Genomic DNA, 57,671 nt, shown 5'->3' on the forward strand with positions numbered 1-57,671 from the left:
TCCGCCGACGCCGGCAGTCTGCTCCTGCTGCAGTCACTCGATGAGGCACTGGCTGCGGGGGAGTTCGACGCCGAGGGGACTCGGTCGGACGGCTCGCTGCCCGGTCCTCACGTCACTGGGCAGGCGGATCCTGCCGTGGGCTCGGGATACTGCGCCGTGGATCTGGGCTGCGGCAACGGCCTGCTCACGGCCTACCTCACGCTGGCCTTGCCGGGCGCCCGGGTGATCGCCAGCGACGACGACCTCGATGCAGTGCTGTCCACCCGAGCCACCCTCGATGCACTCGCCTCCCAGGCCGCTCGTGACGGATCCGCGCCCGCAGGAGGTGCCGACGTCGATGGCCCGGCATCCGCGCCCCGGGTCGAGGTCATGTGGGATGACGCCCTGTCGCGCCGTGCGGACCGCAGCGCGGACCTGGTGCTGCTGAACCCGCCCTTTCACGACGGCACCGCGATCGATGCCACCCTCGTGCACGGCCTGCTCGACGCCGCCGCCCGGGTGCTGCGGCCGGGAGGTGAGCTGTGGATGGTGCACAACTCGCACCTGCGCTACCGCGCCGAACTGGAGCGCCGGGTGGGGCCTGCCCGTCAGCGCGCCCGCGACCGACGCTTCACGGTGCTGTCGGCCCACCGGGTCTGAGCACATGGGGGAGGAGGTTCCTCCCCGATCGCAAGGCCGCCCTGGTGGCGGAGGCTGCTGCTTCCCGGGCTGTCACCGGTCCCGTCACCTCGATGCCCACCACACCGCGCCCTGGTCCCAGGGCGGCACCACCGACATCGAGCACCCACCGCCGCCTGACCGCACGATCGACAGACGGCGGGGGACGGGGGGCGGGCATCTGCGGAGCCGCACGACCGGACGAAAGGCAGCATCGGGTGCGCACGGGGTGATCACGCGCGGGCTTGCGCGCGGTGGGAAGAGCGGCGTCGGAGCGGGTGCTCAGGCGACGAGGCTGCGCAGCACCGAGGTGAAGATCCCCAGACCGTCCGTGCCGGTGCGTGTGCCCTGACCGGGCTCGTCGGGCCCGAAACCGGCCTCGACCGCATGCTCCGGGTGCGGCATCAGACCCACCACGTTGCCGTAGGCATTGGTGATGCCGGCGATGTCATTGCGGGAGCCGTTGGGGTTCACCTCGAAGCCCTCGGGGCCGTGGGTGGCGCCCTCCGCGTAGCGGAACACGACGCGGCGCTCGGCCTCGAGCTCAGCGAGCGTGCGCTCATCGGCCACGTACTGGCCGTCCTGGTTCTTCAGGGGGATCCGGATCACCTGACCCGCTTCGTAGTCGGTGGTCCAGGCGGTGCGATTGTTCTCGATCCGCAGCGGCTGATCACGGCAGATGAAGGCGCGGTGCGCGTTCTTGATCATCGCCCCGGGCAGCAGGTGGGTCTCGCACAGGATCTGGAAGCCGTTGCAGATCCCCAGCACGGGCATCCCGCCGTTCGCGGCGTCCACCACGCGCTCCATCACGGGGGCGAAGCGACTGATCGCACCGGCCCGCAGGTAGTCACCGTAGGAGAACCCGCCGGGCAGGACCACGGCCTCGACATCGAGCAGGTCCCCCTCGGCATGCCACAGCGCGACGGGCTGACCACCGGCCAGGCGGATCGCACGCAGGGCGTCCCGGTCGTCCAGAGTCCCGGGGAACGTCACCACACCGATGCGCATCAGGCCTGCTCCTCCGCCCCGGCGTCCAGGGCGCGCTCCAGGGAGCCGGAGTCCTCCACGTCGATGGCGACGACGTCCTCGATGACAGGGTTGGACAGCAGCGTGGAGGCGGCCTCGCGCAGGGAGGCGAGGACCTCGTCGGTCACCTCGCCGTCGACCTCGAGCTCGAAGCGCTTGCCCTGCCGCACGGAGCCGATCCCCTCGAAGCCCAGACGGGGCAGCGCCGCGGCGACGGCCTTCCCCTGCGGATCGAGGATCTCGGGCTTGGGCATGACGTGGACCACGACGCGCGGCATGGGCAATCTCCTGGGGGATGGTGTCGACCCGATGGCAGGACGACGGGGCGGGCGAGCTCATCCTACCGATCGGCTTCCCCGCCCCGCGCGGGGCGGGCTACATTCGAAACAGACCACCTGACCGTGCCGATGATGCCGGGAGGCAACCGATGAAGATCCGTCACCTCGTCCACTCGTGCCTGCTCGTGGAGGTCGCCGGCCGACGCCTGATGATCGACCCGGGAGGCTTCAGCGCCGAGGGCGTGCGGTCACTGAGCGCCGATGTGCTCGGCGCGATCGACGTCGTGGCCATCACCCACCAGCATCCCGACCACGTGGACCCCGAGCTGCTGACCGAGATCCTCCGGGCCAGCCCGGGTGCCGTAGTGATCGCCGAGCCCGAGACCGCCGAGATGCTTGCCGGCAATGACAGCGATGGCGGCGATGACAGCGCCGGTGACGATGCCGGCGACGGCGATTCGGCCCCCGTCGTGACTCGTGATCGGCTGGTGCCCCTCCCGGCCGGCAGCAGCCACGAGTTCCCCGCCGTGGACGGGCATGAACCACTGCGCATCGCCGCCGTGGGCGGACGCCACGCGATCATCCACCCGGACATCCCGCGCGTGGGCAACTCGGGCCTTGTGATCAGTGCCGGGGGCGGCCAGCGCCTCGGCGTCACCGGCGACTCCCTCGAACCCGTCCAGGAGTTCCATGGCATCGACGCCCTCGCCTTCGCGGTGGTCGCCCCCTGGTCGAAGATGTCCGAGACCATCGACTTCCTGCGTGCCGTCCGCCCCCGCCTTGCTCTTCCCGTGCACGATGCGGTTGCCAGCGAGCAGGGGCGCGCGATCTACATGCGGCAATCCACGCAGCTGGCCCCCGAGGGCACCGAGGTGCGCGACTGGCCGGAGCCCGAGCGGGTCGTCGAGCTCGGATCGCGCTGACCCGCCCACCGAGCAGGCAGGACGCGAAGGAGACGCCCATGGGACCGGATCGTGTGCAGACCGCGATGGAGGCCGTGCCCCGGGCACCGTTCCTGCCCGAGCAGCAGCGCCCGTACGCCGGTATCGACTGCGCCCTTCCCATTGGCCACGGCCAGACGAACTCCCAGCCCTACACCGTCGCGACCATGCTGCGGCTGCTGGACGTGAAACCGGGGCACCGGGTGCTCGACCTCGGGGCCGGATCCGGCTGGACCACCGCTCTGCTGGCCCATCTCGTCGGCGGCTGCGGAGAGGTGATCGGCGTGGAGCGACGCCCGGAGCTGATCGGGCCCGCGCGCGAGGCCCTCGAGGCAGCGCTCGGTGAGGCGACCCATGCCAGCATCCGGGAGACGCAGGCCGGGGTGCTCGGTGCACCCGGCGACGGACCCTACGACCGGATCCTGGTCTCGGCAGAGGCGCAGCGCATGCCGCACCAGCTGATCGACCAGCTCGCCGACGGCGGCATGATGGTGATCCCCGTGGCGACGGTCATGCACCGGGTCGAGCGCCGAGGGGACCGGATAGTCGACACCCAGCACGGCCGGTTCCGCTTCGTGCCACTGGTGGAGGACACCTGAGCCTCAGAACACCTGACCGGTGAGCCTCTCGTAGGCCTCCACGTACCGGGACCGCGTCTGCTCGACGACCTCCGCCGGCAGAGCCGGGGGAGGAGCGTCGGCGGCGCGGTCCCATCCGGAGGTGTCCGAGGTCAGCCAGTCGCGCACGAACTGCTTGTCCAGGCTGGGCTGGGCCCGGCCCTCGCGGTACCCGGCTGCGGACCAGAAACGGCTGGAATCGGGAGTGAGCACCTCGTCGCCCAGCACCAGGGAGCCGTCGGTGCGGGAGTGGCCGAACTCGAGCTTGGTGTCGGCCAGCAGGATGCCCCGCCCGGCCGCGATCGACCGCGCCCGCTCGTAGACGGCGAGGGTGAGGTGCTCGAGCTCCTCGACCAGGTCGCCCCCCAGACGCTGCCGGGCCTCATCCACGGTGATGTTCTCGTCGTGGTCACCCACCTCCGCCTTGGTGGCGGGGGTGAAGATCGCCGGCTCCAGGCGGGAGGCCTCGGTGAGACCCTCGGGCAGCGTATGCCCGCCCACGGAGCCGGTGGCCCGGTAGTCCGCCAGCCCCGACCCCGTCAGGTACCCGCGTGCCACGCACTCCAGCGGCACCATGTCCAGGCCGCGGCAGCGCAGGGCGCGCCCGGTCACCTCGGCCGGCACGTCGGTCGCCGACAGCACATGGTTCGGCACCAGATCCTCCAGCTGCTCGAACCAGAACAGGCTGATCGCGGTGAGGAGCCGGCCCTTGTCGGGGATCCCCGGCTGCAGGGCGTGGTCGTACGCGCTGATGCGGTCGGTGGCCACCATCAGCACCTCGGTGGCCTCAGCCGGATCGGTGCCGGCCGGGACGTACAGCTCGCGCACCTTGCCGCCGACGGCGTGGTCCCAGCCGGACAGCTCCGGTGCGGTCAGCAGCGGCTGGCCGGTGGGGCGTGCTCATGCCGGCCCCGCCTCCCCGGCGCCGCTCCGCTCGGACTCGGCGGCGCGGAGGGCGATGTCGGTGCGGTGCAGGGACCCCTGCAGCTCGATCCGTTCCACCCCGGCCATGGCGAGCTCGCGGGCGGCCTGCAGATCCTCCCCGGTGCCCACCACGGCGAGCACGCGACCGCCGCAGCTGACCAGGGCGCCGTCCTCGCGTCGGTCGGTACCGGCGTGCAGCACGTGGGCACCGGCGGCCTCGGCCTCCTCGATGCCGGTGATCTCATCGCCCAGGCGGGCCTCGGCCGGGTAACCGGCGGAGGCCAGCACCACTGCGACAGCCGCGCCGTCGTGCCAGCGGGGGGCCTGGGCCTGCTGCAGGTCGCCGCGCGCCGCTGCCAGCAGCAGCTCGGACAAGGGCGAGGCCATGCGCTCCAGCACCACCTGGGTCTCGGGATCGCCGAAGCGGGCATTGAACTCCACCACCCGCACCCCGCGGGCGGTCAGGGCGAGACCGCAGTACAGGATGCCGACGAAGGGGATTCCGCGCCGGCGCATCTCCTCGACCGTGGGCTGGACGATGGTACGCACCACCTCATCCACGAGACCCTCGGGGGCCCACGGCAGCGGAGAGTAGGCGCCCATGCCGCCGGTGTTGGGGCCCTGGTCGCCGTCCAGGGCGCGCTTGAAGTCCTGGGCCGCGGCCAGCGGCACCACCCTCTCGCCGTCGCACACGCAGAACAGGGACACCTCGGGGCCGTCCAGGTATTCCTCGAGCACCACCGAGCCGCCCGCACCGATCACGGAACGGCCGTGGGCGAGGGCCGCCTCGCGATCAGGGGTGACCACCACGCCCTTGCCGGCCGCGAGCCCGTCGGCCTTGACCACGAACGGCACATCGCCCAGCGGGTTCACCCGGTCCAGGCCCGCCACCAGTGCGTCCTCGTCGGAGGCGGTGACCGAGGCGGCGGTGGGCACGCCCGCGGAGGCCATCACTTCCTTGGCGAAGGACTTCGAGCCCTCCAGGGCGGCAGCCGCCGCCGACGGGCCGAACACGGCGATGCCGGCCGCCCGCAGGCGATCGGCGACACCCGCCACCAGCGGTGCCTCGGGGCCGACCACCACCAGGTCCACCTCCAGCCGGCGTGCCAGCTCGACCTGGCCGTCGAGATCGCCGACGGCGATGTCGTGGCAGGTGGCCCGGGCCTCGATGCCGGGGTTGCCGGGGGCGGCGTGGAGGTCAGGGGCGGGGAGTCGGCGCTGAGGCGGCGGATGATCGCGTGCTCGCGGCCGCCGGAGCCGATGACGAGGATCTTCACGCGGGCCAGCGTACCGAGCGCCGCCGATACGATCGGCACCATGTCCGTCGATCAGCCCGCCGATCCCACACCGGACGCTCCCCGGGAAGCCGGCGCGCCAGAGGCGTCCCGCGTCCCTCAGCTCACCCGCCTGCGCCTGGACCTCTCCTACGACGGCACCGACTTCCACGGCTGGGCCGCCCAGCCCGGGCAGCGCACCGTGCAGGGTGAGCTGGAGCAGGCCCTGTCCCGCATTGCCCGCGTGCCCGTGCAGGTGACCGTCGCCGGGCGCACCGACGCGGGTGTCCATGCGCGCGGGCAGGTGTGCCACCTGGACCTTCCCGGCCCCGTGCTCGCCACGATCCCCGGCCGCTCCGACCGCGCTCCGGCCGACGCCCTGGTCACCCGGTTGGCCGGCCTGCTGCCCGCCGACGTGGTGGTCCACGCCGCCCGGGAGGTCCCTGCGGAGTTCGATGCCCGGTTCGGGGCGCTCCGCCGCCGCTACCGATACCGCATCTCCGACGGCCCCACGGTGCACGACCCGCTGCGTCGCGACGTGCTGCGCCACCGCTGGCCCCTCGACGTCGAGGCGATGGCGCGCGCCTCCCGCGCCCTGCTGGGTGAGCACGACTTCCTGTCCTTCTGCAAGCCGCGAGAGGGAGCCACCACCATCCGCACCCTCGAGCAGCTCTCCTGGGAGCGCCCCGAGCCAGGGAGGACCGACGAGGGCCTGGTGGTCGCCACTGTGGTCGCCGACGCCTTCTGTCACCACATGGTGCGCTCCCTGGTGGGCACGCTGCTGGCCGTGGGGGAGGGACGCAAAGGGGAGGACTGGCCCGCGCAGGTTCTCGCAGCCCGCACCCGGCAGTCCTCCACCCGCACCAGTGCCGGGTCCGCGCCGCTGTGCCCACCCCAGGGGCTCACCCTCGAGGGGGTCGAGTACCCGGCCGAGGCGGACCTCGCCGCGCAGGCGCGTGCCGCGCGGGTGCTGCGGGGGTAGAGCTCGTTGCAGCCAGACCCCAGCAGGAGTCAGCGCAGCGGGGGACGGGCATGGGTGAAGGAACGGTGCAGCTGCTGGTCAGGTCCGGTGCGCACCCGTCAGCTGCCCGCCCCTCCGGCCTAGCCTTTCCGCGGAGGACCCGTCCCAGGGTCCGGACCAGAGGGGGCGGCATGAACGCAGGACGGACGGACGTGGACGCGATGGCCGCCGCGGCGCGGGAGGCCCGCCGCAGCGGTGGGGCTGCGCGTGGCCACGTGGCCGTGGTCCTCGTCGGGACATCGCTGGTTCTCGCGTACGCGACGCTCGCCGTGGTGCAGATCCTGGTGCTGAACCCTCTGGCCGCAGCACCGGGCCGCACCCTTTCGCAGATCCATCGCGACCTGGAGGCCGCGGATCAGAGTCTGTCACCGGTCCTTGCCCTCGGCATTCCCGCCCTCGGCGTCGTGCTCGCACTGGTGCTCGGGGTGGTCGGGATGCGGTCCCGCACACCGGTGTCCACGCTGGCCTTGGGGTATCTGGTGCTGCTGGCCGCGGGGACTCCGGCGTACTTCGCAGCGAGCTTCGGGGCTGGGATGTCCTTGGCCGATACTTACTTCATCGGCGGCGCTGACCATTCGCCATGGTCGTGGCCCCTTCATGCCACCAGTGCCGCTGCCACGGTCCTGGTGGCCCTGGCCGGGGCTGGACGGCTGCTGCAGTTGATGCTGCACGCCCCGCGAGCCGGAGATCACACCCCGGGGACCCCGCCCCCGCGTTGACCCCGTCGCCGCCCGACCAGTAGTCTTGGTCGTCGTTGTGCCTTGGTGCGCGCCCTGATCCGCTGCCGACTCCTCACAGGTCGGCGCGAAAAGGGCTCCTCACAGTGCACCCAGGACCGCCGTCGCGGCGTAAGCGGAACGGTCCGGGCCCAGCGAAGAGGCCATGCTTCAACCGAGGGAAGCGTGTCCACGGTCCATCGAACCGTGCCCCTGAGCACCCGCTCATGGGGCACTCCGACGAGAGAAGAAGGCACGAGTGCGTACGTTCACCCCGAAGCCCGGCGATGTCGAGCGTTCCTGGTACGTCATCGACGCAACGGATGTCGTCCTCGGCCGGCTCGCTTCCCAGGCTGCTCAGCTGCTGCGGGGAAAGCACAAGCCGGTCTTCGCACCCCACGTGGATGCAGGCGACTTCGTCATCATCATCAACGCTGACAAGGTTGCCCTGACCGGCAACAAGCGCGAGACCAAGCTGGCCTATCGCCACTCCGGCTACCCGGGCGGCCTGCGCGGCATCCCCTACTCCGAGCTGCTGGAGAAGAAGCCCGAGCAGGCGGTCGAGAAGGCCATCCGCGGCATGCTCCCCAAGAACAAGCTTGCTGACCAGCAGCTGAAGAAGCTGAAGGTCTACCGCGGCGCCGAGCACCCCCATGCTGCTCAGCAGCCCGTCCCCTTCACCATCGACCAGGTGGCGCAGTAAGCGGGCGCGCCCCGCGCTTCGCCCTGCCGCACGGAACAACCAAGGAGAACCGTGACCGAGACCACCCCTGAGGCCCTCGAGACCGTCACCGACGAAGAGGCCCCGTCGAGCTTCACCACCGAGTCCACCCAGACCGAGGGTTCGACCGGCCGCGGCCAGTCGGCTACCGCTCCCGGCTACGGCACCGGCCGTCGCAAGCAGGCTGTCGCCCGCGTGCGCCTGGTCCCCGGCTCCGGCCAGTGGACCGTCAACGGCCGCAGCCTCGAGAACTACTTCCCGAACAAGGTCCACCAGCAGGAGGTCAACGAGCCCTTCCGCGTGCTGGACATCCAGGGACGCTTCGACGTCATCGCCCGCATCCACGGCGGCGGCGCCTCCGGCCAGGCCGGCGCTCTGCGCCTCGGCGTTGCCCGCGCGCTGAACCAGATCGACGAGGACAACAACCGTCCCACCCTGAAGAAGGCCGGATTCCTCACTCGTGACGCCCGCGTCATCGAGCGCAAGAAGGCCGGGCTCAAGAAGGCCCGCAAGGCGCCTCAGTACTCCAAGCGCTGATCGGAGCGGCAGCGCCGCTTCCTCCAGCTCGCACAGGACCCCGTCACCCCTCGGTGGCGGGGTCCTGTCGCGTGGGCAGCCACCGGCCCGTGCGTGGCCTTGCCCGGCGTGGCCCTGCTCTCCCCAGTCGATGACATCGGCAGATCTTCGCGGCGACGGGCCCACTGCCCACTACCCTCGAACAGTCGGTCGTCCTGAGCGGCCCACCGGAGCACCACCCTGCGACACCACCCGGCGACACCACCCTGCGAGAGGAATCGGATCCCATGGCACGACTGTTCGGTACCGACGGAGTGCGCGGACGCGCCAACGGCGACATCACCGCGGAGCTCGCCGTCGAGCTCTCCGTGGGCGCAGCCCACGTGCTGGGCACCCTGGGCGCCTTCGGCGGCACCAAGCCGCGCGCCATCGTCGCCCGGGACACCCGCCCCTCCGGTGACTTCCTCACCGCCGCCGTGTGCGCGGGACTCGCCTCCGCGGGTGTCGACGTGCTGGACGCCGAGGTGCTGCCCACCCCGGGACTGGCGTACCTGGTGCAGTCCACTGGTGCCGACCTGGGCGTGATGATCTCCGCCTCCCACAACCCCGCCCCCGACAACGGCATCAAGTTCTTCGCCCGCGGCGGCACCAAGCTGCCCGACGAGGTGGAGGACGCCATCGAGGCCCGCCTCGGTGAGGAGTGGGACCGCCCGGAGGGCACCGACGTGGGCACCATCCGCCGCTACGAGGGCGCGATCGATGCCTACGTCGAGCACCTCGTCCGCACCCTGGATCGCTCCCTGGAGGGCATCACCGTCGTGGCCGACTGCGCCAACGGGGCTGCCGCCGTCACCGGCCCCGAGGCACTGCGGCGCGCCGGCGCCACCGTGCACGTGATCGGCGACCTCAGCGACGGCGGCCTAATCAACGACGGCGTGGGATCCACCCACCTCGAGCCCCTGCAGCGAGCGGTGCGCGAGCACGGCGCGGACATCGGCGTGGCCTTCGACGGCGATGCCGACCGCTGCCTGGCCGTGGACGCCGACGGCGAGGTCATCGACGGCGACCAGATCATGGCGATCCTGGCCCTGGACCTCAAGGAGCGCGGCAAGCTCCACGAGGACACCCTGGTGGTCACGGTGATGAGCAACCTGGGCCTCAAGCTCGCCATGCGCGAGCACGGCATCTTCCTGGGGCAGACGGCCGTGGGCGACCGCTACGTGCTCGAGGAGATGAACCTGGGCGGGTACTCCATCGGCGGTGAGCAGTCCGGGCACGTGATCATCGCCGAGCACGCCACCACCGGTGATGGGGAGCTGACCGCCCTCCACCTCCTGCAGCGGATCGCCGAGACCGGGCGTACCGCCCGCGAGCTGGCCGACGTCATGACCCGCCTCCCACAGGCCCTGATCAACGTCAAGAACGTGGACAAGGCGCGCGCCACCATCGACCGCGGTGTGCTCGACGCCGTCGCCGAGGCCGAGGCCGAGTTGGGGGAGACCGGCCGCGTGCTGCTGCGCCCCTCCGGCACCGAGCCCGTGGTCCGCGTGATGGTCGAGGCGCCCACCGACGAGCAGGCCACCGCCGTGGCTGAGCGCCTCGCCGCTGTGGTCAGCGAGCGCGTCGGCCTCTGAGTCGCATCCTGTGAGGGCCGGTCGACAGTGCGGCCGGCCCGTCCTCACACCTTGCGCAGCAGGACGGTCTGCACCCGGTGCAGGCCGTCCTTGCGCAGCACGAGATCCGCGCGACCGCGCGTGGGCAGCACGTTCTCCGAGAGGTTCGGCCCGTTGATGGAGCGCCAGATCCGCTCGGCCGTCTGCCTGGCCTCCTGGTCCGAGAGCTCCGCGTAGCGGCGGAAGTAGGAGCGGGGGTCGTTGAAGGCGGTGCGTCGCAACTGCAGGAACCGCTCGACGTACCAGCGCTGCACGTCCTCACCGCGGGCATCCACGTACACGGAGAAGTCGAAGAAGTCCGAGACCGCCAGGCCCATCCGCCCGTCACGACGCGGCCGCGAGGGCTGGAGCACGTTCAGGCCCTCCAGGATCAGCACGTCCGGTCGCTCCACCACCACCCGTTCGTCCTCGACGATGTCGTAGGTGAGGTGGGAGTACACCGGTGCCTCCACGCTCGACACCCCGGCCTTGACGTCGGAGACGAACCGCAGCAGGCGCCTGCGGTCGTAGCTCTCGGGAAAGCCCTTGCGGTGCATGATGCCGCGCTTCTCGAGCTCGGCGTTGGGGTACAGGAACCCGTCGGTGGTCACCAGCTGGACGCGCGGCGTGTCCGGCCAGCGCGCCATCAGCTCCCGCAGCAGGCGCGCGGTGGTGGACTTGCCCACGGCCACCGATCCCGCCACCGCGATCACGTACGGGGTGCGGTGCTGCCGCTGGGGCAGGAAGTCCCCCCGCGCCATGCGCAGCTGCTGGGCGGCGGCCACCTGGATGTTCAGCAGGCGCGAGATGGGCCGGTACACCGCATCGACCTCCTGCAGGTCCACCCGGTCGCCCAGGCCCCGCAGCTTCGCCACGTCCTGCTCGGACAGGGGGAGCGGGGTCTGCTGCGAGAGCCGGGCCCACTCGTCACGAGGGATCTCGTCGAACGGGGAGACGGCGTTGACGGCGGATCTCATGGGGCGATTGTTCCAGCCCGGGCCCCGTGACGCGCACCGGACAGGCCGTGACCGATCGTGACCGAACCTGCGCGGGATGCTCCACGTGCGTGCACGGTCGCTCTGGATCGTGAGCGACACCTCTCTCCACCAGCGGTTTCGGGGTGTCACACCCTGCGCGGGCCGTTAGCGTGAGCCCCATGTGTGGAATCGTCGGATACGCAGGCCCCGCGCCGCCTCCCTCCCGCCCCGTCGATGTGGCCCTGCAGGGCCTGGCCCGGCTCGAGTACCGCGGGTACGACTCCGCCGGCATCGCCGTGGTCGACGACGGCACTGTGCGCCTCGGGAAGCGGGCCGGCAAGCTGCAGAACCTGCGCGAGGCCCTCGCCGAGCGCACCGACATGACCGGCAGCGTGTCCATCGGCCACACCCGCTGGGCCACCCACGGCTCACCCAACGACACCAACGCCCACCCCCACCTGGGCGGTCACGACGACGAGCTCGCCCTGGTGCACAACGGCATCATCGAGAACTTCGCCGCCCTGCGCGCCGAGCTGGAGGCGGCCGGCTACCCCTTCCGCTCCGAGACCGACTCCGAGGCCGCCGCCCACCTGGTGGCCCGGGAGATGGAGGCCACCGGCGACCTCACCGAGGCGATGCGCCGGGCCGTCACCCATCTCGACGGTGCCTTCACGCTGCTGGCCGTGCACCGCGATGCCCCGGGCACCGTGGTCGCCGCCCGGCGCAACTCCCCGCTCGTGGTGGGACTGGGCGACGGCGAGAACTTCCTGGGCTCGGACGTGGCCGCCTTCGTGGACTCCACCCGCGAGGCGCTGGAGATCGACCACGACCAGATCGTCACCGTCACCGCCGATGCGGTGCGAGTGATCACCGCCGACGGCGCCGAGGTCACCGACCCCAAGCGCTTCACCATCGAGTGGGACGTGACCGCCGCGCAGAAGGGCGGCTACCCCTCCTTCATGGCCAAGGAGATCCACGAGCAGGCCGGCGCCATCGCCGACACCCTGCTGGGCCGCCTGGTCGACGGGAAGCTGCACCTGGACGAGAAGGCGATCGACGACTCCGTGCTGCGCAGCGTGGACAAGATCGTGGTAGTGGCCTGCGGCACCGCCGCCAACGCGGGTGCGGTGGTCAAGTACGCCATCGAGCACTGGTGCCGCATCCCGGTGGAGGTGGAGCTGGCCCACGAGTTCCGCTACCGCGACCCTGTGGTCACCGAGAAGACGCTGGTGGTGGCGATCTCCCAGTCCGGCGAGACCATGGACACCCTGATGGCCGTGCGCCACGCGCAGGAGCAGGGCGCCAAGGTGATCGCGATCTGCAACACCCGTGGTTCCACCATCCCCCGCGAGGCCGATGCCGCCCTGTACCTGTACGTCGGCCCGGAGATCGCGGTGGCCTCCACCAAGGCCTACCTGGGCCAGATCGCCGCCTGCTACCTGCTGGGCCTGTACCTGGCGCAGGTGCGCGGCAACCTCTTCCCCGACGAGATCGCCCAGATCATGGAGGACCTGCACGCCCTGCCGGAGAAGATCCAGCAGGTGCTGGACGCCTCGGCACAGGTCGAGGATCTCGCCAAGGACATGAAGGACGCCACCAGCGTGCTGTTCCTGGGCCGGCACGTGGGCTACCCGACCGCCATGGAGGGCGCGCTGAAGCTGAAGGAGATCGCCTACATCCACGCCGAGGGGTTCGCGGCCGGCGAGCTCAAGCACGGCCCCATCGCCCTCATCGAGGAGGGGCAGCCGGTGTTCGTGATCGTGCCCTCCCCGCGCGGGCGCGACGTGCTGCACTCCAAGGTGATCTCCAACATCCAGGAGGTGCGCGCCCGGGGTGCCCGTACCCTGGTGATCGCGGAGGAGGGGGACGACGAGGTGCTGCCCTACGCCGACGTGGTGATCCGCATCCCGCAGACCCGCACCCTGTTCGCGGCGCTGCTGACGGTGATCCCGCTGCAGATCTTCGCCTGCGAGCTGGCCACCGCGAAGGGCCTGGACGTGGACCAGCCCCGCAACCTGGCCAAGTCCGTCACCGTGGAGTGACCCGCACGCGGGTGTGATACTGCAGGGGTGTACACGTCCCCTTCCGATCCCCATGACCCGCACGGCCCCACCCCGCCTGCCCTGTCCGCCGGGCCGGCCGGGCGCGTCGAGCCTGCCGAGACGGCCGGGGGATCGCCCCGGGCCTTCGCGCCCCGTGAGGACGGCACCGTGGTGGGGGTCGGCATCGACGTGGTCGACGTGCCCCGGCTCGATGCGGCCTTCGTGCGCACCCCGGCGCTGCTGACGCGCCTGCTCACCCCCAGCGAGCGGGAGATGTCCGCCGCCTCCCGCGCCGCGCGCGTGGCCGCCAAGGAGGCCGTGGGCAAGGCACTGGGGTCCCCGGGGGACTTCTCCTGGCACGACGTCACGGTGCGCCGCAACGGTGCCCGCAAGCCCTACCTGGTGCTCGAGGGTGCCACGCTGCGCGCCGCCGAGCGCCTAGGGGTGGGCCACCTGCACCTGTCCCTCTCCCACGACGGCTCGATCGCCACCGCGATCGTGGTGGCCGAGAGGGAGAGCGACCCGCCGGCGGACCATCGAACGGGGACCAGCCCGAGCAGCAGGCCCACGGGAGCGGAGGCAGGAGCATGATCCACGGCTACGAAGCAGAGACCGTCCGCGCGGCAGAGCGTCCCCTGCTCAATGCAGGCGAGCCCCTGATGCAGCGGGCCGCCCACGCCCTCGCCGCCCATGTGCGCGCCGAACTGCGGGCCCGGACCGGACTCGTCGCCGATGCGGATCGCGCCCCGGGACCACCACCCCACGTACTGGTGCTCGCGGGCTCCGGTGCGAACGGCGGCGACGGGCTGCACGCCGCGGCCATGCTGCGCCGAGACGGGATCCGCGCCGATGGACTCGCCACCGCGGACGCCTGCCACCAGGAGGGGGCCCGAGCCCTCCACGCGGCTGGAGGGACGCTGCACCGGCTCGCGGATCTCACCGAACAGCAGCTGGGCGAGCTGATCGACGGTACCTGCCTGGTGCTCGATGCGATCCTCGGCATCGGCGGCCGCCCCGAGGTCCCCGGGGAACTGCGAGGGATCCTCGAGCTGATCCGCCACCGCGGCACACCCGTGATCGCCGTGGACCTCCCCAGCTTCCTGGATGCCACCACCGGTGAGGCCGCCGAGCTCGCTCTGCCCGCGCGTTCCACCGTGACCTTCGGAGCCGTCAAGGCCGGGATGCTGCTGCCCGGCGGCAGCGCTCTCACCGGTCGCACCCACCTGGTGGACCTGGGGCTGGCGGACCACCTGCCCCCGCAGCCCGCCGTGCAGCGCCTCCAGGATGAGGACGTGCGCCGGCTGTGGCCGCGGGCCGGCAGGGACGACAGCAAGTACAGCCGCGGCGTGGTCGCGATCGCCGCCGGCAGCACCCGATATCCGGGCGCCGCGGTACTGGCCTGCTCCGGTGCGGCACGCGCCGGGGCGGGCATGGTGCGCTGCCTCGCCCCCGCCCCCGTGCTGGACCTGGTGCTGCGCACCCGACCCGAGGTCCTGGGCCACCCGGTGCCCGACGGGCCGGCCGCCCCGGCGGCGGGCTCCCGCGCCGGAGGAGTGGACCTGGCCGACATCGGCCGCACCGATGCGCTCGTGGTCGGCCCGGGCCTTCCCGGTGACGACGCGCGCGCACGCACCGTCATCGGCGCCCTGCGCGCCGGCACCGACGGCGAGGTGCGCCGTGGCGTGATCGACGCCGGAGGGATCGATGCCATCCGACGGGCGGACCGCTTCAGCGCCGAGGTGGTGCTCACCCCGCACCGCGGCGAGGCGCAGCGGCTGGCCCGCACCTTGGGCATCGACCCCGAACAGGATGCGCCCGCCCTGGCGCGGGCGCTCGCCGGCGCCACCGGGGCGACCGTGCTGATGAAGGGCTCGGTCAGCGTGATCGCCGCGCCCGAGGCGGAGGTCCCGCTGCTCGCGCAGGACGACGCGACGGCCTATCTGGCCACTGCCGGCACCGGCGACGTGCTCGCCGGGATCCTGGGCACCCTGCTCGCCGCGGGACTGCCCGGCCCGCACTCGGCGGCGATCGCCGCACTGCTGCACGGCCGCGCGGGGCGCCTGGCCTCCCACGGAGGCCTCGTGCCCTTGGTCGCTCTCGACGTCGCCGATCGGGTCCCCGATGCCCTGGCGACTATCCTGTCGGGCACGGAGGACCAGCCCCACGGCGCAGAGCCGTCGAGCGAAGGAGAACGATGAGCGTCCCGATCCCGGCGGAGGATCCCCGATACATCCCCAACCGCGCGGTGGTGGACCCGTCGGCCATCACCGACAACGTGCGTGCACTGAAGAGTGCGCTCGACGAGCAGACGGCGCTGATGGCCGTGGTCAAGGCCGACGGCTACGGGCACGGCATGCTCGCCACCGCCCGGGCCGCACTCGAGGGAGGGGCCACCTGGCTGGGAGCGGCCCACCCGGCCGGTGCCCTGGCCCTGTCGCATGCGGGACTGGACGTGCCCATCCTGACCTGGATGTACGAGCCGCGCACCGCAGCCGCCCTGCTGCCGGACCTGGTGGCCGCCGGGATCGACGTGTCCGTCGGCTCCATGGAGATGCTGCACCTGGTGATCGATGCCTCCCGTTCCGTGGAGCGGCGCGCCCGCGTGCACCTGAAGATCGACACCGGAATGGGCCGCAACGGCGTCCTGCCCTCCCAGGCCGCCCCGGTGGTGCAGGCCATCCGGGAGGAGGACTTCGTGCAGCTGGTCGCGGCCTGGACCCACCTCACCGATGCGGACGTCCCCTCCGACCCGGCCACCGACCAGCAGGTGGACGTGTTCGACTCCACTGTCGCCGCCCTGACCGAGGAGTTCGGCACCATCCCGCTGCAGCACCTGGCCAACTCCGCCGCCCTGCTGTCCCGGCCCGACCTGCACCGCGACCTGGTGCGGCCCGGCATCGCGATGTACGGCTACCCGCCGGTGGAGACCGACCTCCCGCTGCGACCCGCGATGACCGTCACCAGCCGCCTGGCCCTGGTCAAGGAGGTCCCGGCGGGGACCACGGTGGGCTACGGGCGCCTGCACACCGCGGCGAGCACCACCCGCCTGGGACTGGTGCCGATGGGCTACGCCGACGGTCTGCACCGCGCGGCCAGCGGCAAGGTGTCCGTGCTGGTGCGCACCGCCGAGGGCGACCGGGTGGTGCCGCAGGTGGGCCGCATCAGCATGGATCAGATCGTGCTCGACCTGGGCCCTGACAGCGTCGCGAAGGCCGGTGACGAGGTGATCCTGTTCGGCGATGCCCGCATCGGGCACGAGAGCACTCCGGCCGAGGACGGCCCCGGACCTGACGCCGCCGGGAGCGACGGACCTGCCGCAACCACGGCCTACGACTGGGCACGTGCCGCCGTCACCATCCCCTACGAGGTGCTCACCTCCATCAACGCCCGCGTTCCGCGCGAGGTCCGTCCATGAGCGGCATCGAGCTGCACACGGAGGACCCGCGGGACACCCGGCGCGTCGCCGAGGTGCTCGCCACGGTGCTGCGCGCGGGCGACCTGCTGGTGCTGGACGGGCCCCTCGGCGCGGGCAAGACCACCTTCACCCAGGGCCTCGGGGAAGGGCTGGGGGTGCGTGGGCCCGTGGCCTCGCCCACCTTCGTGATCGCCCGGGTGCATCCCTCCCTCACCGCAGGCCCGGCACTCGTGCACGTGGACGCCTACCGGCTCGGCGGCAGTGCCGACCTGGAGGACCTCGACCTCGAGGCCGACCTCGACGATGCGGTCACCGTGGTGGAATGGGGCCGCGACCGAGTGGAGCACATGGCTGATTCGCACCTGCTCATCGAGCTGGTGCGCCCCACCCAGGTGGCCGATCCCGACCGCCCCGAGGAGCCGCGCACCCTGCGCCTGCTCCCGTCCGGACCTCGCTGGGACCGGACCGCGACGACGTCCCTGTCCCGCGCGCTGGCGGGTGCCGGCCTGAGGACCGCGCCGATCGACCCCGCCACCGACACCCACGAGCAGGAGGACTGATGCTGCTGGGCATCGACACCTCCGGTGCCGTCTCCACCGCTGTGATGGGTGGAGACCTGGACGCACCGGATGCCGCTGTGCGCCACGTGCGCTCCGACGCCCGCGCCCGTCACCACGACGAGGTGCTGCTGGCCCTGGTCGACGGGGTGATGCAGGACGCAGGCGCCAGCCGCGCAGGGCTCACCGGCGTCGTCGTCGGCCGCGGCCCCGGCCCCTTCACGGGCCTTCGGGTGGGCCTGGTGGCTGCCCGGTCCATCGCCGCGGTGCTGGGAATCCCCCTGCACGGGGTGTGCTCCCTGGACGCCCTGGCCCACCAGGCGCTCGCCGAGGCCGACGGGGCTGACGGGGTCGCCGGCAATGCCCGCGACCTGCCGGAGCGCACGGTGGCCGTAGCGCTCGACGCGCGCCGCCGCGAGGTCTACCACGCCCGGTACCGCCGGTTGGCCGACGGCACCGTGCGCCGCGAGTCCGGGCCAGCCGTTGCCCCGCCCGCGGACGTGGCCGCGGAGCTCACGGCCTGCGGTCTGCTGGTCGGCTCCGGGACCCGCCTGTACCCGGACCTGCTGCCGGCCACCTCGGAACTCGTGGACGCGGATGCCTCCCACCTGATCGAGGTGGCGGCCCTCCTGCACGCCCAGGGGGAGGACCTCACCAGCACGGACCCCCTGTACCTGCGGGACCCGGACGCCGCCAAGCCCACCTCCCGCAAGAGCGCGCTGGGCCGTTGACCATGCCCGAGCAGATCACGCTGCGACAGGCGACGCTCGAGGACGTGGAGGCCATCGCCTTCGCCGAGCTGGAGCTGTTCCCCGGCGAGGCCTGGACCGTGTTCCAGCTGGCCGAGGAGATCGAGCACCCCGATCGTCGCTACGTGGTCGCCGAGGAACCCGGTCGGGCCGGTGAGCTGCTGGGGTACGCCGGAGTGATGCTGGCCGGCGACACCGCGGACCTGCACACCATCGGCTCCCTCCAGGAGCATCGCGGCATCGGGCAGGCGCTGCTGGGCTGGTGCGAGCAGGCCGCCCGGGCGGGCGGTGCCGAGCGGATCCTGCTGGAGGTGCGGGAGGACAACGGCCGCGCCCGCGCCTTCTACCGGCGCGCCGGCTACCAGGAGATCGGGCGCAGGCGCGGCTACTACCGGATCCGCGGGCGCAGCATCGACGCCCTGGTGATGCAGCGCGAGCTGAGCTGAACGCTCAGAGGTGGTCGCGGACCTTCTGGAACAGGTCCGGGTAGCGGGCATCCAGTCGTGCCGAACCGATCCGCACCCCCACCCACAGCACCACGATGCCGATGATCAGGCTGAGCAGGCCTGCGAGCCCCTGGATCAGCAGGCCCCCGCCCAGCACGCCCCAGGCGGCCAGCCCGATCGCCGGCAGCTGGGGCACGAACACGCCGAGGGAGGCCGCGCCCATCCCCAGGAACGCATTGGCGCTCGAGGCGGACTTGTCCTTCATCGGGTTCGTTCCCGGGGGCGAGGTGGGGTAGGGCAGCAGCACGCCCACCACCACGGAGACCCCCCAGCCGGTGAGCATCAGACCCAGCGTGCCCAGCACCATCATCGGGACCAGGTGCGCCATGCCGTACAGCAGGGGCACCAGCGCGGTCACCACGACCGCCGCCGGAGCCATGAGCACGGCGATCGCCGCGATGCGGCCCAGCAGGTTCGCGCGCGCGTCGAGCCCGGCGGTGATGTTCACCCAGCCTGCAGGGCCGTCGAAGCCGATCTCGTTCGAGAGCGAGATGCCCGTGAGACCGGCCATCAGCACGGCCATCACCAGCATCATCGGACGGGCCTCCTCCAGCACCAGACCCATCGCGGCCAGGAACACGAACACCAGCGGGTAGATGGCCACGGCGGCCAGGTACCGGGTGTCGCGCCGCCAGTAGCGCAGCGACCTTCCCATCACCGCCCCGAAAGGCGATGCGGTGGCCCATCGCGGCACCAGCGAGGTGACCTTCGCGGTGCCCGAGGAGGCGTCCCCGGTCAGTGCCGAGGTGAGGGAGCGGTCCAGGGAGCGTCGCCACCACCTCCACACCAGCACGATCGTCGCTGCGCCGATGAGGACGCGCAGCAGGGCTGCCAGCACCTGGCCCTCCGCGAGGTCCATCGGCACCGCGAACAGGGCACCGAACGGGGTCCACGCCAGCACCGTGACCGCGATCATGGTCCATTCGCGCACCAGGTCCATGTCCAGGCTCTCCAGGCCCTGCACCGACAGAGAGATACCGTAGACAGCGGCCAGGAACAGCATCATGGCCACCATGCCTCCCAGCTCCCGACCGCTGCGAGAGGAGGTGCGGGAGGCCGAGTGCGCGAACACCGCGCGCGGCAGCAGCAGGCACAGGGCGATGCCGGCCAGGTTGGCAGGGAGCAGCACGATCAGGGCGAGGGCCACCCACACAGCACCGGCGCCGAAGGCCAGCAGCCAGATCACCTCGAACACCGTCGCGATGCCCACGGCCACCACGGTCAGCAGGGTGGGCAGGCTCAGCGCGGCAGCGGCGAACATGCCCGGCTGCAGCTCCTTCGCCGACCGCGGGAACATGGCGAAGCGTCGCGGGTCCAGGGTGTCGTCCACCCCGAAGGCCAGCACGGGAATCAGCAGCCACGCGAGCACCGTGACCGCACCCAGGCCCCTGATGATGGTGGGGAACATGGTGCCCTCGCCGCTCCACAGCGTCAGCCCCAGGAACGTGAACACCAGTCCCACCAGGCCGCCGGTGGCGTACAGCACACCGATGATGGTGCCCACCAGCTTGCCGACGTTCTTGCGGTAGGAGCGCTTCCACAGCGCCCACTTCAGCTTCATCAGCAGCGGCACCAGCTGCCGCTGCTGGATGGAGCCGTGATCGACGGTCCCCGCGGCAGCGGTGGCGGCGGCAGGCGGGGTGCTCAGGACTCCAGCCACGACAGGCTCCCCTCGGCCACGGCCCCGCCGCCCACCATGTCGATGAAGGTCTGGACCAGGCTGCCTCCCCGGCGCACCTCGTCGAGGGTGCCCGCCGCGAGCAGCTCACCCTTGGCGATGATCGCCACGTGGGTGCACAGGCCCTCCACCAGCTCCATCACGTGGCTGGAGAGCACCACGGTGCCGCCGTTGCGCACGTAGTCGGTGAGGATCTTCCGGATCACCTGTGCGGAGACCGGGTCCACGGCCTCCAGCGGCTCGTCCAGCACCAGCAGGCGGGGCGCGTGGATCAGGGCGCTGGCCAGCAGGATCTTCTTGGTCATGCCGGCGGAGTAGTCCACCACCAGCTTGCCCTCCTCGCCTGCCAGGTCGAAGGCCGCCAGCAGGGAGTCGGTGCGCGTGGCGACGGTGTCGGCCTCCATCCCGCGGATCAGGCCCACATAGGTGAGGAGCTCACGGCCCGTGAGGCGGTCGAAGGTGCGAAGCCCGTCGGCCAGCACACCCAGGCCGGCCTTCGCGCGCTCGGGCTGCGCCCACATGTCCACCCCTGCCACGTGGGCGGTGCCGCCGTCGGGGCGCAGCATCCCGGTGGCCATCGACAGGGTGGTGGTCTTCCCGGCACCGTTGGGGCCGACGATGCCGTAGAAGGAGCCCCGCGGGACATCCAGGGAGATCCCGTGGACCACCTCGGTGCCGCTGAAGGACTTGCGCAGCCCGCGGATGGACAGCGCGGCCTCGGCGGTCACGGCCTGCTCGGGGGCCGGTGGCCGCGTGCGGAACGCGCCTGCGGCACCGGGATCGGGGGCGGTGGCAGTGGCGGGCGCCGGGGCGGGAGCGCTGCCGCCGGTCGGCGCGGGAGGGAGGATGCCGGTGGGACGGCGGGGAGGGCGAGGGCGCGGCGTCGGAGCTGTGCATGGGCCCACGGTATCGAGCACCACCGCTGAGGGACCTGGCCGGAGGGATGCGGCGGGCACGACCTTCGTCGAGGATGACCTCCTCGATCGTCGTGCGGGCCACGATCGTGAGGGCAGGCCGGGTACGCCCCACTAGAGTGGGCGCGGAGTCGATCGGCTTGCCGGAATGAAGGAGACCGCTGATGTCGAAGCTGCGCCCTGCGCCGCGCCCCCCTGGCCTGCCGCAGGAGGTGGACGAGATCCCCATCGGCGTGCGACGGGTCGCCGCCTGGTCATGGCGACTGATCATCGTCGTCGCGGCCATCGCCCTGGTGCTATGGGGTCTGCTGAAGATCACCACCATCGTGATCCCGGTGCTGATCGCGATCCTGCTGGCCGTGATGCTTCAGCCCGTGGTGCAGGTCCTCACCAGGTACACCTTCCTGGGGCGTGCGGCATCCAGCGGCATCGCGCTGATCGGTCTGCTGCTGGTCATCTCCGGGATGTTCACCCTGGCCGGTCGGCAGCTGATCGCCCAGTTCGCCGACATCCAGGCGAAGGCCGTCGACGGCTTCCAGGCGATCCTCGATTGGGCGCAGACCACCTTCCAGATCGATGACCCGATGATCAATTCGGCGATCAACGAGGGGATCACCCAGCTTCAGGAGAACGCCTCCCAGCTCGTCAGCAGTGCTCTGAGCACCGCCGCGGTGCTGGGCAACGTGGCGACCGGCATCGTGATCTGCCTGTTCACCCTGTTCTTCCTGCTCTCCAGCGGCACCGCGATCTGGCGCTGGGTGGTGGGGTTGCTGCCCCCGGACGCTCGCATCCCCACCCATGAGGCGTTCCGCCGCGGCTGGAAGGCCCTATCGGCGTATGTGCGCATCCAGATCCTGGTGGCCGCCGTGGACGCCGTGGGCATCGCGCTCGGCATGGTGGTGCTGGGCCTCGGCTCCTACGCGGTGCCGATCTGGCTGCTGGTGTTCCTGTTCAGCTTCATCCCCCTGGTCGGTGCCTTCGCCTCCGGCGCGATCGCCGTACTGCTGGTGCTGGTGCTGAACAACTGGGTATCGGCGCTGATCATGCTGGGCATCGTTCTGGCCGTCCAGCAGATCGAGGGCAACGTGCTGCAGCCGTTCCTGATGGGCAAGGCCGTGGAGATGCATCCGCTGGCCGTGTTCCTGGGCGTCGCCGCCGGTGCGATGCTTGCCGGCATCCCCGGGGCGCTGTTCGCGATCCCGCTGATCGCCTTCGTCAACGCCACGATGCTGTACGTGGTGGGGCGTGATCCCAGCCCCGAACTGGGGCTCGATGCTGGGGCCGAAGCCCACTTCCGGCAGCTCCGCCGCCGCACCGTGGCCTGAGAAGACCCGGCACGGCAGGGCTGCTGATCTGCTGCCGAAGCCAAGAAGAGGGCCCCTTCCCGGTCGATACCGGGAAGGGGCCCTCTTCTCAGCGCAGTGGCCACATGGCCGGGCGGTCAGCTCTTGTACGGCTTCGCCTTCAGGATCTCCACCGGGAAGGACTTGCCGTTGGGGGCGGTGTAGTCGATGGACTGGCCCACCGAGGCGCCGTTGATGGCGCCGCCCAGAGGCGAATCGGTCGAGTACACCTCGAGGTCGTCACCTTCGGCGATCTCACGGTTGCCCAGCAGGAACGTGCGCTCCTTGCCGGCCAGGGAGATGGTCACCACCATGCCCGGCTCGACCACGCCGTCGTCCTTGGGGGCCTCGCCCACCACGGCGTTCTTCAGCAGTCGCTGGAGATCGGCGATGCGCGCCTCCATCATGCCCTGCTGCTCGCGGGCAGCGTGGTAGCCGCCGTTCTCCTTGAGGTCGCCCTCGTCACGGGCCGCAGCGATGCGCTCCGCGATCTCGGTGCGCCCCGGGCCCTCGAGCTCCTCGAGCTCCTTGGCTAGGCGGTCGTACGCGTCCTGGGTGAGCCAGGCGCCATTCGGCTGGCTGCTCATGGGTTCACTCCTGTCGAAGTTCTGGTGCGCAATGGGACGACATGGCCCCCTACGCAAATACGGGGCACATGTGCGCATGCGCCCCGTGTGCGGGAAATGAAGAACCGGCACGAAGCCGGTTCCCAGACAGTTTACATGTGTGAGGGCAGTTTCCTGAACGCACAATGGTGCACGTCACGACATTGCAGGTCAGTGCGAGGCTCGCAGGGAGTGTCGGCGTGCTCCGCGTGCTCAGAGCTGTTCGCAGCCGAGCACCTCGGCCGATACTGCTTCGCCCTGGGTGGCGATCTCCACCCGGTGCGTGCTGCGGCGCTGCTCCTGGGCGGGGACCTCCACCTCGACGAAGCCCACCTGCGCACGTCCCTCGTTCATCGCCTGGACCGCGCACTCCGCCTCCGCTCCGGGGCGCATTGTGACCGCGAAGCTCACCGCGATGCGGTTCTCGTCCACGTGCTCATACGAGAGCAGTTCGGCCTTGACGGGTTGATCGGCGAAGCGGATCCCGATCAGCACCACCGTGGCCGCGAACACGATCGCGACCACGGCCACCATGATCCGGCCCAGGCGCGGGGACACGATGGGTGCGCCGTAGCGATCTGCCGGTCGGTTCTGGACTGCACTCATGCCAGCCAGTGTCCCAGACCGGCCTGGGGGAGGAGGGGTCGATGGTCGGCACCGCGGGAATGGTGCCGATGCCGCCGACGCCGCTTGCGCAGACGGTCCCGTGCTCGCCGCTGGGCGAGAGCAAATGGCGTAGGCTCAACCGATGGTCGGGGCCCTGTCCCTGGCGCCGTCCCCCGCTGACCTTGCCTGATCCGTCGAGGAGATCCGTGAACGTCGTACTGCCCGCCCCCGACGAGCCCCTGCGCATGGTGGCCGTCCACGCGCACCCCGACGACGAGTCGTCCAAGGGTGCCGGCAGCACCGCCCGCTACGCCCGCGAGGGTGTGGAGGTCACCGTGATCACCTGCACCGGTGGCGAGAGGGGCGACATCCTGAACCCCAAGCTGCTCGGTGACGCCGAGATCGCGGCACGCCTGCCTGAGGTGCGCCGCGAGGAGATGGCCAAGGCCCAGGCGATCCTCGGCGTGCAGCACGAATGGCTCGGCTTCGAGGACTCCGGGCTGCCCACCGGCGACCCGCTGCCGCCGCTGCCCGAGGGCTCCTTCGCCACCATCGAGGTCCAGGAGGCCGCCCGCCCCCTGGTCGAAGCGGTGCGGCGACTGCGCCCCCACGTGATGACCACCTACGACGAGAACGGCGGCTACCCGCACCCCGACCACATCCAGGTGCACCGCATCTCGATGGCCGCCTTCGAGCTGGCGGCGGATCCCGAGTTCGCCCCGGAGCTGGGGGAGCCATGGGCGATCGCCAAGCTCTACTACATCAACGCGTTCCACCGGCAGCGGTTCGCCGCGATCGCCCGGCACCTGCGTGAGGAGGGCCAGCCCAACGAGGAGCTGGAGGACATGCTGCTCCACTTCGACGAGCGCACCGATCGCCTGCTCACCACGCGCGTGGACGTGCGCGACTACCTCCAGGTGCGGGACGACGCCCTGCGGGCCCACGCCACCCAGGTGGATCCTGACGGTCCGTTCTTCCGCATCGCCCACGACGCGGACACCCGAGCCTGGGGCACCGACGACTACGAGCTGCGCATCTCCCGCATCGGCGTGGAGCTCCCGGAGACGGACCTGTTCGCGGGCCTGCGCCCTGCCCGGCCGGAGCAGCCCCACCATGAGGAGGGCGGCTGGCTCGACCTGGTGCGCACCGAGGGCCACGAGGCACCCTCCCGGGATGTCGGCGAGCAGGCCAGGACCGGTCGGTCCGCCGACGGCGAGGTGCGCTGATGTCCCCCGCCCTGGTGATCACCGAGCTGGTGCTGGCAGCCCCCACCCCTTCGGACGGCGAGGAGTTCACCCCGGTCTCCGTCTCCCCCGGCCTGCCCGGGTTCTTCGCCACCTTCGTGCTGGCGGCCCTGCTGGTGCTGCTGCTGGTGGACATGGCCCGGCGTGTGCGACGCGTGCAGGCCGCGGGCCGGGTGCGGGAGCGCTACGAGGCCCAGGAGCGGCGCGACAGGGCCGAGGAGCAGCGCGACGGGGCCGGTGCTGAGAGCCGGGAGGTCGATCCGGGAACGGACCCTGTCGACGGGACGCACACGGCAGGCGAGCGCGGAGCCGGGGAATCCGAGGACGATCCGCGGCCTCCGTCGGACCTGCGCTGACGGGCCCTTACGGGCTCTCAGAGCGCCGACAGTGCGACCGCCGCGAAGTGGCAGCCGAAGCCGACCAGCGTGCCGGCGTGGAAGATCTCGTGGAACCCGAACCACGCCGGTGAGGGATCGGGCCGCTTGAGGGCGTACACGATCGCACCAGCCGTGTAGGCGATGCCCCCGGCCACGAGCAGTGAGACCACGGCCCAGCCGCCGCCGGCCAGCATCTGCGGCATGTAGAACACCGCCACCCAGCCCAGTGCGATGTAGGCAGGCACGTAGAGCCAGCGCGGGGCCCCGGTCCAGAACAGCCGGAACAGCACCCCGACGGCGGCACCGCCCCAGCAGATCGTCAGCAGGGTCACCGCATCGCGCGTCTCCAGCAGGGAGATCGCCAGCGGCGTGTAGGTCCCCGCGATGATCAGGAAGATGTTGGCGTGGTCGAAGCGTCGCAGGATGATGGCGTGCTGCGGTGACCAGGTCCCGCGGTGGTACGTGGCACTGACCCCGAACAGCAGGGAGGCGGTCGCGATGAACACCGTGCAGGCCAGGCGGATGGCGAGGGTCTGTCCGAAGGCCACCAGCAGCAGGCCCGCGATCAGCACCGCCGGGAAGGCGATCAGGTGCAGCACGCCCCGCAGTCGAGGCTTGGGCAGCTGGAGGCCCAGCGTCGCGGCCCGGCGCGCCATGGCGCGGGTCAGGGTGCGCGGCGCGAAGGGGTAGCGATCGGCGGTGGGGATGTCCTCGTCGGTCACGGTGGCACCGGACTCGGCGACCGCGTCGACCGCCTCGCGGAGCGCCGGATCCTGGTCATGGTGCGGGAGGGTGATGGTGCTGGGCGCGACGCGGGTGCGCTCGTGCTGGGGTGCGTCGTCCGGACGCTCGCCGATGGTCATGGCGAAAGCGTAACCTACGGTTCCGTAACCGTCACGGCCTGGGCCGGCGGGGCGGCCACGCGCCCGCGGTGAGCTGTGCGGATCCGGGGAGGATCCTGGCACCGCACGCGAAAGCCGTCCACGACAGCCGATAATGGACAGCGCGGCCGCGATCCGGGCCGCACGATCGGTCGGCGGAAGGGGATGAGGCCGTGGTGGACGACGACTCCCTGCTCTATCGCGTGTACGAGCGCCGCCTCACCCGTGAGCTGGAGAACTACGAGCTGCCCCAGCACCTGGGCGTCATCGTGGACGGCAACCGGCGATGGGCCAAGGCCTCCGGAGCCACCACCGCCGAGGGCCACCGCATGGGCGCAGCGAAGATCGTCGAGTTCCTGACCTGGTGCGAGGACCTCCACATCCCGCTGGTCACCGTCTGGATGCTCTCGACCGACAACCTGTCGCGCCCGGCCGAGGAGCTCGGTGCGCTCTACGGGATCATCAAGGACACCGTCGAGCAGATCATCGACGCCGGCTACTGCGTGCGCCTCACCGGCAGTGCGGAGATGCTGCCCGAGGAGGTGCGCGGCGCCATCGGCCGGATCCAGCAGGATGCCGAGCCCGCTTCCCGCCTCACGGTGAACGTCGCCATCGGCTACGGCGGCCGCGAGGAGATCGTGGATGCGGTGCGCGAACTGGTGCGGGATCTGGGATCCCAGGGGATGGACCCAGAGCAGGTCGCGGCGGCCATCAGCGTCGACTCCATCACCGAGCACCTCTACACCCGCGGCCAGCCCGATCCCGACCTGATCATCCGCACCTCCGGGGAGCAGCGGCTCTCCGGCTTCCTGCTGTGGCAGTCGGTCCACTCCGAGTACTGGTTCTGCGAGACGTACTGGCCGGGCTTCCGCCGGGTGGACCTGCTGCGCGCCCTGCGCGACTTCTGCCGTCGCGAGCGCCGCTTCGGCAGCTAGGCCGGTGCCCCGAACCCCGGGTGCGCCGGCCCGCCGCACAGACGGTGGGGCCGGTCGGTCGTCGTTCCCATGGAGGGCGGGCACGTCACCCCGCCCGTCGAAGCCGGGACGGGGATGGGCGCGTCCCCCATGTGCTCCAGGTCACTGCGATGGCACCATGGAGGTCGCCGGGGTTCTGCCGAACTCCCGGTGACGATCGGGTGAACGTCCCACCCGCCCGCGGCGGGACGCGCCCGAGTGCGGGTGCCGACAGGGTTATGGTCCAGGCAACCGCGTGAACCCGGGAGGCTCCCATGGACGAGACCACCACAGCCCGCGAGACGATGCCCGCCGAGGGCGGCGTCGCAGATGCCGGCCCCGCAGAGCTCCGCACCGCGCGGGCCAGCACATCGGCGGAAGCGGCGCCCCGTCTGGGCGACGGCACGCCGGTGGTCCCCTCGCTGGTGCCCGGGGCGGCCCAGGAGGTGCTGCCTGACATCGAGACCGGGGTGATCACCTACGTGCTGGACACCTCGGTGCTGCTGGCCGATCCGCTCTCGCTCACCCGCTTCGCCGAGCACGACATCGTGCTGCCGATCGTGGTGGTCACCGAACTGGAGGCCAAGCGCCATCACCCCGACCTGGGGTACTTCGCCCGCCAGGCCCTGCGGATCCTCGACGACCTGCGCGAGCAGCACGGCAACCTCGCGGTGCCCCTGCCCATCGGCCAGGAGGGCGGGCGCGTGCACGTGGAGCTGAACCACCAGTCCACCTCTTCCCTGCCCGATGGGTTCCGCCTGGGCGACAACGACACGCGCATCCTCGCGGTCGCCAAGAATCTGCAGCTCGAGGGCAAGCACGTGGTGCTGGTCTCCAAGGATCTGCCGATGCGGATCAAGGCCTCCGCCTCCGGCATCCACGCCGAGGAGTACCGCGCAGAGCTCGCTCGCGACCGCGGCTACACCGGCATGATCGCTGCCTCCGTGGACGAGCAGGCCATGGCCGACCTCTACGACGGGGAACTGGTGGAGATCCCCGAGATCGCCCACCATCCCGTGCACACCGGGCTCACCATCACCAGCCCGCGCGGATCGGCCCTGGGTCGCCTCACCAAGGACAAGAAGGTGCGCCTGGTGCCCGGGGACCAGACGGTGTTCGGGGTGTCCGGTCGCTCCGCCGAGCAGCGGGTGGCGATCGACCTGCTGCTGGACGAGTCCGTGGGGATCGTGTCCCTGGGGGGCCGCGCCGGTACCGGCAAGAGCGCCCTGGCGCTGTGCACCGGTCTGGAAGCGGTCCTGGAGCGCCGCACGCAGCGCAGGATCATGGTGTTCCGGCCCCTGTTCGCGGTGGGCGGCCAGGAGCTCGGATACCTGCCCGGCGACCAGAGCGAGAAGATGGGGCCGTGGGGGCAGGCCGTGTTCGACACCCTGGGGTCGATGGTCTCCCAGAACGTGATCGACGAGGTCCTCTCCCGCGGGATGCTCGAGGTGCTGCCCCTGACCCACATCCGCGGCCGTTCCCTGCACGACGCCTTCGTGATCGTCGACGAGGCGCAGTCCCTTGAGCGCAACGTGCTGCTGACCATGCTCTCCCGCATCGGCCAGAACTCCCGCGTCGTGCTCACCCATGACATCGCCCAGCGCGACAACCTGCGGATCGGCCGCTACGACGGCATCGCCTCCGTGGTCGAGGCCCTCAAGGAGCACGAGCTGTTCGGCCACATCACCCTGCAGCGCTCCGAGCGGTCCAAGGTCGCCGAGCTGGTCACCCACGTGCTGGACGAGCCCGTGCTGTGATGCTGCTGTGATGCGCGGGATGATCGACCGGGAGACGGCCCGAGCAGCAGCAGTGCTGCCGCTCGGGCGCTGCGGAGAGCTCGAGCGCTGAGCCGACCGCCCCGCAGGCGGCCCCTTCGATCAGCCCTTCGGCTCGGTCATGGACAGCACGTCCAGGGCCGAATCCAGCTGCTCCTCGGTGAGCTCGCCGCGCTCGACGAAGCCCAGCGCGAGGGTGGCCTCGCGCACGGAGATCTGCTCGGCCACGGCGTGCTTGGCGATCTTCGCGGCGTTCTCGTAGCCGATCAGCTTGTTCAGCGGGGTGACGATCGAGGGGGAGGCCTCAGCGTAGAAGCGTGCCTTCTCCTCGTTGGCGACCAGGCCGTCAACGGTCTTGTCGGCCAGCACGAGGGAGGCGTTGGCCAGCAGACGGATCGACTCCAGCAGGCTGGTGCCCATCAGCGGGATCTGCACGTTCAGCTCGAAGGAGCCCTGGGCCCCGCCCCAGGCGACCGCCGCGTCGTTGCCGATCACCTTGGCGCACACCATCAGCACGGCCTCGGGGATCACCGGGTTCACCTTGCCGGGCATGATCGAGGAGCCGGGCTGCAGGTCGGGGATGGCGATCTCACCCAGGCCCGTGTTGGGGCCGGAGCCCATCCAGCGCAGGTCGTTGCAGATCTTGGTGATCGACACGGCGATGGTGCGCAGCGCACCGGACATCTCCACCAGGCCGTCGCGAGCGGACTGCGCCTCGAAGTGGTTGCGCGCCTCCGTCAGCGGCAGGCCCGTCTGCTCGGCGAGGTTGGCGATCACCTTCTGCGGGAATCCGGCCGGGGTGTTGATGCCCGTGCCCACGGCGGTGCCGCCCTGGGGGACCTCGGCGGTGCGCGGCAGGGCGGCCTCGACGCGCTCGATGCCGTAGCGCACGGCTGCCGCGTAGCCGCCGAACTCCTGCCCCAGGGTGACGGGGGTGGCGTCCATCAGGTGGGTGCGGCCGGCCTTGACGACGTGCTTCCACGCCTCGGCCTTGGTCTCCAGTGCCTCCGCCAGGTGAGCCAGAGCCGGCAGCAGCTTCTCTGTCACCGCAGCGGTCACCGCGACATGCACCGAGGTGGGGAACACGTCGTTGGAGGACTGCGAGGCGTTGACGTGGTCGTTGGGGTGCACGTCGATCCCGCCGGCGCGGCTGGCCAAGGTGGCCAGCACCTCGTTCATGTTCATGTTCGAGCTGGTGCCGGAACCGGTCTGGTACGTGTCCACCGGGAACTGGTCGTCGTGATCGCCCGCGATGACGGCATCGGCGGCGGTGACGATGGCGTCGGCGATCGCGGCATCCAGGACGCCCAGGTCCTTGTTGGCGCGGGCGGCGGCCTTCTTCACCTGGGCGAGGGCGTGGATGTGCGCGGGCTCGAGGCCCTGCCCCGAGATCGGGAAGTTCTCCACGGCGCGCTGGGTCTGGGCGCGGTACAGGGCGGAGGCGGGGACCCGCACCTCGCCCATGGTGTCGTGCTCGATGCGGTACTCGCCCTGGGTCGCGGGCGCGGTGGTGTTCTCGGACAAGGTCTCTCCCTCGGTGTGCGGTCGGCGGTGACGGGACGTGGTGGATCGGGGTCAGATCTCGGGGTCAGGAAGCAGGGTAGGCGTGAGCGCTGCCGCGGCGGGCCGGGGGCGCGGATCAGGTCAGCTCGTGGCTCCACGGCGGGTTGGCCCCGGAGCGGGAGACCGTCACGGCGGCCAGCCTCGCGGCGCGGCGCAGCACCCCGGCGACGTCGTCCGACGGCATCGCCGCGATCGCCTCACGGCGATCGGCTCCGAGCAGTCGCTTGTCGGCCAGGGCGTCGAGGATGCCCGCGCTGAAGGTGTCGCCGGCACCGACGGTGTCGACCACCTCCACACGCGGCGGGGCGACCTGCACCCGGCCGGAGTCGCTGAAGCCCACTGCGCCCTCTCCGCCGCGGGTGAGGACGGTCAGTCCGGGTCCGCTGCGCCGCCACGAGGCCACGACGTCCTCCACGTCCTCGGTGTCGTACAGCCAGGCCACGTCCTCGTCGGAGGACTTCACCACGTCGGCGCGGGCGATGATCGCCTCGATCCGCTCGCGGGCCTCGGCCGCATCACCCATCAGGGTGGGGCGGGCATTGGGGTCGTAGCTGATGGTGGCCTGCCCGCGGTAGCGGTCCAGCACCTGGGCGACGGTGGCGGCGCCGGGGTGGAGCACGGCGGCGATGGAGGAGGTGTGCACGGCGGTGATGCCGTCGGGCAGTCCGGATGGGTCTGGGTCCCAGGTCAGGTCGAAGGTGTAGGTGGCCGCCCCGCTGGCATCCAGCTGGGCTTCGGCGGTGGAGGTGGCGGCGCCGGTGATGCTGCCCGGGGTGAGCTCCACGCCGGACTCGGCGAGGTGGGCGCGGATCGCCTCGCCGCGCGCGTCGCTGCCGATGCGGGTGAGCAGGTGGGACGTGTAGCCCAGGCGTCCCAGCGCCACTGCCACGTTCATGGGGGAGCCGCCCGGGTGCTCAACCCGATGGCCGTCCCCGTGGACGACGATATCGGTGAGGGCTTCTCCGAGGGTGAGGAATGTCGCGGTCACCGTGCGATCATCGCAGGTTTCGTGGGGTGGGGCGAATGCGCGGCGGCATCGGGGGCGGCGCCGCAGACGGTGTGCCCCAGGACCCGGCGGAGCGGCGGCGCGGTTGCGGGGACAATGGGACCATGCATGCCCCGGACGACACCCCCGCGCCCCGGCCGACCTCGCCGTACTCCCGGCTCACCAAGCAGAACACCTCCCTGCGCAACATCGTGTGGGCACTCGGGCTCACCATGGCGATCGTGATCGTCGTGGGCTTCGCCTTCTTCGGTGCGGGGGATGACTCCTCCCCTGAGCCGCTGCCCAACTCCGGGCTGGACGTCGCGGCCAGCGCGGAGCGAGCCCAGGGGACCGCCCCGTACCCGGTCGCCGTACCGGAGGTGGGCGCGGAGTGGGCCGAGCGCTCCGCGCGCTACTCCGGCAGCCAGGAGCGCTGGGAGATCCGCTACTCCTCGCCGCAGGGGCACCTGGTGGCACTGGTGCAGGTCCCGGAGGTCTCCGCCCCCGTGCTCTCGGCGAGCCTGCCCGGGGCGTCGGTGCAGGAGGAGCGCGAGATCGCGGGCGTTCCCTGCCAGGTGGTCACCGGCGGCTCCGATGACGAGCCCCGCACGGGGCTGTCCTGCCAGGGCGAGGACTGGGGCCTGCTCGTGCACGGCGGGGCGGAGATCGCAGAGCTCGAGGAGCTGGCCGAGGCGGCGATCACCTCGATCGGGTGAACCGGTCTCGACCAGTCTGCGGCGGACCGGCCAGCAGTGGAGCGGCCCGCCATGGGTTCACCCGTCGGACGGATCGTCCGTCCGCCGGGCCGCCACGGCCTGGTCCAGGCGCTCCCGTGCGCCGTCGAGCCACTGCTGGCAGCGGCGGGCGAGCATCTCGCCCCGCTCCCACAGGCCAATGGAGTCCTCCAGCCCGCCCTGCCCGCTCTCCAGTCGCCGCACCACCTCGGTGAGCTGGTCCCGGGCCGCCGCGTAGCTGAGCTCGGCGATGTCCGAGGGCAGCGGCTGCGGGTCGTCGCTGGGCTGCACCGCAGGCGCGGTGGTCGCGGTGGCTTCGGCGGGGGAGTCGGCGGAATCGGTGGGCTTGCTGGGGCGCGGGGTCATGGGGTCTCCGTTCGGGTGAGGGCGGATTCTCGGGCCGGCGGGGCGATCGAGGGCGAGGGCCGGCGACGGCGGGGTCGAGGTGGATGTGTCAGGGGGTGGGCGGCGGCTGGTACGGATCGTCCTCGGTGCGGCGCACCCCGAAGCGACCGGCGGCCACACGCACGGACAGTGCCTGATCCACCGCCGCCTGCTGCGGGTCCCGCACCACGGTGCCCTGGGCGTCCTGCACCACCGCGTAGCCGCGCTCCAGGGTGGCCAGGGGGCTGAGTGCCCGTACCTGCCTGCGCAGGTGGCCGACCTCGTCCCGGGCCCGGTCCAGACGGGATCCCACCAGGGTGCGGGCCAGGCTGATGCGTGCGCGGATCTCATCGGCCCGGCCCGCCAGGATCGTCGAGGGGTTCTCCAGCACCGGACGGGAGCGGATCGCATCCAGGGTGGACTGTTCGCGCTCCAGGCGACTGCGCACCGCGGTGCGCAGTCGGGACCGGGACATGGTGAGCTGCTCGAGCTCGGCCTGGATGTCGGGTACCACGCGCTTGGCGGCATCGGTGGGGGTGGAGGCGCGCACATCTGCCACCAGGTCGATCAGGGGGGTGTCCACCTCGTGGCCGATCGCGGAGACGATCGGTGTGGTGGACGCCGCCACCAGGCGCACCAGCTGCTCGTCGGAGAACGGCAGCAGGTCCTCCAGCGAGCCGCCGCCGCGGGAGACGATGATGACCTCGACCTCCGGGAGGGAGTCGAGCTCCCGCAGCGCAGCGGAGACCTCCCGCACCGCCTTGGGGCCCTGCACGGCGACCTCCCGGATCGCGAACTCCACCGCGGGCCAGCGCCGCCGGGCGTTGACCACCACGTCCCGCTCCGCAGCGGATTCACGACCGCAGATCAGCCCCACGGTGCGCGGCAGGAACGGCAGCGGCTGCTTGCGAGAGGCGGCGAACAGGCCCTCCGCGGCCAGCACGCGCTTGAGCTGCTCCAGGCGGGCCAGCAGTTCGCCCAGCCCCACCGGGCGGATGTCGTCGGCCTCCAGCTGGAGGCTGCCGCGCCGGGTCCAGAACGTGGGCTTGGCGTGCACCACCACGCGCGCGCCCGGCACGGGCTCCATGGGCAGGGCCCGCAGCACGTGCTCACGGATCGGCACCGAGAAGGACATGTCCACCTCGATGTCCCTCAGGGTCATGAACGACAGCCCCGACCCCGGGCGCCTGTTGAGCTGGACGATCTCGCCCTCCACCCACAGCGGGGACATGCGCGCCACGTACTCGCCCACCTTCACTGACAGCTGGCGCAGCGGCCAGGGATTCTCCGCGGTGGTCTGCGCGGCGGTGGGCGCCAGGGTGCGGTGCTCCGCAGCGGCGACATCGCCCGGGGAGTGCTCAGTCATGGAGCCCACTCTGGCACGAGGGTGCGACAGTCCGGCACGCCGACGCGACCCGGGGGAGATCCAACCGGCGGGGAGGAACCTGGGGCCTGAGCTGAGGAGCAGCAGCCGTGGCAAGGCCCTGTTGCCCCGAGCTGCATGAGCAGTGTTCGTCAGGAGATACCACGGCGCGTGTGGAGGGATGGTGAGGCATGCCCCAGCACCGTGCCCTCCCGGGTGTCGGTTCCCTACGATGGAGCGGTGAGCACCGGAACCGTGTACCTGGCCGAACCGCGCGGATACTGCGCTGGCGTCGATCGCGCCGTCGTCGCCGTCGAGCGCGCCCTGGAGCACTACGACGAGACCGTCTACGTGCGCCACGAGATCGTCCACAACAAGTTCGTGGTGGACAGCCTGCGCGCCAAGGGCGCCGTGTTCGTCGACGAGGTCGACGAGATCCCCGAGGGGTCCCTGGTGATCTTCTCCGCCCACGGCATCTCCCCGAAGGTGCGCGAGATGGCCGAGCAGCGCAACCTCCGCACCATCGACGCCACCTGCCCACTGGTGACCAAGGTGCACAAGGAGGCGGTGCGCTTCGCACGCGAGGACTACGACATCCTGCTGGTGGGCCACGAGGGCCACGAGGAGGTCGAGGGCACCGCCGGGGAGGCCCCCGACCATGTCCAGATCGTCAACTCGCCCGATGACGTGGTCAACGTGACCGTGCGCGACCCCGAGAAGGTCGTGTGGCTCTCGCAGACCACCCTCAGCGTTGACGAGACCATGGAGACCGTGGACCGGCTTCGCGAGCGGTTCCCCACCCTGCAGTCCCCGCCCAGCGACGACATCTGCTACGCCACCCAGAACCGTCAGGTCGCGGTCAAGAAGATCGCCCCGCAGTCGGACCTGGTGCTGGTGGTCGGTTCCCCGAACTCCTCCAACTCCGTGCGTCTGATGGAGGTGGCCAAGGAGGCCGGCGCCAAGGCCTCCCACCGCATCGACTCCGTGGCCGAGCTGCGTGAGGAGTGGTTCGAGGGAGTGGAGACCGTGGGCGTGACCTCCGGTGCCTCCGTGCCCGACGTGCTGGTCCAGCAGCTGCTGGCCGAGCTCGCCGAGCGCGGCTACGGCGATGTGAAGCCGGTGCGCACCGCCACCGAGGACCTCATGTTCTCCCTGCCGCGCGAGCTGCGCCAGGAGATGAAGGCGCGCGGCGTCAACGATCGCCGCTCCCGCCCCACGGGTGAACGCGCCACCGCCGAGTCCGGGTCCCTGGGAGCCAACCCCTCCCAGCCCTCCGGGAAGGTGCAGGACGTCCGCGAGAACCCGGAACAGGGTGCCGGACTGGGCTGACGAACAGGCCGATCACCCGGAATGATGGCCGGGTGAGCTCACCCATGCCGCTTGGTCCCGCTCCTGCTCCGGCCACCATCCCGGGCGCACAGCCGTCCAAAGACGCGGATGCACCGCGGGTGCGCCCCTCGCGCTGGCGTCACGCGGTGCCCGGGTCCACGGCGATGGCCTCCGCGCTGCTCACGGCGCTGGTGGCGGCACTGGTGGTGATGGCAGGCCCCGCATCCCCGGCCCTCGCCGAGGGCTACAACACCGGCCGCACCGCCCCGTCGATGCTGGTGTTCGACGCCTCCGGCTCCATGCGCGCGGAGGACGTGGACGGTCGCAGCCGCATGGACGTGGCCAAGGAGGCCGTCTCGGGCCTGGTGCCGATGCTGCCCGACGACGCCGCCGTGGGGCTGATGACCTACGGCAACTCGGACCCGCAGACGGCCAGCAGTCAAGAAGCAGGCTGCCAGGACGTCAAGCTTCTGGTGGAGGCCGACGGCCTGGACCGGGAACGACTGCTGCAGGAGATCGACGGGGTGCAGCCCTCCGGCTACACCCCCATCGGTCTCTCCCTGCGGAAGGCCACCGAGGCGCTGCCCGAGGCGGAGATGCGTTCGATCGTGCTGGTCTCCGATGGCATCGACGAGTGCGGGGGACCGCCCCCGTGCGAGGTCGCAGGGGAACTCGCTCAGCAGCACCCGGAGATGCGCATCCACACCATCGGGTTCAAGGCCGAGCAGGCAGCCCGGGACGAGCTGGCCTGCATCGCCGAGGCCACCGGTGGCACCTTCGCCGACGCCACCGACGCCGAGACGTTGCGCGATGAGCTGCTGGTCAAGATGACCCGTGCGATCCAGGGCTACTCCTCCGCGGGCAGCCCGATCACCGGCGGGACCAGCCTCGAAGAGGCCGTGGACCTGGTGCCCGGCTCCTACCTGGACGTGCTCGAGCACGGCAGCCCCGCGATCGACGACGGAGAGGGTCACTCCCGCTACTACCGGTTGCAGATCGCACCTGGCGAGATCGCCCACGTGGCGGCCACCATGGTGCTGCCCGGGGGCGACGGCGCCACGAACAAGCTCGCCCAGCTCCAGCTGCGCACCTTCGCCCCCGACGGCACCGACTGCCGCATCGGGAATCTCGATGCCCGGGCCGAGGCCGATCTGGGTGACGGGCCGATCACGGCCTCCATCGCCACCCCGCGGATGGGGCAGACCGAGAAGCTCTCCTGCTTCGGAGCGGATGCCGATGGCACGGTGATCCTGCAGGTGGAGCGCACCGGCAACCCGTCGCAGGACCAGGCGATCCCCGTGGAGGTGCAGTTCTTCGCCGAGGAGGAGGTGGACCCCTCGGGGCTGCCGCCGGCGGTGAAATGGCCGCGCCAGATCGACCCGCTGCCCGTCCCCACGAACGGACAGCAGGTGCAGCCGGCCTTCTCCTTCGCCTCGGCGGTGCACGCGGGCAGTGGCCCCCTGCGCGGCACCATCATCCCTGGTGAGGTGCAGTTCTTCCGGGTGCCCGTGCACTACGGACAGCAGGTGCGCACAGCCCTCGTGCTGGGCGAGTTCGAGCCCCCGCCGGGCATGGACCTGACTCTGCACGCCACGCTCATCTCGCCCCTGCGCGAGGACGTGTACTCGATGGTCTCGCCCGATGGCGATGCGGATTCCGGCGGCCACTCGGCGGCGGCGGAGCCGGGCCTGCAGGTACAGCTCAACCAGGCCACGGCCGTGCAGTTCAAGAACCGGGAACAGGGAGGAACCGAAGCCCGCAGCTCCTACCTGGCCGGCGACTACTACCTGCAGCTGACGATGGTCCCCTCCCGGTACGACGGTGACCGGCTGTTCGAGGTGCCCTACACGATCGACATCGACGCTGCGGGCGAGGCTGCTGAGGGGCCGGAGCTGGACGGTCAGGGCGCGGCCTCCGCGCAGGACCGCACCGCGGCCGACCCGGGCCAGGTGCCTGCAGCGTCCAACGGGGGCGGTTCGGACGGGGGAGGCGAAGGGCCCGGCGACATCGAGGACGGGCCATCAGAGCAGAGCGGCGGTGGGTGGTCCTTGCCACCGCTGGCCTGGGCACTCATCGCCGGAACCGCGGGAGGCATCGTGGTGGCGGTCGCCGCCATCGCCGCTGTGGCGCTGGTGAGGCGCGGCCGCTGAGCGTGATGCGCCTGCCAACGGCGTCGCGCCCGCCAGGACCGCCGCAGGGCAGGTCCGGACGGGCGCGAGGCCACGGCCCAGCCGGGTCTCAGGCGGTGGCCGCTGCGTCCTGCGGGACGTGCTCCTGACCGTCGCGATCGGAGATGCGGCGACGGATCACCTGGAGCACCACCACGACGGCCGCCATGACCATGCCGACCGCGGAGACCGGTATCGACGGGTACACCATGAGCACGCCGGCGATGATCAGGACCACCTGTTCCCAGGCCCGGGTGCGGACTACCAGGTGACCGGCCAGTGCCGCGGCGATCGCCGTCATACCCAGGATCACGGTCACGAGGGCCGGCACCAGCTCGCCGATCGTGCCCTCGAGCAGCAGGGCAGGTTCCAGCACGAACACGAAGGGGATCAGGAACCCGGCGATGGCGAGCCTGAGCGCGGTCACGCCCGTGCGCAGCGGATTGGAGCCGGCGATGCCGGATCCGGCATACGCGGCCAGGCACACCGGTGGGGTGATGTCCGCGAGGATCCCGAAGAAGAACACGAACATGTGAGCCGAGATCAGCGGGACCTCGAAGTTGTTGTACAGGATCGGTGCCGCCACCGTGGCGGTGACCACGTAGTTGGCGGTGGTGGGCAGGCCCATGCCCAGCACCAGGCAGGCGATCATCGTCAGCAGCAGCACCAGCATGAAGTTGTCCTGGGCAACGTCGATGAGGCTGTTGCCCAGGCGGCCACCCAGGCCGGTGCCGGTCACGGTGCCTGCCACGATGCCGGCGGTGGCGCAGGCCGCGATCACCGGGAGGGCGGTGCGGGCGCCCTCCTCGAGGGTCTTCACTATCCCCTTGAAGGAGAGACGGGTGGACTTGCGCAGGGAGCTCAGCGCGAAGGCCACACCCACGCCCCACAGGGCTGAGCGCGCGGGGGGGAAGCCCGAGAGCATCATCCACACGATCACGATCAGTGGCAGCAGCAGGTCGATCCGCGTCAGCAGGCTCTTCCAGCTGGGCAGCTCCGAACGCAGCAGCCCCTTGATCCCGTGCCGCTTCGCCTCGAAGTGCACGGAGAGGAAGGCCCCCAGGAAGTACAGGACCGCCGGAATGATCGCGATGATGATGATCTCGCTGTACGGGATGCCCGTGTACTCGGCCATGATGAACGCAGCAGCGCCCATGATCGGGGGCATCAGCTGCCCGCCGGTGGAGGCTGTCGCCTCTGCCGCGCCGGCGAAGTGGGGGCGGAACCCGGCCTTCTTCATGATCGGGATGGTGAAGGAGCCCGAAGCGACCGTGTTGGCCACCGAGGAGCCGGAGATCATGCCCTGCAGACCGCTCGCCGCGACAGCCGCCTTGGCCGGACCACCGGTGAAACGCCCGGTGAGGCGGAACGCGAGGTCGTTGAAGAACGCGCCGATGTTGGTGTGGATCAACACCACCGCGAACAGCAGGAACAGGAAGATGAACGTGGAGGACACCTGGATCGGGGTGCCGAACACCCCTGAACGCGCGGTGAAGTACGTCTTGCCCGCGAAGTCCTGCCAGGACTGGCCTGCCCCGAAGATCCCATAGGCGATCGCGCACAGCGCGATGATCACGATCGGCAGGCCCACGCAGCGTCGGGTGGCCCCCAGGGTCAGCAGGATGCCCAGCACCGCCACCGCGTAGTCGATGCTGCGGAACCCCATGATCTGGACCAGGTTGCTGGTCAGGTGCGAGTACTCCACGACGATGAACAGGTTCACCGCCAGTCCCAGCAGTGCCAGTACGGCGTCGTACCAGGGGATGCCGCCCTTCGGGCGGGTGAGGTGCTTCCCCGCCGGGTACAGCAGGAAGATGATCGAGGTGGCCGCGCCCAGGTGGATCGCGCCCTGGATCAGTGAGGTGCGCGAGCCGAACACGCCGGTGTACAGGTGGAACAGCGTCAAGGCGACGGACAGGCCGCCCACCACCCATGCCCACCAGCCCAGGTCGGTGCGGAAGCGGCTGGCGGTGTCGTGCTCGCGCAGCACCTCCTGCGCGTGCTCCTCGCCGTCGTGCAGCGACTCACCGTCGTGCAGCTGCGTGATGAGGTTCTGCGTGCCGCCTCCCTCAGGAGGGGTGACGGGATCCTGCGCGGTGGGCGCGCCCGGCATGCTCGTGTCCTCGGGGATCGCCCCCGCCGACGAGTCGTCGTCGGCGGGACGCGATCCCGTCCTCTTTCCTGCCGGGGTCATCTCAGAGCAGCCCCTGCTCCTCGTAGTACTTCTCCGCGCCCGGGTGGAGGGGGACCTCGCCCTGGCCGAACAGCGCGTAGTCGTGACTGATCAGGTCGCCCTGAGGCAGGGTGATCGTCTCGGCGTGCTCGAAGGTGGCCTTGGTGATCTCGTAGGCGAGATCAGGGCTGATCTGGGTGGTGGAGCCCACCAGTGCGGCGGCCACGGACAGTGTGGTGACCGGCTCGGTGAGGAAGTCGTAGGCGTCCGGTTCGATGGTGTAGACCTCGTACAGGCTCTCGTCGGCCACGCTCTGGGCGGTGGACTCGTCCATGGAGACCAGCTTGACGTCGTTGGTGGCGGCCAGGTCCCCCAGAGAGCCGGTGGGGGTGCCCACCACGAAGATCGACGCCTCGATGTTGCCGTCCCGCAGCAGGTTCAGAGAGCTGGCGAAGTCCTGCTCGAAGGGCTCGTAGTCACCCTCACCGATGTCATTGGCGGCCAGGATCGCGTCGGAGACGTTGCGGGTGCCGGAGCCGACGTCGCCCACGGCGATGCGCTTGCCCTTGAGATCCGCGACGGTCTCGATGCCGGTGCCCGCGAGGGTCACGATGTGGGCGGCCTCCGGGTAGAGGGCCGCGATCCAGCCCAGGTTGTCCACCTGGGCGCCCTCGAACTCGCCCTCGCCGGCGACGGCGGCGTTGGCGGTGTCGGACTGGGAGATGCCCAGCTGCCACTCGCCCTGGAAGATCTTGCCGATGTTCTCCACCGAGGCGCCGGAGTCGGTGTAGTTCACGGTGATGCCGTCGATGTTGTTCTCGTAGATGGAGGCGTACTCACCGCCCAACGGGTAGTACACACCGCCGGTGCCGCCGGTGCCGAAGGTGAGGTCGGTGACGAAGTCCTCCTCACCGCCCCGCCGCCCCGTTGCCGGTGCCGCCCCCGCCGCCTTCGTCGTTGCCGCAGGCGGCGAGCAGTCCCAGGGCGGCCACAGGCCCCAGTGCAGTGAAGGTCCGTCGTGCGATCCTCATCGGTGTTCTCCTCGGTGAGTGGTTCGTCGTTCGGTCGATGGGTGCGGAAGCATCCCCAGGCCCGCCGGTGCCGACGGCGTCGTCGACCCCGCGGATGTTCGGTCGATCACATCATGCCCTACTGCCCGGTCGAGGCCCTTGACCGCTTTGTGGATGTAACGGTTCGGCCTCAGTGCGCCTGCCCGCACCACGCACCTACGTTGGCCGCTATCGGCGGTGGCGGCCCGACGGGCGCACAGCACATCTGCGGGGGCTTCCCGGCATGCGCGAAAGGGGCGCCGGCACGATCGTGCTGATCTCCTCGGCGGCGGGATGGCGACCGGCGCCGGCGGCGGGCGTCGCCTACAGCGCCACCAAGACGGCGCCGGGCCCGGAGGGGGAGCATCCCCGTCGCTGCCCCCGGATCACACCGCCTCCCGGCCCTGAGCGCCCGTTCGCCGTCGGCTACCGCCGGCGAGATCGGCGATCTCGGCATCGTCAAGGGTGCGGGCACGGCGCTCGAGCTGCTCGACATCCTCCAGCCGCGTGCCTGGAAGCCCCAGGTCCTCGAACCGGCGGGCGGTGACCATCACCCGTGACTGCAGGGACCCCACCGCGTCGTTGAACGCGGCGACGGAGGAGTCCAAGGAGCGGCCCACCTTCCCCAGGTGGGTGGTGAAGGTGCCCAGACGATGGTGCAGCTCACGACCGGCCTCCAGCACCTCGCGGGCGTCCCGGTTCAGGGCCTCGGTGCGCCACGTGTGGGCGACGGTGCGCAGCAGCGCCACCAAGGTGGCGGGGGAGGCGATCACTACGTCCTTGCCGAAGGCGTCGTCCAGCAGGGCTGGGTCCGTCTCCAGGGCGGCAGCGAGCACACCGTCGCTGGGCACGAACAGCACCGTGAACTCCGGGGTGTCGCCGAGGGCCTTCCAGTAGGCCTTGGAGGCGATCACGCCCACGTGGTGGCGCAGGGCCTTGGCGTGGGCGGTGCGGCGGGCTGCGGCACGGGCCGGATCCTGCTCCTCGACGGCGTCGAGATAGGCGTCCATGGGGGCCTTCGCATCGACCACCAGGGTGCGCCCTGCGGATAGGTGCACCACCAGGTCCGGTCGCTGCCCCTTGTCGCCATCGGCCCGGGTGCCGGCCAGCTGCTCGGTGAAGTCCACGTGCTCGAGCATCCCGGCGGCCTCGACGATGCGTCGCAGCTGCACCTCGCCCCATCGGCCCCGTGCCGTCGGTGCCCGCAGCGCTGCGGTCAGCGCCGTGGTGCCGCTCTCCAAGGACTGCGCGCGCTCGGCCAGTTGGCCCAGGTGGGCACGCAGGGCGCCCTCGGCATCGATCCGGGCGGCCTCGGAGCGGGCCAGGGACCGCTCCAGGTGGGACAGGGTGGCGGTGATCGGTGCCAGGGTGCGCTGCAGCTCGGCCTCGCGCTCCTCCTCCGCGGCGTCGCGGCGGGCCGCATCACGTTCGAAGCGCTCATCGGCCAGGCGCAGCAGTTGCCCGGAGGTCTCGGCCCCGGCGCGCAGCCGCTCCTCCTGGCGGAGGGTGCGCTCACGCAGCAGCAGCCAGGTGATCGCTGCGCCCAGCGCCGCGCCCAGGGCCAGGCCCAGCAGGAGCATCTGTGTTCCGCTCATGGGACCAGCACACCACGGGGGTGCGACGAACCAGCCGAGGCGCGGCTGAGAGCTCGTGAGCTCGAGGCTGTCGGCCGGGGCTGAGGTGCACTGCGGGACAACTGGAGAAGCCCGGAGGAGATGCCGCGCACGATCACCGCCCGATCCCGGGTGGGGGAGGCGAGGCCCCCCGTAGAATCATCTCCCGTGGCTCTCACTATCGGAATCGTTGGACTGCCCAACGTCGGCAAGTCCACCCTGTTCAACGCCCTGACCCGCGCCGAGGTGCTCGCGGCGAACTACCCGTTCGCGACCATCGACCCCAACGTGGGGATGGTGCCCCTGCCTGATCCGCGCCTGGCCCAGCTGGCCACCGTGTTCGGCAGCGAGAAGCTGGTGCCGGCCACCGTGTCCTTCGTGGACATCGCCGGCATCGTCAAGGGCGCCAGCGAGGGCGAGGGCCTGGGCAACAAGTTCCTTGCGAACATTCGTGAGGCCGACGCGATCTGCCAGGTCACCCGCGCGTTCTCCGACCCCGACGTGACCCGCGTGGCCGGCAGCACCGACGCCGCCGGCGACATGGAGACCATCGCCACCGAGCTGATCCTGGCGGACCTGCAGACCATCGAGAACTCGATGCAGCGCCTGGAGAAGGAGACCAAGCGCGGCCTGCTCGAGCCCAGCGTGCTGGAGAACGTCACCGAGGCCAAGGAGCTACTGGAGAGCGGCCGGACCCTCTACCAGGGCGCCCAGGCCGCAGGCATCGACGTCGCCGAACTGCGCGAGCTGCAGCTGATGACCGCCAAGCCCTTCATCTACGTGTTCAACACCGACGAGGAGGGCCTCGCCGACACGGCCATGCAGCAGCAGCTGCGCGAGCTGGTGGCTCCCGCCGAGGCGATCTTCCTGGATGCCAAGTTCGAGGCCGAGCTGATCGAGCTGGACGCCGAGGAGGCCGCCGAGATGCTGGAGTCCACCGGCCAGGAGGAATCCGGACTGGACCAGCTGGCTCGCGTCGGCTTCGACACCCTGGGCCTGCAGACCTATCTCACCGCCGGGCCCAAGGAGGCCCGCGCCTGGACCATCCCCAAGGGCGCCACCGCCCCCCAGGCCGCCGGAGTGATCCACACCGATTTCGAGCGCGGCTTCATCAAGGCCGAGATCATCTCCTTCGACCAGCTGATGGAGGCCGGCTCCAAGAACGAGGCCAAGGCCAAGGGCTGGGTGCGCATGGAGGGCAAGGACTACGTCATGGCCGACGGAGACGTGGTGGAGTTCCGTACAGGGATTCCGTCTGGGAGCAAGAAGTAAGCGCTAGTTCGCATCGGTGCGGGCGAGGAGGGCACACCATTGTCGAGACTGACGGAGCTGCTGCGGCAGGCGCGCAAGGCTGATCCGCAACTCGGTGCTGATCTGGAGGCAGAGATTACCGCGCTCACTAACCTCGAGTTTTCATAGCGGTGTGGTCTCGATGGGTGGGAGGCATAGAGAAAGGTGCTCCTGGCCTGGGATGATACGGGGTGTTGAAGCTCGTAGCCATCCGCCGGAAGGAGCACCTTTCAGGTGTCCCACCCTACCTTGTTCTTCTACCCCCGTCCGCGCGTGGACATCGCTGAGGTCCCGGCCCTCTCGCATGCTGGTGCGGTGCTGCTGACCGACACGATCCACGCCACCGGCCTCGCCTCTTCGCTGCGGGAAGCACTGGCTCCGTGGACGAAGCCGCTGGCCGAGCACCACGCGGCGAAGGTCCTGCTGGACCTCGCACTCACTCTCGCAATCGGCGGGGAGCATGCTTCGGATACTGATCTGCTGCGTTGCGAGCCGGGCCTGTTCGGTGATGTCGCCTCGGCCCCGACGATCTCCCGCACGCTCACCACCCTCGCCCAGGACGCGCCCACCGTGATCGAGGCGATCTCGAAAGCCCGCCGGGCCGCGCGTGAACAGGCCTGGGCCCTGGCCGGAGACCATTCCCCGACTGTGGGGGCGAGCGTGAAGAGCCCGCTGGTCATCGACCTCGACGCCACCCTGATCACCGCCCACAGTGAGAAGGAGCAGGCCGCACCGACGTTCAAACGCGGCTTCGGATACCACCCGTTGTGTGCGTTCCTTGACCACGGCAGCGACGGGACCGGGGAACCACTGGGGGTCCAGCTGCGCCCCGGCAACGCCGGCCCCAACACCGCCGCTGATCACATCACCGTCACCCGTGACGCTCTGGCCCAGCTGCCTGCGGGCCTGCTGGCCCGGGGCGGGCGGGGGTCGAAGAAGATCCTGATCCGCACCGACGGGGCCGGCGGCACCAAAGACTTCCTGGCCTGGCTCCAGCGGCAGCGTCTGGCCTACTCGGTCGGGTTCACCCTCCCTGCGAACACGCCTGACCTACTGGAACGTATCGACGAGGCAAAGGCGTGGACCCCCGCCTACGACAGCGAGGACGAGGGGATCCGCGAGGGGACATGGGTGGCGGAGCTGACCGGGCTCCTTGACTTAGCCGCGTGGCCTGCCGGGATGCGGGTGATCGTGCGGAAGGAACGTCCTCATCCTGGGGCGCAGCTGCGGATCACCGATCACGAGGGGATGCGCATCACCGCGTTCGCCACCAACTCCCCGCGCGGCCAGCTTGCCGTCCTGGAACTGCGGCACCGTCGCCGTGCACGCTGCGAAGACCGGATCCGTAACGCCAAGGACATGGGCCTTGAGAAGTTCCCGCTGCAGTCCTTCGCGCAGAACCAGATCTGGTGCCAGATCATCCAACTCGCCTCCGAGCTCGTCGCCTGGATGCAAACCATCGCCTTCAGCAGGCACGACGCGAGGAAATGGGAACCCAAACGGCTCCGCGCGCGGTTGTTCGAGATCCCCGCGACCCTCGTGCGCCGCGCCCGGCACAAGGTCCTCCACCTCGCCGAACATGCACCCGAAGCCGTGAGGGTCCTGACCGGCGTCAACCGGCTCCGCACCACCGTCGCACAGACCTAACCCGGCGAGACCACCCGCCCCTACGACCAGCAGCTCCTCTTCTCGGGAGTGGAACCCGACCGCCCGCAACGGACACTGCGACGATCTGTCATACCCGAATGCCAGAATCAGCAGCTCAACACCGGCAACGACGCCGACCCACCCCGCTCACCAGCCCCATGAAACATCGAGGCTAAGCGCCGCACCTTCGGACTCGTCTTTGAGCGGCATCAGCCCGAGGCTGTCGAGCTGCCCGGCAGGCCGGTGCGACGCGGCGACAAGGTGCGCGTGCTTCCGCCTCGTGGGGAGACGAAGACTGGCGACCAGCGTTTGTGGCGCGTCACGCGGATCGAACGAGCCGACGGGCAACGCCTGGCCCATCTCGCGGAGCTGGACGCCGAGGAGCCTGCGGCCTGCTCTGTGCCCGCCGACGACGTGGTGGTCGTCGCGGAGTTCCGGGATCGCGTCTACCCCGGCCTGGTGGAGACGGGCCGTGTCGAACGGGGTGGCGACAAGCCGTTCCACTCGGTCATCAACGCGGAGAACTACCACGCGCTGGAGATGCTGACGTACACGCACAGGCACTCCATCGATGCCATCTACATCGACCCGCCCTACAACACGGGCGCCAAGGACTGGAAGTACAACAATAACTACGTCGAGGGTGACGACGACTACCGGCACTCGAAGTGGCTGGCGTTCATGGAGCGGCGCCTGAAGATCGCCCGGGAGTTGCTCAATCCCGAGGATTCCGTGCTCATCGTCACGATCGATGAAAAGGAGTACCTGCGGCTGGGGCTTCTGCTGGAGCAGACGTTCCCAGAGGCGAGAGTTCAAATGGTCTCCGTCGGTATCAATCCGGCTCCTCCTTCGAGGAATGGGATGTTCGGGCGTGCCGACGAGTTCTACTTCTTCGTTCTCTTCGGCATAGCTGGAGTGCAGGCAGCGCCTCTTGGACAGGACTGGATCACCGCAAAGGGCAGAACACATAAGGGGCAGATCCGGTGGGACTTGCTTAGAAAATCCGGGGCAAGCCCCACTCGCGAAGGTCACCCAGACACGTTTTATCCCTTCTTCATTACAGAGGATGGTGCGCGATTCCACAGCGTAGGAAATCCAATCGGTGTCGGGGCATCGCGCGAAGACACCTTGGCGCCGCCCGGCACCGTTGCGGTGTGGCCGATCCGGCAGAACGGGACTGAGGGTCGTTGGCGCCTTCAGCCGTCGACAGCGCGACGCGTGATGGAGGATGGCGGTCTTCGGATTGGCGCCGTCAAAGGTGAGCGGACTCCCATTTACTACCTTTCTGAGGGAGAACGGGAGAAGATTAAGAACGGGCTGTACCAGGTCCTTGGTCGAGGTGACGACGGGTCTGTCATCACCTCGACGCTCGAATCATCCGAACGTTGGCTGATTCCTGGTACTCAGTGGCGCGTCGGTTCCCACGACTCCACGCAGTACGGGTCCAGGCTATTGGCAAAGCTCCTGCCAGACCGAAAGTTCCCGTTCCCGAAGTCTCTCTACGCAGTCGAGGATTCACTACGCTTCTTTTTGGCGAACAAGCCTCAGGCGGTCGTCCTAGACTTCTTCTCCGGCTCAGGTACCACGGCCCACGCCGTGATGCGCCTGAACCGTCAAGACGGAGGCCATCGGCGGAGCATCTCGGTGACGAACAACGAGGTATCTGCTGACGAGCAAGTATCACTCCGCAAACAGGGCCTGCGGCCGGGTGACGCGGAGTGGGAAAACCTGGGGATCTGCGACTTCATCACGAAACCGCGACTTACCACCGCGATCACCGGCAAGACTCCGCAGGGCGAGCCGGTAAAGGGCGACTACAAGTTTACGGATGAGTTCCCGATGTCGGAGGGCTTCGAGGAGAATGCCGCGTTCTTCACCCTCACCTACGAGGCGCCGTTGTCGGTTCGTCACAACCGTGCCTTCGAGCGCGTCGCGCCGATGCTGTGGCTGCGCGCCGGGTCCCGTGGCCGCGTCATCTACGACCTCGGCGAAGACGGCTGGGACGTGGCCGATTCCTATGGCGTTCTGGAGAACCTCGACCAGGCGGACGAGTTCGTCGCGACGGTGAGTGCTCGTGAGTGCGTCGACATCGCGTTCGTCGTCACAGACGACGACAGCGCCTTCCAGATGGTGTGTCGCGAACTGCCGAACGCTGTCGTCCCCGTCCGCCTATACGAGTCCTACCTCCAGAACTTCGAGATCAACACCGGACGGAGCCTGTAAATGCGTTACACGCTGAAGGACTACCAGGCCGAGGCTGTCCGTGACGTGCTGCGGAACTTGGACCGTGCTCGCGACTCCTACCGTCGCTACGGCGCGCTCTCGCAGTTCTCGCTGAGCGCCACGACAGGTGCTGGAAAGACCGTCATGGCCGCCGCCGTGATTGAATCGCTCTTCTTCGGCAACGACGAGTTCGACGTGGCTGGTGACCCGGGTGCCGTCGTGCTGTGGTTCTCGGACGACCCGGCGCTGAACGAGCAGTCGCGTGCGCGTATCCAGGCCGCGGCCAGCGAGCTCGATCACCGACTGCGGGTCGTGCCTACGACGTTCTCCGAGCCGGCGTTTCGGCCAGGCAACGTGTACTTCCTCAACACGCAGAAGCTTAGCAAGAACTCCCGTCTCGTTAAGGGTGCACCGGAAGTCAACGGCGAAGACGTGCTGCCGGGTCTCGAGCCTCGTCCCGACGAGGTCCAGTCGTCCATCTACGACACGATCACAAACACCATCGCCAACGAGGACCTGACCCTCTACCTCGTGCTCGACGAGGCGCACCGCGGCATGGGGACGCGCGCACGCGAACGGTCCACCATCGTGCAGCGACTCATCAACGGCCAGGGCAGCGTGCCTGCGATGCCGGTCGTCTTTGGCGTCTCGGCCACGGTTGAGCGGTTCGAGACCGCGATGAAGGACGCCAAGGGCCGTGACGCACTCCCGTCGGTGCAGGTGGACTCCGCGCTGGTCCAGGCCTCGGGGCTCTTGAAGGACGACATCGCCCTGTCGATCCCTGCCGAGGACGGCGCGTTCGAGACCGTGCTCCTGACCAAGTCCGTCGAGAAGATCAAGGCCTCCGAGAGCGCGTGGCAGGACTATGCGCGCGAGCAGGGCGAGTCCGAAGCCGTTCGTCCACTGCTGGTGGTCCAAGTCGGGGACAAGCCCTCGCAGCAGACCCTCACCCGGACGCTGGACACGATCTACGAGGCCTGGCCGGAGCTGCCCTATGACGCAGTGGCGAACGTCTTCGGCGAGCACACGGACTTGACCGTCGGGCAGCAGGTCGTGCCGTACATCGAGCCGCAGCGGGTTCAGGACGCTACGCACGTACGTGTGCTGCTGGCCAAGAGTGCAATCTCGACCGGCTGGGACTGTCCGCGCGCCGAGGTGCTCGTCTCGTTCCGCCCCGCCAAGGATCGCACCCACATCACGCAGCTGCTCGGGCGGATGATGCGCACACCCCTCGCCCGGCGGATCCCGGGCAACGAGCTACTGAATTCAGTGGACTGCCTGCTGCCGCTGTTCGACCGCAAGACCGCCACCGGAGTGGCGGAGCTGCTCATGAAGGGCGCGACGAGCAAGGACGCCGACGAAGGCGAGGACGGCGGTGGTGGCCTCGGGCGCCGTGTGCTGTTCGACCCGATCCCGCTGCACCAGAACCCTGCGATCGCCCAGTCCGTGTGGGAATGCTTCGCGGCCATCCCGTCGGTGACGATCCCGAAGAAGAACGTCAAACCCATTCGCCGACTCACCGCCCTGGCGACGGCGCTGTCGAAGGACCACCTCGTGGACGAGGCCGTGGAGAACGCCCACAAGCACCTCCACGCCGTGCTCGACGGGCGCGCCGTCCAGTACAAGCAGAAGGTCGAGAAGGCACGCGAGGATGTGCTCACGATGGAGGGCGAAGAGGTCCGAGGCCGGATCGGCGGCGGGTTCTCCTACCGCGCGTTCTCCGTCAGCGCCGACCCGCGCGCCATCGAGGACTACTACCGGACGGCGACCCGCGTGTTGAGCCCGGCGTTGTGCGCTTCGTACGTCGATCACTTGGCCGGACCGGACGCTGACGAGGACGAACTCCTCGAAGCGCACATCTCCGTCGCTTCGCTCGGCCGAGTACCCGAGATCGCCCATGCTGTCGAACACGAGGCTGATGAACTGTCGCGACAGTGGCTTACGGATACCCGCGTCGTGCGCAAGGGACTGAGCGATGAGCGTCAGGCCGAGTACGACGGGCTGGAGTCGATGTCGACAACGCCCGAACCGATCAGCCTTGTCGTCCCGAAGAACGGCCAGGCAGACACCAAGGTGCGTCATCCCGACGGCACCGAAGAAGACCTGCCCACCCGCGAGATGCACCTGCTAGCCGCTGAGGACGGCACAGTGCCGATCACGCTGAACGAATGGGAGCGTAAGGTCCTTGATTCCGAGGCCGCCCAGCCGGGCTTTCAAGGTTGGTACCGCAACCCCGACCGCGCCACTAAGGAATCCCTCGCCGTGGCCTACAAGGATGAGGTAGGCGACTGGAAGGCGCTGCGTCCGGACTTCCTGTTCTTCGGCACCAACCATGACGGCAGCGTCGCGGTGGACCTCGTCGACCCTCACGGCCACCACCTCTCCGACGCGCTGCCGAAGCTCCGCGGCCTCGCCGACTTCGCCGAGTGCTTCGCCGATGACTTCCGCCGTGTCGAGTCCGTCGCCGAGACGGGCGGCGCACTCCGCGTCCTCGACATCACGAAGCCACGTGTCCGAGAGGCGATCCGCGGCGCCGAGAGCGCCAGAGCGCTGTACGAGTCGGACCTGGCCAGTGACTACTGATCCGGTCGACGCGCGCTCAATGTCAGTGGTCCCTTCTAGTGTTCGAGGAGTCGATGTGGAGGAGGATCTATGGCGCTGAGGACATCTCTGGCCGGTCGAGTTCAGAACACCACTCTGCCCAAGACCCACGCTCTGCTGCCTCTCCTAGAAGCGGTCGTCAACGCCATCCAGGCGATCGACGCCCGTTATGGAGATGACGTCGGGCGCGGATTGCTGAGGGTGCGGATCGAGCGAGCGCCTCAAGAGGCGTTCGACCTCTCACCAGGCCCGGGGCGTGTGCCACTGAAGCCGATCGTCGGCTTCAGTGTCGAGGACAACGGCGTCGGCTTCACCCCGGAGAACATGGCCTCCTTTGAGACGCTCGACAGCGACTTCAAGTCCGAGCTCGGGTGCCGCGGGGTCGGCAGGCTCCTGTGGCTCAAGGCGTTCGACCGCGTCGAGGTTCGGAGTGGGTATCGCGACGATGCTGGCTCGCTCCAGGGACGACAGTTCAGGTTCTCAGTGACGCGCGAGGTCGAGCAGGTCTCCGTGCCTGAGGACATCGTCGGCGTCGGCTCGGTGGTGAGCCTGATGGGATTCAAGAAGCCCTTCCAGCAGAGCGCTGCGAAGACCGTTGAAGCCATCTCTCGCGAAGTGTTCGAGCACTGCATCTGGTACTTCCTCCGCCCTGGCGGGGCGCCGGACGTGATCGTCTCGGACGACGACGGCGAGTCGATCTCGCTCAGAGAGCTGCTCGACGACTCGGGATACTCGGAGACGACGCGGGCGACGCTGGAGATCAAGGGGGAGGAGTTTGACCTGCTTGGTCTCCGGCTCAAGTCGTCGGCGCGCAACTCCAGCCCCCGGCTGCACTGGTGCGCGGCGAATCGCGTGGTCAAGGACGAGAGCATCGCTGGCAAGGTGCCGGGGTTGTATGGTCGGTTGAAGGACGAGACGTCGGCTGAGTTCACATACGTGTGCTACTTGTCGTCGACGTTCCTCGACGATCATGTCCGCTCTGATCGCACGGACTTCGATCTCCCCGAGCGAGTACCTGGGGACACCCTGATCGACGAGCCGTCGCTCGACGACATCAAGAAGGGCGTGTTCGCGGAGATCGCCCGGAGCCTCGCGGAGCCGCTGGCGTCCGCCCAGCAGGCCGGCCTCGAGCGGATGCATCAGTACGTCAGCACCAAGGCCCCTAAGTACCGTCCGCTGGTCAAACGGATCGAGTCGCTCGGCTTCTCCATCGACCCGTCGATCAAGGATCAGGACCTGGAAATCGAGCTTCATCGCTGCAGCCAGAAGATCGAGGCGGACGTGCTCGCCGAGGGTCAGGCCGTATTCGCGGAGTCGGCCGGGGACAAGCCCGAGGGTTACGACGAGCGTCTCGCCAAGTACCTGGAGACGGTGAAGGACTTCAACCAGTCGGACCTGGCGAACTACGTCTTTCGGCGACGGACGACGCTCGACATCCTCGACAAGCTGATCCAGTCCGACAGCGACGGGAAGTATGCCCGCGAGGACTCCATCCACGAGCTGCTCTTTCCAATGCGCAAGGAGTCGACAGAGGTCGGCGACGACGCCTCCAATCTCTGGATTCTCGACGAGCGGCTCGTGTTCCACGACTACCTCGCCTCCGATAAGGCGTTCAAGAGCATCGCCATCGCGGACGACGACTCGATGAAAAGGCCCGACGTGCTCACGACACGCGTCATCGAGCCGGATTCTCCGGTGCTCACCGCCGAGGGCAAGAAGCTGCCCCTGCAGTCGATCGTCGTCGTCGAGCTTAACCTCGAGTTTTCATAGCGGTGTGGTCTCGATGGGTGGGAGGCATAGAGAAAGGTGCTCCTGGCCTGGGATGATACGGGGTGTTGAAGCTCGTAGCCATCCGCCGGAAGGAGCACCTTTCAGGTGTCCCACCCTACCTTGTTCTTCTACCCCCGTCCGCGCGTGGACATCGCTGAGGTCCCGGCCCTCTCGCATGCTGGTGCGGTGCTGCTGACCGACACGATCCACGCCACCGGCCTCGCCTCTTCGCTGCGGGAAGCACTGGCTCCGTGGACGAAGCCGCTGGCCGAGCACCACGCGGCGAAGGTCCTGCTGGACCTCGCACTCACTCTCGCAATCGGCGGGGAGCATGCTTCGGATACTGATCTGCTGCGTTGCGAGCCGGGCCTGTTCGGTGATGTCGCCTCGGCCCCGACGATCTCCCGCACGCTCACCACCCTCGCCCAGGACGCGCCCACCGTGATCGAGGCGATCTCGAAAGCCCGCCGGGCCGCGCGTGAACAGGCCTGGGCCCTGGCCGGAGACCATTCCCCGACTGTGGGGGCGAGCGTGAAGAGCCCGCTGGTCATCGACCTCGACGCCACCCTGATCACCCCCCACAGTGAGAGGGAGCAGGCCGCCCCGCCGTTCAAACGCGGCTTCGGATACCCCCCGTTGTGTGCGTTCCTGGCCCACGGCAGCGCCGGGACCGGGGAACCACTGGCGACCCAGCTGCGCCCCGGCAACGCCGGCTCCAACACCGCCGCTGATCACATCACCGTCACCCGTGACGCTCTGGCCCAGCTGCCTGCGGGCCTGCTGGCCCGGGGCGGGCGGGGGTCGAAGAAGATCCTGATCCGCACCGACGGGGCCGGCGGCACCAAAGACTTCCTGGCCTGGCTCCAGCGGCAGCGTCTGGCCTACTCGGTCGGGTTCACCCTCCCTGCGAACACGCCTGACCTACTGGAACGTATCGACGAGGCAAAGGCGTGGACCCCCGCCTACGACAGCGAGGACGAGGGGATCCGCGAGGGGACATGGGTGGCGGAGCTGACCGGGCTCCTTGACTTAGCCGCGTGGCCTGCCGGGATGCGGGTGATCGTGCGGAAGGAACGTCCTCATCCTGGGGCGCAGCTGCGGATCACCGATCACGAGGGGATGCGCATCACCGCGTTCGCCACCAACTCCCCGCGCGGCCAGCTTGCCGTCCTGGAACTGCGGCACCGTCGCCGTGCACGCTGCGAAGACCGGATCCGTAACGCCAAGGACATGGGCCTTGAGAAGTTCCCGCTGCAGTCCTTCGCGCAGAACCAGATCTGGTGCCAGATCATCCAACTCGCCTCCGAGCTCGTCGCCTGGATGCAAACCATCGCCTTCAGCAGGCACGACGCGAGGAAATGGGAACCCAAACGGCTCCGCGCGCGGTTGTTCGAGATCCCCGCGACCCTCGTGCGCCGCGCCCGGCACAAGGTCCTCCACCTCGCCGAACATGCACCCGAAGCCGTGAGGGTCCTGACCGGCGTCAACCGGCTCCGCACCACCGTCGCACAGACCTAACCCGGCGAGACCACCCGCCCCTACGACCAGCAGCTCCTCTTCTCGGGAGTGGAACCCGACCGCCCGCAACGGACACTGCGACGATCTGTCATACCCGAATGCCAGAATCAGCAGCTCAACACCGGCAACGACGCCGACCCACCCCGCTCACCAGCCCCATGAAACATCGAGGTTAAGCGGCCGATGCGCGACGACGCGGCTGAGGGCAAGAACCCCATCGAGCAGTGCCTGGACTACGTCGCGCGAGTCCGAGCCGGCGTCGCCAAGACCGCCACGGGGAGGCTGATTCCTTCGGCGGATGACCCACCAGCCTTCTGCTACATCGTCGCGGACCTCACACCGACGATGGTCAGCCGATGCAAGCTGTCCGGCTTGACCATGACCCATGACGGAATGGGCTACTTCGGCTTCATCGAACCGTACAAGGCCTACGTCGAGGTCATGAGCTTCGATCGGCTCGTCAACGCCGCGACGGAGCGGAACCGTGCCTTCTTCGACAAGCTCGGCCTGCCCTCGAGCTAGATGAAATGACGCACGACGACGAAGACCCCGAGGAGGGTCCTGGGCAGGAATCCGGCGAGGGGGACGACTCGCCGGTCGACGGCGCGGAGGCTCCGACCCCGGACGCTGTCTCGTCACCCACGGCCGGCTTCCGGCTGCCGGAAGGGTTCGCGCAGTCCTTGTTGCCCAGCATGGACGTCGCCGTCTCGAAGATGCTAACCCCCATCCGAGAACAGATGAAGGCGAGGCTCCCGGACACCTCGGTGTACGCGCGGGCCATCATGGGGCCGCTAAACCGACGCCTCCAGGAGCAGATGAAGTCGGCGCTGCCTGACTACGACGGGGACTGCCGCACGGATCGGTGACACATCGTCTGTGGCGCTGTGGAGCGTTGCAGGGAAGGATGTGCATCATGCCTGCCCCCTATCCCCAGGAGTTCCGTGACGACGTCGTCCGCGTCGCGAGGAGCCGTGAACCGGGTCAGAAGCTCGCCCAGATCGCGAAGGACTTCGGGATCTCGGAATCCTGTCTGACGAACTGGATGCGCCCAGAGCCGCCCCGGCGATCGTGGAATGTTCACTCGTCGGTAACGGGGTTCTGATCAGCAGTGTTGTTCTTGTCCCACCGAAGGGATCTGGGTTACGTTCGGGGTTGAGTGCTGACGCACAGTCCGATTGCCATGGGTTGCCAGCGGGAGCTGGACGGCCCTGTCGGAGGACGGATCCGCGCGTCTACCCTCGTCGCATGAGCGGAACCTCGAAGCTGACCGTTGTCGGAGCCGGAGCCGTCGGATCGAGCGTCGCCTACGCGGCCCTCATCCGGGAGAGCGCCCGGGACATCGCCCTGTACGACATCGCCCCCGAGAAGACCGAGGCCGAGGTGCTCGACCTCGCCCACGGCTCCTTCTTCGCGGGCAGCAGCCAGATCACCGGCGGCAGCGACATCGCGGTCGCCGCGGACAGCGACATCGTCGTGATCACGGCCGGCGCGAAGCAGAGGCCGGGCCAGACCCGCCTCGAGCTCGCCGCCACCAATGCGCGGATCATGGGGACCCTGATGCCGCAGCTGATCGACGTCGCGCCCGACGCGGTGTTCGTCATCGTCACCAATCCGTGCGACGTGCTGACGCTGCTGGCCGACGAGAGCAGCGGCCTGCCCGCCGGGCGCGTCTTCGCCTCCGGGACGGCGCTGGACTCCTCCCGGCTGAGGTGGGAGATCGCTCGGCGCGCCGGGGTGTCGACCTCGAGCGTGCACGCGCAGATCGTCGGCGAGCACGGCGACAGCGAGTTCCCGGTGTGGTCCACGGCGACCATCGGCACCGTCCCGATCCTCGAGTGGCGCGGCGAGGACGGCACGGGCTTCGACCGGGCGGAGCTCGAGAGAATCGCGGTGGACGTGCGCGATGCCGCCTACACGGTGATCCGTGGCAAGGGCGCCACCAACTACGCGATCGGCCTGTCGAGCGCCCGCATCGTCGAAGCCGTACTGCGCGACGAGCACGCGATCCTGCCGGTCGCGCCGGTGCTCCGCGGCGAGCACGGGATCGACGGGGTCGCGCTCTCGGTGCCGTGCGTGCTGGGTCGGCACGGCGCGCGCCCGATCGCGGGGACGCCGTTCGACGCCGACGAGCGCGCGGCGCTGCAGCGCTCCGCGGAGTCGCTGCGGGCCGTCGCCGCGGACCTGCGCGGCTGAGAGCCGAGACGCCGACGGGCCGGACCGGCAGCCGGTCCGGCCCGTCGGCGCCGGGGCGGTCAGTCCAGCAGTTCAGGCCGTGCCCGTCGCGCACATGGGCATCCCTGACGACTGGCAGACCAGCAGTCCGCTCTGGGCCTGACGAGGCTGTGTCGGAAGTTGAACCCTAGAGGTTGTTCGGCTACGGAACGCGGTGGAATTACGGTTCAACGTGTGATCAGCACACTCGATCGTTGATCCGAGATCGCCCCGGTCGCCTCGTCATCAAGGGTCGGGCCAGTGGCGTTTCGAAGGGTGGTCGCCTTCGGCGAACGTGCTGCACGCGCTCCTCTCATCGCTGGTGTCAGGGGAGGTGGCCGCCCATGTCACCCATCATCGTGCGTGGTCTCGATGAGCACGTGAAGCAACAGCTCTCAGCCCAGGCGAAGGAGCACGGGCGGTCCATGGAGGCCGAAGTTCGCGACATCCTGACGAAGGCCGCCCGACGGCCGCACATCGGCATGGCTCTGCTGTCCGTGGCGCGGGAAGCCGGTGGGGTCGATGAGCTGCCGATTCCGACGCGCGATGACGTCGCAAGTGCGTCGAACTCGTGGACCGTGGAATGCGGACGCGTGAAGCGTCATTCGATCGAGGTCCTCGTCCACCAAGAGCTCCCTGAGGCCGATCTGCGTGGGCTTCGACAGCTCTTCGAAAGTGAATATCTCAAGGGGTTCGGAGAGTCGGATCCGCAACAGCACTACGGCTACGCATCACATGATGTCCACATCATGGCGCGAATCGAAGGTCGCGTCGTCGGCCATGTGGGATGGGCGCCCGCGAGAGTGACAGGGGCGCCGCGAGGGTGCAAGCTCTCGAAGCAGGCCTCGATGCGGCCATCAGTGACCGGCGGGCGCGGATCCTCCGCGCCGAAATGAAGTACTTGGGAGTCGAACCTTCACCAGTCATCGACAACGCGAAGGTGGTGACCCCGTCTGCTCGTCCGCGGTCGCTTCGGTGAACTGTGGAGCAGGTTCACTAGCCTCGAGATTTCACGGGGGTGTGGTCTCGCCCGACGGACGGCATAAAGAAAGGTGCTCCTGGCCTGGGATGATGCGGGGTGTTGAGTCTCGTAATCCCTGGCCGGAAGGAGCACCTTTCAGGTGTCCCACCCTACCTTGTTCTTCTACCCCCGTCCGCGCGTGGACATCGCTGAGGTCCCGGCGGCCGCGCATGCGGGCGCGGTGCTGCTGACCGGCACGATCCACGCCACCGGCCTCGCCCCTTCGCTGCGTGAAGCTCTGGATCCGTGGACGAAGCCACTGGCCGAGCATCACGCCTCGAAGGTCCTGCTGGACCTCGCGATGACTCTCGCGATCGGCGGCGAGCACGCTTCGGATACTGATCTGCTGCGATGCGAACCGGGACTGTTCGGAGACGTCGCCTCGGCCCCAACGATCTCCAGGAACCTGACCACGCTGGCCGAGGACGCCCCCGCCGTGGTCGAGGCGATCTCCCAGGCCCGCCGCATCGCGCGGGAACGGGCCTGGGCACTGGCCGGCGACCACTCCCCGGTCCGCAGGGTCAGTGCGCAGAATCCGCTGGTCATCGACCTCGACGCCACCCTGATCAACGTCCACAGCGAGAAGGAGCAGGCTGCACCGACGTTCAAACGCGGCTTCGGTTACCACCCACTGTGCGCTTTCCTGGACCACGGCAGCGAAGGAACCGGGGAACCGCTGGCGATCCACCTGCGCCCCGGCAACGCCGGTTCCAACACCGCCGCCGATCACATCACCATCACCAGGCAGGCCCTTGCGCAGCTCCCGGCTGGTCTGCTCTCCTCCGGCGGAAGGGGGTCGAAGAAGGTCCTCATCCGCACCGACGGAGCCGGCGGCACCAAGGACTTCGTCAAGTGGCTGACCGGGCAGCGTCTGGCCTACTCAGTCGGGTTCACCCTCCCCGCGAACACTCCCGACCTGCTGGAACGTATCGATGAGGCGAAGACGTGGACTCCTGCCTACGACACCGACACCGACGGGATCCGCGACGGAGCATGGGTCGCGGAACTGACCGGGCTGCTGGATCTTCAGGGTTGGCCGCCCGGGATGCGGGTGATCGTGCGGA

General features: G+C 69.8%; 50 protein-coding genes and 1 pseudogene (2 of these 51 running past the window's edge). 34 read left to right on the forward strand and 17 right to left on the reverse strand.

What is annotated here, in order from left to right:
• A protein-coding gene (locus IOE58_RS00545; protein WP_193864460.1) for a class I SAM-dependent methyltransferase crosses the window boundary here: on the forward strand, positions 1-639 show its final stretch. 714 nt of this gene lie to the left of the window's left edge; 639 of the gene's 1,353 nt are visible here — the last part of the coding sequence; its start codon lies off the left edge, out of view; it ends in the stop codon at positions 637-639.
• A gap of 300 nt (positions 640-939) precedes the next feature.
• Here the strand turns inward: IOE58_RS00545 and purQ are convergent, their stop codons facing one another.
• Both purQ and purS read right to left on the reverse strand, forming a co-directional pair.
• On the reverse strand, positions 940-1,665 hold the full coding sequence (gene purQ / locus IOE58_RS00550) for a phosphoribosylformylglycinamidine synthase subunit PurQ (RefSeq protein ID WP_193864461.1): 726 nt from the start codon (positions 1,663-1,665) through the stop codon (positions 940-942).
• Positions 1,665-1,961: a phosphoribosylformylglycinamidine synthase subunit PurS gene (gene purS / locus IOE58_RS00555; protein WP_193864462.1), complete on the reverse strand. Its 297-nt coding sequence runs from the start codon at positions 1,959-1,961 to the stop codon at positions 1,665-1,667. Before purS ends, purQ begins: the two co-directional genes overlap by 1 nt.
• Positions 1,962-2,110: 149 nt before the next feature.
• On the opposite strand from purS, the gene IOE58_RS00560 reads away from it, so the two are divergent.
• Positions 2,111-2,884 (forward strand): MBL fold metallo-hydrolase, encoded by a 774-nt coding sequence (locus IOE58_RS00560; protein ID WP_193864463.1) that lies wholly within the window; start codon positions 2,111-2,113, stop codon positions 2,882-2,884.
• Positions 2,885-2,922: 38 nt separating this feature from the next.
• A complete protein-coding gene (gene pcm, locus IOE58_RS00565; protein WP_193864464.1) occupies positions 2,923-3,501 on the forward strand; it encodes a protein-L-isoaspartate O-methyltransferase in 579 nt (192 codons plus the stop codon).
• Between the two features lie 3 nt (positions 3,502-3,504).
• Here the strand turns inward: pcm and IOE58_RS00570 are convergent, their stop codons facing one another.
• Positions 3,505-4,347, reverse strand: coding sequence for a phosphoribosylaminoimidazolesuccinocarboxamide synthase (locus IOE58_RS00570; protein WP_348981821.1), 843 nt, complete (start codon positions 4,345-4,347; stop codon positions 3,505-3,507).
• A 72-nt stretch (positions 4,348-4,419) separates the two neighbouring features.
• Positions 4,420-5,720 (reverse strand): annotated as a pseudogene (gene purD / locus IOE58_RS00575) (phosphoribosylamine--glycine ligase).
• A 40-nt stretch (positions 5,721-5,760) separates the two neighbouring features.
• Here purD and truA point away from each other — a divergent pair.
• The 5 genes from truA (at position 5,761) to glmM (ending at position 10,325) form a co-directional block, all read left to right on the forward strand.
• Positions 5,761-6,699 (forward strand): tRNA pseudouridine(38-40) synthase TruA, encoded by a 939-nt coding sequence (truA, locus tag IOE58_RS00580; RefSeq protein WP_228018424.1) that lies wholly within the window; start codon positions 5,761-5,763, stop codon positions 6,697-6,699.
• 170 nt (positions 6,700-6,869) lie between these two features.
• Positions 6,870-7,457 carry a hypothetical protein gene (locus tag IOE58_RS00585; protein WP_193864466.1) on the forward strand — a complete coding sequence of 196 codons (588 nt, stop codon included), beginning with the start codon at positions 6,870-6,872 and terminating at the stop codon, positions 7,455-7,457.
• Positions 7,458-7,713: 256 nt separating this feature from the next.
• Positions 7,714-8,157, forward strand: a complete 444-nt coding sequence (rplM, locus tag IOE58_RS00590) for a 50S ribosomal protein L13 (RefSeq protein ID WP_193864467.1) — start codon at positions 7,714-7,716, stop codon at positions 8,155-8,157.
• Between the two features lie 51 nt (positions 8,158-8,208).
• The gene (gene rpsI / locus IOE58_RS00595) at positions 8,209-8,712 is read left to right on the forward strand and encodes a 30S ribosomal protein S9 (protein WP_193864468.1); all 504 of its coding nucleotides are present in this window, start codon (positions 8,209-8,211) and stop codon (positions 8,710-8,712) included.
• Positions 8,713-8,978: 266 nt separating this feature from the next.
• Positions 8,979-10,325, forward strand: coding sequence for a phosphoglucosamine mutase (glmM, locus tag IOE58_RS00600; RefSeq protein ID WP_193864469.1), 1,347 nt, complete (start codon positions 8,979-8,981; stop codon positions 10,323-10,325).
• 44 nt (positions 10,326-10,369) lie between these two features.
• Here glmM and coaA read toward each other — a convergent pair whose 3' ends face one another.
• On the reverse strand, positions 10,370-11,320 hold the full coding sequence (gene coaA, locus IOE58_RS00605) for a type I pantothenate kinase (protein WP_193864470.1): 951 nt from the start codon (positions 11,318-11,320) through the stop codon (positions 10,370-10,372).
• 179 nt (positions 11,321-11,499) lie between these two features.
• Between coaA and glmS the strand changes: the two genes are divergently transcribed.
• From glmS to IOE58_RS00640, 7 genes are read left to right on the forward strand one after another with little or no spacing between them, the layout of a single operon-like run.
• A complete protein-coding gene (glmS, locus tag IOE58_RS00610; protein ID WP_193864471.1) occupies positions 11,500-13,362 on the forward strand; it encodes a glutamine--fructose-6-phosphate transaminase (isomerizing) in 1,863 nt (620 codons plus the stop codon).
• 27 nt (positions 13,363-13,389) lie between these two features.
• Entirely contained in the window at positions 13,390-13,953 is a 564-nt protein-coding gene (locus IOE58_RS00615; RefSeq protein ID WP_348981822.1) for a holo-ACP synthase, read from the forward strand.
• Positions 13,950-15,560: an NAD(P)H-hydrate dehydratase gene (locus IOE58_RS00620; RefSeq protein ID WP_193864473.1), complete on the forward strand. Its 1,611-nt coding sequence runs from the start codon at positions 13,950-13,952 to the stop codon at positions 15,558-15,560. The genes IOE58_RS00615 and IOE58_RS00620 overlap by 4 nt, the downstream gene beginning before the upstream one ends.
• Entirely contained in the window at positions 15,557-16,777 is a 1,221-nt protein-coding gene (gene alr / locus IOE58_RS00625; RefSeq protein WP_193864474.1) for an alanine racemase, read from the forward strand. The genes IOE58_RS00620 and alr overlap by 4 nt, the downstream gene beginning before the upstream one ends.
• Positions 16,774-17,337, forward strand: a complete 564-nt coding sequence (gene tsaE / locus IOE58_RS00630; RefSeq protein WP_193864479.1) for a tRNA (adenosine(37)-N6)-threonylcarbamoyltransferase complex ATPase subunit type 1 TsaE — start codon at positions 16,774-16,776, stop codon at positions 17,335-17,337. The genes alr and tsaE overlap by 4 nt, the downstream gene beginning before the upstream one ends.
• The gene (gene tsaB / locus IOE58_RS00635; RefSeq protein WP_193864483.1) at positions 17,337-18,065 is read left to right on the forward strand and encodes a tRNA (adenosine(37)-N6)-threonylcarbamoyltransferase complex dimerization subunit type 1 TsaB; all 729 of its coding nucleotides are present in this window, start codon (positions 17,337-17,339) and stop codon (positions 18,063-18,065) included. The genes tsaE and tsaB overlap by 1 nt, the downstream gene beginning before the upstream one ends.
• Before the next feature lie 2 nt (positions 18,066-18,067).
• Complete coding sequence (locus IOE58_RS00640; RefSeq protein WP_193864486.1) at positions 18,068-18,529, forward strand: GNAT family N-acetyltransferase; 462 nt, start codon at positions 18,068-18,070, stop codon at positions 18,527-18,529.
• A 4-nt stretch (positions 18,530-18,533) separates the two neighbouring features.
• Here IOE58_RS00640 and IOE58_RS00645 read toward each other — a convergent pair whose 3' ends face one another.
• The gene (locus IOE58_RS00645) at positions 18,534-20,249 is read right to left on the reverse strand and encodes a hypothetical protein (RefSeq protein WP_193864488.1); all 1,716 of its coding nucleotides are present in this window, start codon (positions 20,247-20,249) and stop codon (positions 18,534-18,536) included.
• A complete protein-coding gene (locus tag IOE58_RS00650) occupies positions 20,234-21,115 on the reverse strand; it encodes an ABC transporter ATP-binding protein (protein WP_431831686.1) in 882 nt (293 codons plus the stop codon). The genes IOE58_RS00645 and IOE58_RS00650 overlap by 16 nt, the downstream gene beginning before the upstream one ends.
• 230 nt (positions 21,116-21,345) lie before the next feature.
• Between IOE58_RS00650 and IOE58_RS00655 the strand changes: the two genes are divergently transcribed.
• Positions 21,346-22,506 carry an AI-2E family transporter gene (locus tag IOE58_RS00655; RefSeq protein WP_193864490.1) on the forward strand — a complete coding sequence of 387 codons (1,161 nt, stop codon included), beginning with the start codon at positions 21,346-21,348 and terminating at the stop codon, positions 22,504-22,506.
• A 116-nt stretch (positions 22,507-22,622) separates the two neighbouring features.
• Here IOE58_RS00655 and greA read toward each other — a convergent pair whose 3' ends face one another.
• The gene (gene greA / locus IOE58_RS00660) at positions 22,623-23,111 is read right to left on the reverse strand and encodes a transcription elongation factor GreA (protein WP_193864491.1); all 489 of its coding nucleotides are present in this window, start codon (positions 23,109-23,111) and stop codon (positions 22,623-22,625) included.
• A 231-nt stretch (positions 23,112-23,342) separates the two neighbouring features.
• Positions 23,343-23,735 carry a DUF4307 domain-containing protein gene (locus IOE58_RS00665; RefSeq protein ID WP_193864492.1) on the reverse strand — a complete coding sequence of 131 codons (393 nt, stop codon included), beginning with the start codon at positions 23,733-23,735 and terminating at the stop codon, positions 23,343-23,345.
• A gap of 206 nt (positions 23,736-23,941) precedes the next feature.
• Between IOE58_RS00665 and mca the strand changes: the two genes are divergently transcribed.
• Together mca and IOE58_RS00675 are read left to right on the forward strand one after the other, a co-directional pair.
• Positions 23,942-24,961, forward strand: coding sequence for a mycothiol conjugate amidase Mca (gene mca / locus IOE58_RS00670; RefSeq protein WP_193864500.1), 1,020 nt, complete (start codon positions 23,942-23,944; stop codon positions 24,959-24,961).
• Positions 24,961-25,335 carry a hypothetical protein gene (locus tag IOE58_RS00675; RefSeq protein WP_193864501.1) on the forward strand — a complete coding sequence of 125 codons (375 nt, stop codon included), beginning with the start codon at positions 24,961-24,963 and terminating at the stop codon, positions 25,333-25,335. Before mca ends, IOE58_RS00675 begins: the two co-directional genes overlap by 1 nt.
• 17 nt (positions 25,336-25,352) lie before the next feature.
• On the opposite strand, the gene trhA is transcribed toward IOE58_RS00675, so the two are convergent.
• The gene (gene trhA, locus IOE58_RS00680; protein WP_193864503.1) at positions 25,353-26,219 is read right to left on the reverse strand and encodes a PAQR family membrane homeostasis protein TrhA; all 867 of its coding nucleotides are present in this window, start codon (positions 26,217-26,219) and stop codon (positions 25,353-25,355) included.
• A gap of 191 nt (positions 26,220-26,410) precedes the next feature.
• On the opposite strand from trhA, the gene IOE58_RS00685 reads away from it, so the two are divergent.
• Both IOE58_RS00685 and IOE58_RS00690 read left to right on the forward strand, forming a co-directional pair.
• Complete coding sequence (locus tag IOE58_RS00685) at positions 26,411-27,172, forward strand: isoprenyl transferase (protein WP_193864505.1); 762 nt, start codon at positions 26,411-26,413, stop codon at positions 27,170-27,172.
• Positions 27,173-27,465: 293 nt separating this feature from the next.
• Positions 27,466-28,947: an RNA 5'-3' helicase PhoH2 gene (locus IOE58_RS00690; RefSeq protein ID WP_228018425.1), complete on the forward strand. Its 1,482-nt coding sequence runs from the start codon at positions 27,466-27,468 to the stop codon at positions 28,945-28,947.
• 120 nt (positions 28,948-29,067) lie between these two features.
• On the opposite strand, the gene IOE58_RS00695 is transcribed toward IOE58_RS00690, so the two are convergent.
• Positions 29,068-30,489, reverse strand: coding sequence for a class II fumarate hydratase (locus IOE58_RS00695; protein ID WP_193864507.1), 1,422 nt, complete (start codon positions 30,487-30,489; stop codon positions 29,068-29,070).
• Between the two features lie 115 nt (positions 30,490-30,604).
• Complete coding sequence (locus tag IOE58_RS00700; RefSeq protein ID WP_193864508.1) at positions 30,605-31,516, reverse strand: PfkB family carbohydrate kinase; 912 nt, start codon at positions 31,514-31,516, stop codon at positions 30,605-30,607.
• A 122-nt stretch (positions 31,517-31,638) separates the two neighbouring features.
• Here IOE58_RS00700 and IOE58_RS00705 point away from each other — a divergent pair, with 122 nt between their 5' ends.
• On the forward strand, positions 31,639-32,229 hold the full coding sequence (locus IOE58_RS00705) for a DUF4245 family protein (protein WP_193864510.1): 591 nt from the start codon (positions 31,639-31,641) through the stop codon (positions 32,227-32,229).
• Between the two features lie 57 nt (positions 32,230-32,286).
• Here IOE58_RS00705 and IOE58_RS00710 read toward each other — a convergent pair whose 3' ends face one another.
• Both IOE58_RS00710 and xseA read right to left on the reverse strand, forming a co-directional pair.
• Positions 32,287-32,613, reverse strand: a complete 327-nt coding sequence (locus tag IOE58_RS00710) for an exodeoxyribonuclease VII small subunit (protein ID WP_193864511.1) — start codon at positions 32,611-32,613, stop codon at positions 32,287-32,289.
• A gap of 88 nt (positions 32,614-32,701) precedes the next feature.
• On the reverse strand, positions 32,702-33,997 hold the full coding sequence (gene xseA / locus IOE58_RS00715) for an exodeoxyribonuclease VII large subunit (RefSeq protein WP_193864513.1): 1,296 nt from the start codon (positions 33,995-33,997) through the stop codon (positions 32,702-32,704).
• 237 nt (positions 33,998-34,234) lie between these two features.
• Here xseA and IOE58_RS00720 point away from each other — a divergent pair, with 237 nt between their 5' ends.
• Both IOE58_RS00720 and IOE58_RS00725 read left to right on the forward strand, forming a co-directional pair.
• A complete protein-coding gene (locus IOE58_RS00720; protein WP_193864514.1) occupies positions 34,235-35,323 on the forward strand; it encodes a 4-hydroxy-3-methylbut-2-enyl diphosphate reductase in 1,089 nt (362 codons plus the stop codon).
• Between the two features lie 146 nt (positions 35,324-35,469).
• Positions 35,470-37,473 carry a vWA domain-containing protein gene (locus IOE58_RS00725; protein WP_348981824.1) on the forward strand — a complete coding sequence of 668 codons (2,004 nt, stop codon included), beginning with the start codon at positions 35,470-35,472 and terminating at the stop codon, positions 37,471-37,473.
• A gap of 88 nt (positions 37,474-37,561) precedes the next feature.
• Here IOE58_RS00725 and IOE58_RS00730 read toward each other — a convergent pair whose 3' ends face one another.
• The 3 genes from IOE58_RS00730 to IOE58_RS00740 all read right to left on the reverse strand — a co-directional run bounded on the left by IOE58_RS00730 (position 37,562) and on the right by IOE58_RS00740 (position 42,308).
• Entirely contained in the window at positions 37,562-39,604 is a 2,043-nt protein-coding gene (locus tag IOE58_RS00730) for a TRAP transporter permease (protein ID WP_228018427.1), read from the reverse strand.
• 82 nt (positions 39,605-39,686) lie between these two features.
• The gene (locus tag IOE58_RS00735; protein ID WP_431831687.1) at positions 39,687-40,670 is read right to left on the reverse strand and encodes a TAXI family TRAP transporter solute-binding subunit; all 984 of its coding nucleotides are present in this window, start codon (positions 40,668-40,670) and stop codon (positions 39,687-39,689) included.
• Positions 40,671-41,099: 429 nt separating this feature from the next.
• Positions 41,100-42,308 carry a DNA recombination protein RmuC gene (locus IOE58_RS00740; protein ID WP_228018429.1) on the reverse strand — a complete coding sequence of 403 codons (1,209 nt, stop codon included), beginning with the start codon at positions 42,306-42,308 and terminating at the stop codon, positions 41,100-41,102.
• Between the two features lie 186 nt (positions 42,309-42,494).
• Between IOE58_RS00740 and ychF the strand changes: the two genes are divergently transcribed.
• The 11 genes from ychF to IOE58_RS00795 all read left to right on the forward strand — a co-directional run.
• Positions 42,495-43,598: a redox-regulated ATPase YchF gene (gene ychF, locus IOE58_RS00745; protein ID WP_193864517.1), complete on the forward strand. Its 1,104-nt coding sequence runs from the start codon at positions 42,495-42,497 to the stop codon at positions 43,596-43,598.
• 252 nt (positions 43,599-43,850) lie between these two features.
• Positions 43,851-45,263 carry an IS1380 family transposase gene (locus IOE58_RS00750; protein WP_431831680.1) on the forward strand — a complete coding sequence of 471 codons (1,413 nt, stop codon included), beginning with the start codon at positions 43,851-43,853 and terminating at the stop codon, positions 45,261-45,263.
• A 267-nt stretch (positions 45,264-45,530) separates the two neighbouring features.
• Entirely contained in the window at positions 45,531-47,486 is a 1,956-nt protein-coding gene (locus IOE58_RS00755; RefSeq protein ID WP_348981825.1) for a site-specific DNA-methyltransferase, read from the forward strand.
• Positions 47,487-50,069, forward strand: coding sequence for a DEAD/DEAH box helicase (locus tag IOE58_RS00760; protein WP_193864520.1), 2,583 nt, complete (start codon positions 47,487-47,489; stop codon positions 50,067-50,069).
• Positions 50,070-50,138: 69 nt separating this feature from the next.
• Positions 50,139-51,857: an ATP-binding protein gene (locus IOE58_RS00765; RefSeq protein ID WP_193864521.1), complete on the forward strand. Its 1,719-nt coding sequence runs from the start codon at positions 50,139-50,141 to the stop codon at positions 51,855-51,857.
• A 105-nt stretch (positions 51,858-51,962) separates the two neighbouring features.
• Positions 51,963-53,375, forward strand: coding sequence for an IS1380 family transposase (locus tag IOE58_RS00770; RefSeq protein ID WP_431831681.1), 1,413 nt, complete (start codon positions 51,963-51,965; stop codon positions 53,373-53,375).
• A 183-nt stretch (positions 53,376-53,558) separates the two neighbouring features.
• The gene (locus IOE58_RS00775; protein ID WP_228018430.1) at positions 53,559-53,897 is read left to right on the forward strand and encodes a hypothetical protein; all 339 of its coding nucleotides are present in this window, start codon (positions 53,559-53,561) and stop codon (positions 53,895-53,897) included.
• Between the two features lie 5 nt (positions 53,898-53,902).
• Positions 53,903-54,241: a hypothetical protein gene (locus IOE58_RS00780; protein WP_228018433.1), complete on the forward strand. Its 339-nt coding sequence runs from the start codon at positions 53,903-53,905 to the stop codon at positions 54,239-54,241.
• 379 nt (positions 54,242-54,620) lie between these two features.
• The gene (locus tag IOE58_RS00785; protein WP_193864522.1) at positions 54,621-55,568 is read left to right on the forward strand and encodes an L-lactate dehydrogenase; all 948 of its coding nucleotides are present in this window, start codon (positions 54,621-54,623) and stop codon (positions 55,566-55,568) included.
• A gap of 362 nt (positions 55,569-55,930) precedes the next feature.
• Entirely contained in the window at positions 55,931-56,482 is a 552-nt protein-coding gene (locus tag IOE58_RS14065) for a FitA-like ribbon-helix-helix domain-containing protein (RefSeq protein WP_228018435.1), read from the forward strand.
• Positions 56,483-56,707: 225 nt separating this feature from the next.
• A protein-coding gene (locus IOE58_RS00795; RefSeq protein WP_193864523.1) for an IS1380 family transposase crosses the window boundary here: on the forward strand, positions 56,708-57,671 show its 5' portion. 449 nt of this gene lie beyond the right edge of the window; the window shows 964 of its 1,413 coding nt (coding positions 1-964); its start codon is at positions 56,708-56,710; its stop codon lies beyond the right edge, outside the window.

The organism is Brachybacterium epidermidis (assembly GCF_015209585.1).
Lineage (GTDB): Bacteria > Actinomycetota > Actinomycetes > Actinomycetales > Dermabacteraceae > Brachybacterium > Brachybacterium epidermidis.

Bases quoted from the DNA above. Each gene is read 5' to 3' on its own strand.
- tsaB (WP_193864483.1), top strand. From the start codon at position 17,337: ATGCTGCTGGGCATCGACACCTCCGGTGCCGTCTCCACCGCTGTGATG.
- purQ (WP_193864461.1), bottom strand. From the start codon at position 1,665: ATGCGCATCGGTGTGGTGACGTTCCCCGGGACTCTGGACGACCGGGAC.
- IOE58_RS00620 (WP_193864473.1), top strand. From the start codon at position 13,950: ATGATCCACGGCTACGAAGCAGAGACCGTCCGCGCGGCAGAGCGTCCC.
- purS (WP_193864462.1), bottom strand. From the start codon at position 1,961: ATGCCGCGCGTCGTGGTCCACGTCATGCCCAAGCCCGAGATCCTCGAT.
- IOE58_RS00665 (WP_193864492.1), bottom strand. From the start codon at position 23,735: ATGAGTGCAGTCCAGAACCGACCGGCAGATCGCTACGGCGCACCCATC.
- tsaE (WP_193864479.1), top strand. From the start codon at position 16,774: ATGAGCGGCATCGAGCTGCACACGGAGGACCCGCGGGACACCCGGCGC.
- coaA (WP_193864470.1), bottom strand. From the start codon at position 11,320: ATGAGATCCGCCGTCAACGCCGTCTCCCCGTTCGACGAGATCCCTCGT.
- IOE58_RS00730 (WP_228018427.1), bottom strand. From the start codon at position 39,604: ATGCCGGGCGCGCCCACCGCGCAGGATCCCGTCACCCCTCCTGAGGGA.
- IOE58_RS00740 (WP_228018429.1), bottom strand. From the start codon at position 42,308: ATGAGCGGAACACAGATGCTCCTGCTGGGCCTGGCCCTGGGCGCGGCG.
- IOE58_RS00710 (WP_193864511.1), bottom strand. From the start codon at position 32,613: ATGACCCCGCGCCCCAGCAAGCCCACCGATTCCGCCGACTCCCCCGCC.
- IOE58_RS00760 (WP_193864520.1), top strand. From the start codon at position 47,487: ATGCGTTACACGCTGAAGGACTACCAGGCCGAGGCTGTCCGTGACGTG.
- glmM (WP_193864469.1), top strand. From the start codon at position 8,979: ATGGCACGACTGTTCGGTACCGACGGAGTGCGCGGACGCGCCAACGGC.
- IOE58_RS00640 (WP_193864486.1), top strand. From the start codon at position 18,068: ATGCCCGAGCAGATCACGCTGCGACAGGCGACGCTCGAGGACGTGGAG.
- IOE58_RS00675 (WP_193864501.1), top strand. From the start codon at position 24,961: ATGTCCCCCGCCCTGGTGATCACCGAGCTGGTGCTGGCAGCCCCCACC.
- pcm (WP_193864464.1), top strand. From the start codon at position 2,923: ATGGGACCGGATCGTGTGCAGACCGCGATGGAGGCCGTGCCCCGGGCA.
- IOE58_RS00705 (WP_193864510.1), top strand. From the start codon at position 31,639: ATGCATGCCCCGGACGACACCCCCGCGCCCCGGCCGACCTCGCCGTAC.
- greA (WP_193864491.1), bottom strand. From the start codon at position 23,111: ATGAGCAGCCAGCCGAATGGCGCCTGGCTCACCCAGGACGCGTACGAC.
- IOE58_RS00780 (WP_228018433.1), top strand. From the start codon at position 53,903: ATGACGCACGACGACGAAGACCCCGAGGAGGGTCCTGGGCAGGAATCC.
- glmS (WP_193864471.1), top strand. From the start codon at position 11,500: ATGTGTGGAATCGTCGGATACGCAGGCCCCGCGCCGCCTCCCTCCCGC.
- IOE58_RS00785 (WP_193864522.1), top strand. From the start codon at position 54,621: ATGAGCGGAACCTCGAAGCTGACCGTTGTCGGAGCCGGAGCCGTCGGA.
- IOE58_RS00655 (WP_193864490.1), top strand. From the start codon at position 21,346: ATGTCGAAGCTGCGCCCTGCGCCGCGCCCCCCTGGCCTGCCGCAGGAG.
- alr (WP_193864474.1), top strand. From the start codon at position 15,557: ATGAGCGTCCCGATCCCGGCGGAGGATCCCCGATACATCCCCAACCGC.
- xseA (WP_193864513.1), bottom strand. From the start codon at position 33,997: ATGACTGAGCACTCCCCGGGCGATGTCGCCGCTGCGGAGCACCGCACC.
- trhA (WP_193864503.1), bottom strand. From the start codon at position 26,219: ATGACCATCGGCGAGCGTCCGGACGACGCACCCCAGCACGAGCGCACC.
- IOE58_RS00560 (WP_193864463.1), top strand. From the start codon at position 2,111: ATGAAGATCCGTCACCTCGTCCACTCGTGCCTGCTCGTGGAGGTCGCC.
- truA (WP_228018424.1), top strand. From the start codon at position 5,761: ATGTCCGTCGATCAGCCCGCCGATCCCACACCGGACGCTCCCCGGGAA.
- IOE58_RS00690 (WP_228018425.1), top strand. From the start codon at position 27,466: ATGGACGAGACCACCACAGCCCGCGAGACGATGCCCGCCGAGGGCGGC.
- IOE58_RS00585 (WP_193864466.1), top strand. From the start codon at position 6,870: ATGAACGCAGGACGGACGGACGTGGACGCGATGGCCGCCGCGGCGCGG.
- IOE58_RS14065 (WP_228018435.1), top strand. From the start codon at position 55,931: ATGTCACCCATCATCGTGCGTGGTCTCGATGAGCACGTGAAGCAACAG.
- IOE58_RS00765 (WP_193864521.1), top strand. From the start codon at position 50,139: ATGGCGCTGAGGACATCTCTGGCCGGTCGAGTTCAGAACACCACTCTG.
- IOE58_RS00775 (WP_228018430.1), top strand. From the start codon at position 53,559: ATGCGCGACGACGCGGCTGAGGGCAAGAACCCCATCGAGCAGTGCCTG.